Annotated in this window: 51 protein-coding genes, 1 pseudogene and 1 riboswitch (1 of these 53 running past the window's edge); of the genes and pseudogenes, 28 read left to right on the top strand and 24 right to left on the bottom strand. The window is 61.5% G+C overall.

Annotated features, from left to right (window positions below; all coding sequences use genetic code 11):
* Positions 1-216 carry the 3' portion of an MBL fold metallo-hydrolase gene (locus tag P3T40_RS17930; protein ID WP_429269066.1) on the top strand. It extends 879 nt beyond the left edge of the window, so 216 of the gene's 1095 nt are visible here — the last part of the coding sequence; its start codon lies off the left edge, out of view; its stop codon occupies positions 214-216.
* A gap of 30 nt (positions 217-246) precedes the next feature.
* Here the strand turns inward: P3T40_RS17930 and P3T40_RS17925 are convergent, their stop codons facing one another.
* On the bottom strand, positions 247-1197 hold the full coding sequence (locus P3T40_RS17925) for an aromatic alcohol reductase (protein WP_429269065.1): 951 nt from the start codon (positions 1195-1197) through the stop codon (positions 247-249).
* Between the two features lie 334 nt (positions 1198-1531).
* Between P3T40_RS17925 and P3T40_RS17920 the strand changes: the two genes are divergently transcribed.
* Positions 1532-2434 carry a LysR family transcriptional regulator gene (locus tag P3T40_RS17920; RefSeq protein ID WP_429269064.1) on the top strand — a complete coding sequence of 301 codons (903 nt, stop codon included), beginning with the start codon at positions 1532-1534 and terminating at the stop codon, positions 2432-2434.
* A gap of 131 nt (positions 2435-2565) precedes the next feature.
* Here P3T40_RS17920 and P3T40_RS17915 read toward each other — a convergent pair whose 3' ends face one another.
* Positions 2566-4821 (bottom strand): TonB-dependent receptor, encoded by a 2256-nt coding sequence (locus P3T40_RS17915; protein ID WP_429269063.1) that lies wholly within the window; start codon positions 4819-4821, stop codon positions 2566-2568.
* 335 nt (positions 4822-5156) lie between these two features.
* Positions 5157-5339: riboswitch (yybP-ykoY riboswitch) on the top strand.
* A gap of 14 nt (positions 5340-5353) precedes the next feature.
* On the opposite strand from P3T40_RS17915, the gene P3T40_RS17910 reads away from it, so the two are divergent.
* The gene (locus tag P3T40_RS17910) at positions 5354-5944 is read left to right on the top strand and encodes a TMEM165/GDT1 family protein (protein ID WP_429269062.1); all 591 of its coding nucleotides are present in this window, start codon (positions 5354-5356) and stop codon (positions 5942-5944) included.
* Here the strand turns inward: P3T40_RS17910 and gcvA are convergent.
* Entirely contained in the window at positions 5941-6852 is a 912-nt protein-coding gene (gcvA, locus tag P3T40_RS17905) for a transcriptional regulator GcvA (RefSeq protein WP_429269061.1), read from the bottom strand. The two genes, P3T40_RS17910 and gcvA, sit on opposite strands and share 4 nt — an antisense overlap.
* Positions 6853-6951: 99 nt before the next feature.
* Between gcvA and P3T40_RS17900 the strand changes: the two genes are divergently transcribed.
* The 3 genes from P3T40_RS17900 to P3T40_RS17890 all read left to right on the top strand — a co-directional run bounded on the left by P3T40_RS17900 (position 6952) and on the right by P3T40_RS17890 (position 9861).
* Positions 6952-7794, top strand: coding sequence for an EamA family transporter (locus tag P3T40_RS17900; RefSeq protein WP_429269060.1), 843 nt, complete (start codon positions 6952-6954; stop codon positions 7792-7794).
* A gap of 56 nt (positions 7795-7850) precedes the next feature.
* On the top strand, positions 7851-8420 hold the full coding sequence (locus tag P3T40_RS17895; protein WP_429269059.1) for an isochorismatase family cysteine hydrolase: 570 nt from the start codon (positions 7851-7853) through the stop codon (positions 8418-8420).
* Positions 8421-8823: 403 nt separating this feature from the next.
* Positions 8824-9861, top strand: coding sequence for a hypothetical protein (locus P3T40_RS17890; RefSeq protein WP_429269234.1), 1038 nt, complete (start codon positions 8824-8826; stop codon positions 9859-9861).
* 156 nt (positions 9862-10017) lie between these two features.
* Here P3T40_RS17890 and P3T40_RS17885 read toward each other — a convergent pair whose 3' ends face one another.
* The gene (locus P3T40_RS17885; protein ID WP_429269058.1) at positions 10018-10587 is read right to left on the bottom strand and encodes an N-acetyltransferase family protein; all 570 of its coding nucleotides are present in this window, start codon (positions 10585-10587) and stop codon (positions 10018-10020) included.
* Positions 10588-10639: 52 nt separating this feature from the next.
* Here P3T40_RS17885 and P3T40_RS17880 point away from each other — a divergent pair, with 52 nt between their 5' ends.
* The 7 genes and pseudogenes from P3T40_RS17880 (at position 10640) to P3T40_RS17850 (ending at position 15704) form a co-directional block, all read left to right on the top strand.
* Complete coding sequence (locus tag P3T40_RS17880; protein ID WP_429269057.1) at positions 10640-11638, top strand: LysR family transcriptional regulator; 999 nt, start codon at positions 10640-10642, stop codon at positions 11636-11638.
* 199 nt (positions 11639-11837) lie between these two features.
* Positions 11838-12020, top strand: a complete 183-nt coding sequence (locus P3T40_RS17875) for a hypothetical protein (RefSeq protein WP_429269056.1) — start codon at positions 11838-11840, stop codon at positions 12018-12020.
* 103 nt (positions 12021-12123) lie between these two features.
* Positions 12124-12822 carry an HD domain-containing protein gene (locus P3T40_RS17870; protein ID WP_429269055.1) on the top strand — a complete coding sequence of 233 codons (699 nt, stop codon included), beginning with the start codon at positions 12124-12126 and terminating at the stop codon, positions 12820-12822.
* Between the two features lie 8 nt (positions 12823-12830).
* A complete protein-coding gene (locus P3T40_RS17865; protein ID WP_429269054.1) occupies positions 12831-13394 on the top strand; it encodes an ankyrin repeat domain-containing protein in 564 nt (187 codons plus the stop codon).
* 89 nt (positions 13395-13483) lie between these two features.
* Positions 13484-14953, top strand: a complete 1470-nt coding sequence (locus tag P3T40_RS17860) for a catalase (protein ID WP_429269053.1) — start codon at positions 13484-13486, stop codon at positions 14951-14953.
* Positions 14934-15194 (top strand): annotated as a pseudogene (locus tag P3T40_RS17855) (lipid A hydroxylase LpxO); the annotation flags it as partial. The gene P3T40_RS17860 and the pseudogene P3T40_RS17855, both read left to right, overlap by 20 nt.
* Before the next feature lie 108 nt (positions 15195-15302).
* Positions 15303-15704 carry a hypothetical protein gene (locus P3T40_RS17850; protein WP_429269052.1) on the top strand — a complete coding sequence of 134 codons (402 nt, stop codon included), beginning with the start codon at positions 15303-15305 and terminating at the stop codon, positions 15702-15704.
* 96 nt (positions 15705-15800) lie between these two features.
* Here P3T40_RS17850 and P3T40_RS17845 read toward each other — a convergent pair whose 3' ends face one another.
* Together P3T40_RS17845 and solA are read right to left on the bottom strand one after the other, a co-directional pair.
* A complete protein-coding gene (locus P3T40_RS17845) occupies positions 15801-16784 on the bottom strand; it encodes an alpha/beta hydrolase family protein (RefSeq protein WP_429269051.1) in 984 nt (327 codons plus the stop codon).
* 194 nt (positions 16785-16978) lie between these two features.
* Entirely contained in the window at positions 16979-18151 is a 1173-nt protein-coding gene (gene solA, locus P3T40_RS17840) for an N-methyl-L-tryptophan oxidase (protein ID WP_429269050.1), read from the bottom strand.
* A 126-nt stretch (positions 18152-18277) separates the two neighbouring features.
* Between solA and P3T40_RS17835 the strand changes: the two genes are divergently transcribed.
* The 3 genes from P3T40_RS17835 to P3T40_RS17825 all read left to right on the top strand — a co-directional run bounded on the left by P3T40_RS17835 (position 18278) and on the right by P3T40_RS17825 (position 21268).
* Positions 18278-18997: a GntR family transcriptional regulator gene (locus P3T40_RS17835; RefSeq protein ID WP_429269233.1), complete on the top strand. Its 720-nt coding sequence runs from the start codon at positions 18278-18280 to the stop codon at positions 18995-18997.
* A 144-nt stretch (positions 18998-19141) separates the two neighbouring features.
* Positions 19142-20395, top strand: a complete 1254-nt coding sequence (locus P3T40_RS17830; RefSeq protein ID WP_429269049.1) for an MFS transporter — start codon at positions 19142-19144, stop codon at positions 20393-20395.
* 9 nt (positions 20396-20404) lie between these two features.
* Complete coding sequence (locus P3T40_RS17825) at positions 20405-21268, top strand: amidohydrolase family protein (RefSeq protein WP_429269048.1); 864 nt, start codon at positions 20405-20407, stop codon at positions 21266-21268.
* A 156-nt stretch (positions 21269-21424) separates the two neighbouring features.
* Here the strand turns inward: P3T40_RS17825 and P3T40_RS17820 are convergent, their stop codons facing one another.
* The 4 genes from P3T40_RS17820 to P3T40_RS17805 all read right to left on the bottom strand — a co-directional run bounded on the left by P3T40_RS17820 (position 21425) and on the right by P3T40_RS17805 (position 23767).
* The gene (locus P3T40_RS17820) at positions 21425-22303 is read right to left on the bottom strand and encodes a cytochrome c oxidase assembly protein (protein ID WP_429269047.1); all 879 of its coding nucleotides are present in this window, start codon (positions 22301-22303) and stop codon (positions 21425-21427) included.
* Between the two features lie 115 nt (positions 22304-22418).
* Positions 22419-22727 carry a DUF3876 domain-containing protein gene (locus tag P3T40_RS17815; RefSeq protein ID WP_429269046.1) on the bottom strand — a complete coding sequence of 103 codons (309 nt, stop codon included), beginning with the start codon at positions 22725-22727 and terminating at the stop codon, positions 22419-22421.
* Between the two features lie 335 nt (positions 22728-23062).
* Positions 23063-23344 carry a hypothetical protein gene (locus tag P3T40_RS17810; protein WP_429269045.1) on the bottom strand — a complete coding sequence of 94 codons (282 nt, stop codon included), beginning with the start codon at positions 23342-23344 and terminating at the stop codon, positions 23063-23065.
* A 54-nt stretch (positions 23345-23398) separates the two neighbouring features.
* The gene (locus P3T40_RS17805; protein WP_429269044.1) at positions 23399-23767 is read right to left on the bottom strand and encodes a nuclear transport factor 2 family protein; all 369 of its coding nucleotides are present in this window, start codon (positions 23765-23767) and stop codon (positions 23399-23401) included.
* Positions 23768-24021: 254 nt separating this feature from the next.
* Here P3T40_RS17805 and P3T40_RS17800 point away from each other — a divergent pair, with 254 nt between their 5' ends.
* The 5 genes from P3T40_RS17800 (at position 24022) to flhC (ending at position 27717) form a co-directional block, all read left to right on the top strand.
* The gene (locus P3T40_RS17800) at positions 24022-24423 is read left to right on the top strand and encodes a type II toxin-antitoxin system HicB family antitoxin (RefSeq protein WP_429269043.1); all 402 of its coding nucleotides are present in this window, start codon (positions 24022-24024) and stop codon (positions 24421-24423) included.
* Positions 24424-24560: 137 nt separating this feature from the next.
* Positions 24561-25433, top strand: coding sequence for a helix-turn-helix domain-containing protein (locus P3T40_RS17795; RefSeq protein ID WP_429269042.1), 873 nt, complete (start codon positions 24561-24563; stop codon positions 25431-25433).
* Between the two features lie 96 nt (positions 25434-25529).
* A complete protein-coding gene (locus tag P3T40_RS17790) occupies positions 25530-26057 on the top strand; it encodes a GNAT family N-acetyltransferase (protein ID WP_429269041.1) in 528 nt (175 codons plus the stop codon).
* A 744-nt stretch (positions 26058-26801) separates the two neighbouring features.
* The gene (flhD, locus tag P3T40_RS17785; protein ID WP_144159765.1) at positions 26802-27122 is read left to right on the top strand and encodes a flagellar transcriptional regulator FlhD; all 321 of its coding nucleotides are present in this window, start codon (positions 26802-26804) and stop codon (positions 27120-27122) included.
* Positions 27123-27135: 13 nt separating this feature from the next.
* Positions 27136-27717 (top strand): flagellar transcriptional regulator FlhC, encoded by a 582-nt coding sequence (gene flhC, locus P3T40_RS17780; RefSeq protein WP_429269040.1) that lies wholly within the window; start codon positions 27136-27138, stop codon positions 27715-27717.
* A gap of 206 nt (positions 27718-27923) precedes the next feature.
* On the opposite strand, the gene P3T40_RS17775 is transcribed toward flhC, so the two are convergent.
* From P3T40_RS17775 to P3T40_RS17750, 6 genes are all read right to left on the bottom strand, one after another.
* Positions 27924-29249 carry an Nramp family divalent metal transporter gene (locus tag P3T40_RS17775; RefSeq protein ID WP_429269039.1) on the bottom strand — a complete coding sequence of 442 codons (1326 nt, stop codon included), beginning with the start codon at positions 29247-29249 and terminating at the stop codon, positions 27924-27926.
* A gap of 61 nt (positions 29250-29310) precedes the next feature.
* Positions 29311-30513, bottom strand: coding sequence for an acyl-CoA dehydrogenase family protein (locus tag P3T40_RS17770; protein ID WP_429269038.1), 1203 nt, complete (start codon positions 30511-30513; stop codon positions 29311-29313).
* A gap of 255 nt (positions 30514-30768) precedes the next feature.
* Positions 30769-32352 carry an efflux transporter outer membrane subunit gene (locus P3T40_RS17765; protein WP_429269037.1) on the bottom strand — a complete coding sequence of 528 codons (1584 nt, stop codon included), beginning with the start codon at positions 32350-32352 and terminating at the stop codon, positions 30769-30771.
* 11 nt (positions 32353-32363) lie between these two features.
* Positions 32364-35549 (bottom strand): efflux RND transporter permease subunit, encoded by a 3186-nt coding sequence (locus tag P3T40_RS17760; protein ID WP_429269036.1) that lies wholly within the window; start codon positions 35547-35549, stop codon positions 32364-32366.
* Positions 35550-35613: 64 nt separating this feature from the next.
* Positions 35614-36834 (bottom strand): efflux RND transporter periplasmic adaptor subunit, encoded by a 1221-nt coding sequence (locus tag P3T40_RS17755; protein ID WP_429269035.1) that lies wholly within the window; start codon positions 36832-36834, stop codon positions 35614-35616.
* A 44-nt stretch (positions 36835-36878) separates the two neighbouring features.
* Complete coding sequence (locus tag P3T40_RS17750) at positions 36879-37745, bottom strand: alpha/beta hydrolase (protein WP_429269034.1); 867 nt, start codon at positions 37743-37745, stop codon at positions 36879-36881.
* Between the two features lie 193 nt (positions 37746-37938).
* Between P3T40_RS17750 and P3T40_RS17745 the strand changes: the two genes are divergently transcribed.
* A complete protein-coding gene (locus tag P3T40_RS17745) occupies positions 37939-38943 on the top strand; it encodes a LysR family transcriptional regulator (RefSeq protein WP_429269033.1) in 1005 nt (334 codons plus the stop codon).
* A 181-nt stretch (positions 38944-39124) separates the two neighbouring features.
* Positions 39125-39433: a DUF4148 domain-containing protein gene (locus P3T40_RS17740; RefSeq protein WP_429269032.1), complete on the top strand. Its 309-nt coding sequence runs from the start codon at positions 39125-39127 to the stop codon at positions 39431-39433.
* 162 nt (positions 39434-39595) lie between these two features.
* Here the strand turns inward: P3T40_RS17740 and P3T40_RS17735 are convergent, their stop codons facing one another.
* Positions 39596-40666, bottom strand: a complete 1071-nt coding sequence (locus P3T40_RS17735; RefSeq protein WP_429269031.1) for a purine-nucleoside phosphorylase — start codon at positions 40664-40666, stop codon at positions 39596-39598.
* A 245-nt stretch (positions 40667-40911) separates the two neighbouring features.
* Between P3T40_RS17735 and P3T40_RS17730 the strand changes: the two genes are divergently transcribed.
* Complete coding sequence (locus tag P3T40_RS17730) at positions 40912-41892, top strand: aldo/keto reductase (protein WP_429269030.1); 981 nt, start codon at positions 40912-40914, stop codon at positions 41890-41892.
* A 56-nt stretch (positions 41893-41948) separates the two neighbouring features.
* Here P3T40_RS17730 and P3T40_RS17725 read toward each other — a convergent pair whose 3' ends face one another.
* From P3T40_RS17725 to P3T40_RS17700, 6 genes are all read right to left on the bottom strand, one after another.
* Positions 41949-42881 (bottom strand): cation diffusion facilitator family transporter, encoded by a 933-nt coding sequence (locus P3T40_RS17725; RefSeq protein WP_429269232.1) that lies wholly within the window; start codon positions 42879-42881, stop codon positions 41949-41951.
* Positions 42882-42890: 9 nt separating this feature from the next.
* Positions 42891-43955 carry a selenide, water dikinase SelD gene (gene selD / locus P3T40_RS17720; protein ID WP_429269029.1) on the bottom strand — a complete coding sequence of 355 codons (1065 nt, stop codon included), beginning with the start codon at positions 43953-43955 and terminating at the stop codon, positions 42891-42893.
* A 143-nt stretch (positions 43956-44098) separates the two neighbouring features.
* Positions 44099-48934, bottom strand: coding sequence for an NAD-glutamate dehydrogenase (locus P3T40_RS17715; RefSeq protein ID WP_429269028.1), 4836 nt, complete (start codon positions 48932-48934; stop codon positions 44099-44101).
* Positions 48935-49038: 104 nt separating this feature from the next.
* Entirely contained in the window at positions 49039-49584 is a 546-nt protein-coding gene (locus P3T40_RS17710; RefSeq protein WP_429269027.1) for a DUF3455 domain-containing protein, read from the bottom strand.
* 69 nt (positions 49585-49653) lie between these two features.
* Positions 49654-50430 (bottom strand): alpha/beta fold hydrolase, encoded by a 777-nt coding sequence (locus tag P3T40_RS17705; RefSeq protein ID WP_429269026.1) that lies wholly within the window; start codon positions 50428-50430, stop codon positions 49654-49656.
* The gene (locus tag P3T40_RS17700) at positions 50427-51461 is read right to left on the bottom strand and encodes a M14 family zinc carboxypeptidase (RefSeq protein WP_429269025.1); all 1035 of its coding nucleotides are present in this window, start codon (positions 51459-51461) and stop codon (positions 50427-50429) included. The genes P3T40_RS17705 and P3T40_RS17700 overlap by 4 nt, the downstream gene beginning before the upstream one ends.
* A gap of 280 nt (positions 51462-51741) precedes the next feature.
* Between P3T40_RS17700 and phnC the strand changes: the two genes are divergently transcribed.
* The 3 genes from phnC to phnE all read left to right on the top strand — a co-directional run bounded on the left by phnC (position 51742) and on the right by phnE (position 54463).
* Positions 51742-52617, top strand: coding sequence for a phosphonate ABC transporter ATP-binding protein (gene phnC / locus P3T40_RS17695; protein WP_429269024.1), 876 nt, complete (start codon positions 51742-51744; stop codon positions 52615-52617).
* A 59-nt stretch (positions 52618-52676) separates the two neighbouring features.
* Positions 52677-53642, top strand: a complete 966-nt coding sequence (gene phnD / locus P3T40_RS17690; protein ID WP_429269023.1) for a phosphonate ABC transporter substrate-binding protein — start codon at positions 52677-52679, stop codon at positions 53640-53642.
* 80 nt (positions 53643-53722) lie between these two features.
* A complete protein-coding gene (gene phnE / locus P3T40_RS17685; RefSeq protein ID WP_429269231.1) occupies positions 53723-54463 on the top strand; it encodes a phosphonate ABC transporter, permease protein PhnE in 741 nt (246 codons plus the stop codon).
* A 15-nt stretch (positions 54464-54478) separates the two neighbouring features.
* Here phnE and P3T40_RS17680 read toward each other — a convergent pair whose 3' ends face one another.
* Positions 54479-55981: a PLP-dependent aminotransferase family protein gene (locus P3T40_RS17680; RefSeq protein WP_429269022.1), complete on the bottom strand. Its 1503-nt coding sequence runs from the start codon at positions 55979-55981 to the stop codon at positions 54479-54481.
* A gap of 115 nt (positions 55982-56096) precedes the next feature.
* Between P3T40_RS17680 and P3T40_RS17675 the strand changes: the two genes are divergently transcribed.
* On the top strand, positions 56097-57386 hold the full coding sequence (locus P3T40_RS17675) for a 4-aminobutyrate--2-oxoglutarate transaminase (protein ID WP_429269230.1): 1290 nt from the start codon (positions 56097-56099) through the stop codon (positions 57384-57386).
* The last annotated feature ends 285 nt before the right edge of the window (positions 57387-57671 follow it).

Below are 57671 nucleotides of genomic sequence, written 5' to 3'. Positions count from 1 at the left end.
CTTATGCCGGTGCACAACGGCACCTTCGATCTGGCGATGCATCGCTGGCAGGAACCGTTCGAGCGCGTCATGGGACTCACCACGGCGCGCGGCATTCCCCTTGCGACGCCGCGGATGGGCGAGCGGCTGGATCTGGCGGCGCCTCACCGCGGAGAGCGGTGGTGGCGCAACGCCGCCGCTGCGAGCAGTTACAGCTTGAATTCGCTCACGACGTAACGGAACTTCGTTAGGACAGAATTCTGCCGCCTACGCGCGCTGCAGCGAAGCGTCCGCATCGGTCAACAGGTTCTGACGCATCCAGTCCTCCAGCCCGCGGACCCCAATGCCACGTTGCGCGTTGAAAGTCCGGCTTTTATCCCACGCTACCCCTTTCCCTGCTGCAAACACAGCCCGGTATTTTCTGATCGGATCGCCGGGCTCTTCGGCCAGCTCGCGCTCCAGTTTCGGAACGCTCCACTCCACGCGATGGACAATGCGATCCAGCATCGAGTCGATCGTATCCGCCAATTGCCGATACGTAATCGTGTCGCCAGCAACATGTACGACCTGATTCACAAAACGTGGCTCAGCGAACACGATCTCCGCGGTGAGCGCGCCAATGTCCTCCGCCGTTGTCACGGTGACGGCGTTGTCCCAGCTTCCCAGCGCATTGACCGTGTTCCGAGCCAGATCCACCACGCCGAACGACGCTTCAAACAGGAAACTGGTGAACATGCCTGTCGAGACGATGACCCACTCTGTCTGATCCTGCGAGCGTAGAAGATCGCGGACATCGAGTTGCTCATCGAACAGATCCTGCGCGCTGCCCCGGCCAATCACGTCATAGTCGACGCCGAATTGCCACGGAAAATACCGTTTGACGCCAGCGTCCAATGCGGCGCGCGCAATCTTGCGCTGCACGCCGCTGCCACCCACGAAACCTGTGCAGGAAATTAGCGTGTCGAAACGAGCGAAGACCGTCGCGAGATCAGTGACCGACTGTCCGGACAGGTCGCCGGGAATGATCTCAACGCCCAGCCCCCGCAACTCGTCAATGTCCTTCTGTTTGCGCGGATCGGCCGAATCGATAGTCGACGGACGCAAGAGCACCGCAATTGTAAGATCGGAGACTCCAGCGGCACGACGGACAAGACTGCGTAGCATGGCCATGCCAAGCTCGCCGGCGCCAAGGACAAGAATAGTTTTGTTATGCAGCATTTGCGTACCCTTCCGAAAGGATAGATTGAATGTGTCAAGCGTGCGATGGCACCCTCAACGCTCGTTGGCACTCCGGCTGCGATGTGCCACCGATCAGTGTCAACGCGATGTTCCGGAGTGTAGTGTTGGAGGCGTGCCGGATTGTTCGCTGTGGTGGAATTCAGAACACGTCCAGGTCGAATCTGATGCTTCGCAATAGCGTCCGGGTTGCGATCGAATGAATCGGCACTGGCGTGCGGCCTCGGCACTTGCAACGGCACTGGCAGTAAGATGGAGATTCCTTGCAAACCGCCAGCAGAAACCTGCCGGCACACCGCGATACCTGCCCTGGCCAATGGACAAACTTCAAGCGATGGCAATCTTCGTGCGAGTCGTTGAGGCACGCAGCTTCAGCAAGGCCGCGGAGACGCTGTCAATGCCACGCTCAAGCGTCACGACAACGATCAAAAACCTGGAGCGGCATCTGGGTACCGTGCTGCTTCGGCGAAGCACCCGAACGCTCAGCCTGACCGACGCGGGCGAACGCTACCATGTGTCCTGCCGCGCCATCCTCGCAGACATCGCACAAGCGGAAAGCGGCCTCGCGGCGGACGCAACGTCCCCCCGCGGGCGTGTGCGGGTCGATATGCCAGGCGTGCTCGGGCGGGCGATCGTGCTCCCCGCACTGCGGGAATTCGAGCAACGTTTTCCGGAGATCGAACTCGTACTCGGCCTGAGCGACCGGCCGGCCGACCTGATTTACGACGCAATAGACTGCGTCATCCGCACCGGCGAACTGACCGATTCGACTTTGACCGCACGTCGCCTGGGACAACTAAACTGGATTACCTGCGCGTCGCCACGGTATCTGAAAGAACATGGAGAGCCTGAAACCGTCACGGCACTGAGCGCTCATCGCGCAATCAATTACCTGTCCAACTCGACAGGCAGGCCGCTTGATTGGCGTTTCACCGTGGAGTGTGAAACGCTCACGATGACAATGCAAAGCCGCTTTGCCGTCAACGAAACTGAAGCCTATCTGCAATGCGCCCTGGAAGGACTAGGGCTTGTCCAGTTATCGGAGCTTGTGGCCTCGCCTTACCTCAAGAGCGGCCGCCTGAAAGAAGTTCTGGCCCACGCACGATGTTCGCCAGTGCCCATTTCCATCGTGTATCCAAACGGCCGAAACGTGGCGACCGCGGTCAAGGTGTTCGTTGACTGGATCGTGGAAATCTTTCCGCAGGATGGCGCCGGCTGAATCCAGACCGTTTTCACCGTGTCGTGGCCACGTTTATCGGTGAATTGATCATGGTTGGTGCCACTCCACACCGCCGCGATCCTGACCCGGCAGGTGGAATGGCGCTATTCAGTCAACCGCCTGTTCGATTGTCAGAAGTCACCGTGCAGATTCACAAACGCACTCAGCGGTTGAGCCACGTATGCCCCGGCGGCATTAGCCGCCACGAAATAGCGCCGGTCGCCGATGTTGTGGACGTTGACGTCGATGCCCCACTTCCGCGCCTCGTAACCGAACGCAGCATTGGCAATCACATACGACGGGATTGAATTGACGTTGGTAATGTCGCTATAGCTCTTGCCCACGTAATTCACTCCCGCTCCAATGTGGAATCCTGGCATCCCCGCGATTGAGAAATCATAAGTTGTCCAGAGATTGGCCATATAGGCCGGCGCGCCTTGAGGATGGTTGCCCACTGACGTGATGCCTTGCGGGTTATCCGTGATTACCGCGTGCTGCGCGGTTAGGTTGGCAAGGACGTGCAGATGGTCCGTGATCGCGGCGTCGATCGATGCTTCTCCACCTTTGGTCCTCTGACTGTCGAACACGACCGACTCCACGCCGTTGAGCGTAACAGCCGCAGCGACGTTCTCGCGCGATACGTCAAAAACGGCCGTATTCAGCACAATCCGGTCATCGAGAAATGAGAACTTGATACCCGCTTCGTACTGCAGCGCCGATTCCGGTGCACCGATGCCAGCCTGCGCGTTTTCAGAATTGAAGTTGGCCAGATAACTCTTCGATACGCCGAAATAAGGCGACATCCACGGCAGAACCTTGTACAGCGCACCGAAGTTCCAGCTGACCGGCGCGTTGTTCTGCGTCTGCTTGATGCCCGCAAGCAGAGGCTGGCCGTTGGAATTGAAAGCGCCAGGCACCGAGATCAGCGGTGTGAGCGAGGTATCCCACCAATCCTGCCGAACACCCGCGCGAATCTTCAGCTTGTCGGTCACATCGATCTGATCGGTGGCGTAAAGGCTGTAGTAGTTTGCGGTCAGATCGTCATCGTCGCAAGAATGCTTGGCATCGCACAGGAACGTCAGGCCCGCGAGAGACGTCTCCGGCGGCACCGGTGCGAAAGCGTCGGGGATGTTCGGGAGATCGGCCGTGCTGCGGGTCGTATCAATGGTCTGATGCTGGAATTCGAAGCCCGTGAGCAGCGTATGTCCCACGCTTCCAGTAGCAAATCTCCAGACCGGCTCGAGTTGATAGTCGAAGCTGTTGTCATTGTCATCCTGCTGGCGAAGCTGCCGCCCGACAACTTCGTCGCCGACGATCTTCGTATTCGTGCTGTCGCCGTTACCCAGCACGCCTAGCGTGCGGTGCAGATAGGAGAAGCGATTATTGATCGTCAGGAAGTCATTGATCTTCCAGGCGTCCGAGATCGTCGGGCGAACGTAGTTTTCATTCGCGAACGCAAACGGCGTCGAGTACTTCGAGTTGATCGAAACGTCGGTGATGGGCGATCCGTGGAAATAGATCAGGCCATAAGAATCCGGCGTTTCGTGCGTCTGGCGCAGATCGAGCGCGAAATCGATCGTATGGTTGCCCAGTTGCCATTGGAATGCGGGCCGAATTTCGTCATCGCGGCTGTACAGATCACGAAAACCGTCGGAGCGCGAGAACGTGGCGTCCACCCGGTAGTTCAGGCCAGCGATGCCCGTGGGACCCGTGATGTAGTCACTGTTCGAGACGGTGCCGTAAGAGCCCGCCTGCAGGCTTCCTCCGAAGTGAAACTCCGGCGACGGCGTGTAGTGAACGAGGTTGATGGTCCCACCCGGAGGTCCGCTACCGAACAGCGCGGAACCGGGTCCCTCGAGAATTTCGATCCTTTCGACGCCATTGAGCGAGTGCGAGATGCCGCCGAGCAGATCGCCGTCGGAGAAACCGTCCTCATAGATCTGCGCATTCAGGCCGCGAATCAGGAAGTGATCGTAATACCCCTTGCTGTCCTGACCGCCCACATTGATCCCGCTCGCGTTGCTGACGCTCTCCCGCAACATCGTCGCCCCCTGTTCGGACAGCAGGGCGCGCGGGATGACCTGCACGTTCGACGGAAGGTCCTGCAGCTTCGTCCCGGTCTTGCTGGCGTTGGCGACCTGCTTCGGATCGTCGATGTTGTCGTTGCCGCCGTACGGACCGTAGTCAATGGGCGCTTTGCCTTCCACCTTGACCGCCGGCAGGGTGATGCCCGGCGTGCCGGTTTGCGGAGGCGTCGCCTGTTGCGCGTCCTGTTGCGCCAGCGCTGGCTCCGTTGATGCCATTACCGCCAAAGAGAACATCGTGCCGCCGATGTATCTGCATACATCGGTCAGGCACATCGTCTCTCGGCTCCCCTTTTCGCTCATCGTGAATCCCCTTTTCGTCTTCTCATGACAGATTGCTGACTGTTTCCACAGGAGGCGACAGTCGCTGTGACTGACCTGCCCGTCGCAATTCCGTGGTCTCGATGCGTTAATGCTAATAAAAGTGATTCTCATTAACAGGTGAGCAAACGAAGGGGGCAGCGCGTTTATTCCAGTCAGACAGGATTTTTTTGCAGACGGGGTGCTGCTGTGATGGCTTGTGAATCTACGGGGGCTGGCGGGTCATTGATGGTGGCAATCGCTCGCTGCGGCCGTCGACCTGCGATCAGCTTTCAAATTGGAAGGTTGCATTTGTAATGGGCGGCGCGATAGAATCGCGCCTGCTCATTGGGGAGTAGCCGCCTCGAACGCGATGTCCGAGGGCGCACGTCAACATACTTGGCGAGTCGAAAGATTCTCCATGGCGTACGCAGCGAAATGCCTGGCAAGACCGATGACACGCATTCCGACCTAACCGGGTCGCCGGAATGCGCGTCATCGCGTTCCGACAGCGCGGCCCGGGTACAACAATCCCATGCAATCCTTTCTCGTTTCGACCAGTGTCGTCGGGCTCGCCGAAATCGGCGATAAAACGCAACTCCTTTCCTTGGTGCTGGCTGCGCGCTATCGCAAGCCCATTCCCATCGTCCTCGGCGTGCTTGCCGCGACGCTGATCAACCATGCGGCATCCGGCGCGCTCGGTGCGTGGCTCGCGAGCGTACTCAGTCCGAACATCCTGAATTGGGCTGTCGTCGCATCGTTTGCGGTAATGGCCGTGTGGATCCTCGTTCCGGACAAGCTCGACGAAGCCGATTCGGCGGTCACGAAAAATACGCTCGGTGTCTTCGGCACGACGGCTGTGACCTTCTTCCTCGCCGAGATGGGCGACAAGACGCAAATCGTGACCATCGCTCTCGCCGCGCGATTTCATGAATTCGTCGGCGTCGTCGCAGGCACGACATTGGGCATGATGCTGGCGAACGTGCCGGTCATCTATCTTGGACACAAGTTCGCGGATCGCTTGCCGACCAAGGCCGTGCATATCCTTGCTGCCATCATCTTTGTGGTACTCGGCGGACTCGCCCTGCGAACGGCGCTCTACCCCGAAGCACATCCGATGTTTTAGCGCGCCTTGTTACTGTCGGGCAAACGCATCCCCTCGCGCTCGAGCCATGAGCGGAACAGCACGACTAGCTCGTCAGCGGACTTCCCATCCGGAACGTAAGTGCAATAGCTCCGCGACGGCAGACGAGGACCGGCGAACGGCGCGACCAGCCGGCCAGCTGCGAGATCGTCGGATACCAGCGCAGTCGGCCCCATGGCAATGCCAATTCCGTCGATGGCAGCCTGCAAGGTCAAAAAGAAGTGGTCGAAGGTCAATGACGCAGCCGGCCTGAGTGCAGGAATCTCTGCCCGCATCAGCCAGTCTGGCCAGAGTCGCGGCAGGCTCGACGTGTGCAGCAACGTATGCTGCCGCATATCGTCTGGCATTCGAAGCGGCAATCGCTGCAAAAGCACAGGACTACAAACCGGGAGCCTTTCCTCGGACAGAAAAGGCCGCATCGAGTAGCCATAGAATGTGTCCGGACCGCCCCGGATGACGATGTCATAGGTCTCCTGAAGACTTTCCACCGACTCGTTCGACGTCTCCACCTTGACGTCCACCTCGGGATGCTCCGCGCGGAATTGCGCCAGTCTCGGCACCAGCCAGCGCAATGTAAATGTCGCAGGCGCGTTCACGGACAGAGTCCGTGAAACCGTTTCGGGGAAACCATAGCGGGCGGTTGCCTGCGAGAGCTGCTCAAACAACGGACCGATTTCCGCGAGGTAGACCAGCGCCGCCGGAGTCAGCACCACGCGCCGGTTGTGCCGTTCGAATAACGATGCGCCCAGCCACTCCTCGAGCAGCCGCACGTGCTGGCTCACCGCACCGTGAGTCACATGCAGTTCCGCCGCGGCTTCCTTGAAGCTGCCGAGCCGGCCTGCGGCTTCGAAGGCACGCAACGCATTGAGTGGAGGCAATATCCGCTTCATTCACAAGAGTTTATCTAACGCGATTGGCCAATTTATCTGGTTTGTGAGTTGGCCACAAGATAGATATCCTTCTTACTATGGCCTTTCTTTGGGACCCGCATGCTCAGTTATACCGGCGGTTTCGTCCTCCTTGCCGCCCTGCTTCACGCGAGCTGGAACGCGATGCTGCACGGCAACGACGACCGGTTCCTCTCCATGACGTGGATGAGCATCGCCATCGCGGCGGTATCCACGTTCGTGATTCTGTTCACGCCGTGGCCGGCGCGCCCAGCGTGGCCGTACATCGTCGCATCGGGGCTCGTGCATATCGTCTACAACGTGACCCTCGTGCGATCGTACCGTCGCAACGATCTGGCGCAGGCATATCCGATCGCGCGCGGCTCGTCGCCGCTGCTCGTCACGCTCGGCGCAGCGCTCTTCGCGCATGAGGCGATCGGCCCGTTGCACGTGCTCGGGATCGTGATGATCTCGGCAGGCATCATCGCAATCGCGCTGGAGGGGAGTCATGTGTCGCGTGCAGGTTTGCTGGCCGCGTTGACGACCGGCGTGACGATTGCCGTCTATACCGTGATCGACGGCATCGGCGTGCGCCTATCCGGCGGCGAGGCGCTCGCCTACACCGCATGGATGTTCCTGTTCTATTGGCTGATGCCGGTGCTGTTCGTCGCAACGCGTGGGCTCGCGGCGCTGTGGTCGCCGGTGCGGGCGACGCCCATGGCAGTCGGCTCGTCGCTCGTCGGCGGCCTGGTGTCGATCGCGGCATACGGCATCGTGATATGGGCGCTGCAGTCGGGCGCGATGGGCGCGGTATCGGCTTTGCGCGAGACCAGCGTGGTGTTCGCAGTGCTGATCGGGCGGGTGTTTCTGCGGGAAACGGTCAGTGGCAAGCGCTGGCTCGCGTGTGTGATCGTCGCGGGAGGGGCGGTCTGTCTCGGGCTTTGAGCGAGACGGGAACTGCGCTACCCTTTCTTCGCTTCTCGACAACCTGAGGGGAAGAAATGCAGATTCCGGCAATCTCGCCGGCGCAAACCGCGCTTATCGTCATGCACTATCAGACCGACATTCTCGGGCTCTTTCCAGCAGTTGCGCCGGCCTTACTCGCCAATACGCGCAAGCTGTGCGACGCGGCGCGGGCTAAAGGCGTCAGCGTCTATTTCGCCAACCTCCGGTTCAGTCCGGGCTATCCGGAAGTCAGCCCATTGAACAAGAATGGGCAGGGAATCAAGCAACTTGGCCTCTTCGTCGACGACCGGACCTCGCCTGAGTTAGGCCAGCAGGCCGGTGAACCGCTCATCATCGCGCACCGCGCCAGCGTGTTCTTCGGCACCGATCTGCAGGCACGACTTTCCGCACAGAGTGTCGATTCGCTGATTATGGTCGGCATTGCGTCGACCGGTGTCGTGCTGTCGTCGGTCGCGTATGCGAGCGACGCGGACTTCCGCCTGTACACGGTCAAGGATTGCTGTTACGACCCGGATCAGGTGGTGCATGAACATCTGTTCTCCACCGCATTCGATTCGCGCACCACGGTGCTGTCGCTCGCGGATGCGTTGGTGCTGCTCGCCTAGACGTTCGACGTCCGCTCCGGAGCAAAACGGGGCCACGCGAGTGACTGATAGTTCGCTGGTGCGGCAGACATGGGCAGGCGTCGAACAGCCCTGAAACGAAACCCGGTCCGATGCCGAACTTCCGTACTCGACCCGCATGAGGCATTCAAACTTTCTAGATGCGGACATCTGACAACAAGCAACAGTCCCTCTATTGGACTTTAGTCCTATTGTCTGGTCTGGCGTCGTGTGAAATAAACTAGTCGTGACACCGATGCATCACGAAGACGTGATCCGAAGTCAACGGCAGTCGGATATCGACGGTGACTATCGCCGCTATGCCGCACGGTGGGAACGACGGCGTCCACTCCCATGCAAGTGGATTCCCATCGTCGTCCAGCGTCCGATCTACGCCGCCGACAACATGTTGTGTCCCAGCCGAACTGAACGTCCAATATTACTCGTGCACAAGACTATTTCGATTTTCGCATTCTTGTCGGCACCCGTTCTTATCGGAGGATTTTCTATTTTTCCGCCGTCCGCGAACGCACAAGAATTCTCTTTTCTCGGCGGCCCTCTGGTCAGCAGCAGCGCGAATTCCTATTCATGGGACGCCGGTTATCGCGAGGGCCTCGGGCGCTACGCAGCATGGAGCTTTTCCTGGGTAAACGAAGGACACCTACCCGGCCACCATCGCGACGGCCCAGCCTTGCAAGGCTGGGGACGCCTGCCCATCTTGAACGACCGGCTGGAGTTGTCGGCCGGCGCCGGACCGTACCGCTATTTCGACACGACTGCGGCGCAAGCCGGTGGAGACTATTCGAATACCCACGGATGGGGCGCATTGTGGAGCGTGCGCGCGGCCTGGTACTTCGACCGTCGGTGGATTGCCCAGATGCAACTGAACCACGCCCAGGTGTTTGGCGGCCGTGACACTACCGCATTGCTATTCGGCGTGGGGTACGAACTGGATGGGAACGACGAGCCCGGCCCACGACAACGGCCTATCTCGCGCACGACAAACGTCACAAAAAACGAAGTCACTGCGATGCTTGGCGAGACGATCCTGAACAGCAATGGTTCGGAATCGGCCTTCGCCGAAAGCGTGGAATACAGGCGGGGCTTATTGCGGTACGTCGACGTGACCGCTTCATACATTCATGAAAGCGGCCATATCCAGTCGCGCCGGGATGGCATCGCAGCGCAGCTTTGGGCCACGCGCGCCTTCTTCGATGACCACCTGACACTGTCCGCCGGCGTCGGCCCCTACGTCGCGGTCACGCAGAACGATGACCTGCCGCAAAACCGGACCGGCGACGGTCGCATCTCGGGGCTCGTCTCGGTATCGGCCAGTTATCGGCTCGGCCAGCACTGGTTGATACGCGTGACGTGGAATCGCATAGTCACGCGCTACGATCGCGATACCGATTTGATTGTGGCCGGAGTCGGCTTTCGCTTTTGAGGGTGCGGCAGCCGATTGTCGACAACTACTAGCCGAAATTGTCGCGGCAGAAATAGGCGCAATGCCTTTCGCGATGTTCGACGGGGTCGCTAGCAGTCGATGGTACCCCATGACACGCGTTGGACGACGGCGGGCGCCCACGCGGCACCGTTACCGCTATCCTGCCTGGCCGACAGCATCACGTGCCCCGACAACGGACGGCATGCTCGCCGAGCCGCTACCCAATTCCCGCTGCATCAGCACCGTGTCCACCCATTGGCCGAACTTGAAGCCGACGGACCGCAGTGTTCCGATGCGCTGGAATCCGACACGCTCATGCACTGCAATCGACGCCTCATTTCCGCTGTTGCCTATCACGGCCAGCATCTGCCGCCATGGCCCCTGCTCGCACCGGCCGATTAATTCCGTAAGCAACGCCCGCCCGATCCCATGACCGTTAAGGCCATGTTCTACATAGATCGAATCTTCGATGGTGTAGCGGTACGCCGGACGGGGCCGATACGCCGTCGCGTACGCATAGCCAACCACACGGCCCTGCAACTCTGCCACCAGGTAAGGCAGCCCCGTCTTCAACACCGCGTCGCGGCGTCCGGCCATCTCGTCAGGAGAAGGCGCCGTTTCTTCGAATGAGGCGCTGCCGTTCAACACGTGGTACGCATAAATAGCCTGAACGGCTGTCATGTCCGCCGTCACCGCATCGCGAACCCGAATTCCGCTGTGAACCATTGATTCTCCCCCGCTAACCTCAGATGTTTGATCGAGATATCGGAGAGAGGCTATGGGCCGCCTAACTCCGAGGTTCGACAGACATGATGCGCTGCTCATTCCCATAAAGGAAGATTTGGTATCTTATACAATCGATAAGAAATTCTTTGCCATGAAGAGCCTGAATCTCGACTACCTGAAGACCTTCGTTGCCGTCGTCGAGCGCGGTAGTTTTTCTGCTGCCGCCGATCATCTTCAGCTCACCCAGCCCGCAGTGAGCCTGCAGATCCGCCAGCTCGAGAAAAGCCTTGGCGCCGTATTGATAGAACGCGTCGGCCGCGTCGCCAGGGCGACCGTAGCGGGAGAGGAGCTACTGGCACATGCCACCGCGATTGACGCCGCCGTCACCTCGGCAATGAGCGCTGTTTCCCGCCACGCAACAGAAGGCATGGGTCGTATCCGCATTGGCACAGGTGCCACTGCCTGCATCTATCTGCTGCCGCCCATCCTGACGCTTCTGCGCCAACGCTTTCCCAACCTCGAAATCGCGGTAACCACCGGCAATACCACGGAAATCGTCAAGGCGGTCGAAGATAATCTGCTGGACGTCGGGCTCGTCACCATGCCCGTATCGAGTCGCAGCTTGTACATTACGCCCGTCATGGACGATGAATTTGTGCTTGTGGCCCCAGCAGGTATGCCACTGCCCACCCGCATCACGGCTGCCGCGCTTTCGACCCGGCCCGTCATCGCTTTCGAACCTGGCGGCAATACCCGCCGGATCACCGACGAGTGGTTTGCGAGGAGCGGCACGAAACTCACACCCGTCATGTCACTGGGAAGCGTAGAAGCAACCAAGGCGATGGTCGGTGTCGGGCTCGGCTGCGCGATCCTTCCTGAGCTTGCCGTCCGCAATATGGCCTCCGGCAGCAGAACGGTGGTTCGCTCCCTGTCCCCGCGTCTTCACCGCAAGCTGGTGGCGGTAGTCCGGCGCGACAAACGCCTCTCTGGCGGCCTTGCGGACATCCTCAAGTCGTTCCGGAATCTGTCCGACCGGGCGGACGAGCTCTGAACCTGGAGACCGCGCGAGTCGGTGGCCCGCACGACGACTCTCTTTGCAAAAAAGGCCTATCCTCCCGATAGTTCATCCGCATCCGCCGCCACGGCAGAAAACGTCGTGCGCCTGGCAGTGTTGCACGGCTCTTCGTCGTTGCCCGCAAAGGGGTGTTGACCAATACTGGTCTTCATCAACACCACCTTGGACGGACGCCATGAACCAGCCTGTCGAACACACTTTGCACGCGGCCACGCCTGCTTCGGGCGCCCTTCTTGGCGCTCCATTTCCGGAGTGTTCCGAACACACTGCGCATGCGCAGGCGGAACATCTTCTAGACGAGTATTTAACGCTGACGTTTCCCGCGAGCGATCCGGTTTCACCTGGCTTCATCACCTGAACAACGGAATGGCGTCGCCGCCGGTCCGCTTCAGTTACCACCGGTCGCAACGCTCGCTAACGTTTCACCCGACTTCCCATCTTTTATCATTGAGGAATACCAAATGACCACCACCATCGCCGGCATCAAGATACCCGACAGCATCATGGCGCGCGCCGCCACCGAACTGGTGCGCGACACCGAGCCGGACTTGCTCTACAACCACTCCCGCCGCGTGTACCTGTTCGGTGCGCTGGCCGGTGAGCGCAAAAAGCTCAAGTACGATCCGGAGCTGCTGTATATCGGTGCAATGTTCCATGATATGGGGCTCGTCGATGCATACAGCAGCGAGACCAACCGCTTCGAAGTGGATGGTGCAAACGCAGCGCGCGACTTCCTTAAGCAATACGGCGCGAACGAATACGACATCGAGCAGGTATGGGCGTCCATCGCGTTGCATACGACGCCAGGCGTGCCCGAACACATGAAGCCGGTTGTCGCGCTGGTGACCGCAGGTGTCGAGATGGACGTGCTCGGGCTCGCCTATAACGAGTTCAGCGAAGAACAACGGATCCAGGTCGTTGCCGCCCATCCGCGCGAGCAGACGTTCAAAAACGACATCATCGACGCGTTCGCGCATGGCACGATCAAGAAGCCTGAAACCACGTTCGGCAACGTCAAGGCCGATGTTCTCGAACTTCGTGACCCGACTTACAAGCGCCTGAACTTCTGCCAGATCATCCTCGGTTCGGCATGGGACGACAGCAAGGCCGGCCATGCTCATAACGCCGCCTGCGGCTGTTCAGCCACAGACAAGGCATAGGAGTCGTCATGCAACACACCGCGCACCGTGAAAACGTCGCCGATCGGCCGGAACTTGATGACGCGACGATTGAGTTCGCAACGCAGGTTTTTGATCTTGCGCGCTCAGGCGACACAAGTACGCTCGAACAGCTGCTAGAGCATGGTTTGGCGCCCAATCTGCGCAACGCAAAGGGTGACAGCCTGCTCATGCTGGCGAGTTATCACGGCCATCTCGACACCGTGCGGGTGTTGCTCCAATACAAGGCCGATCCCGATCTGCGCAATCAGAACGGTCAAACACCGATCGCCGGTGCCGCCTTCAAAGGCAATCTGCCCATGATCGAGCTGCTGCTCGCGCATGGCGCCGACATCGAAGGCGCGTCGCCCGACGGGCGTACCGCCTTGATGATCGCCGCTATGTTCAACCGCACGGAGATCGTAGGCTACCTCATGGCCCATGGCGCGAACGCCGAAGCGAAGGATGCGAACGGCGTAAGCGCAATCGGCGCGGCAAGCCGCATGGGAGCGCCGGATACGCCGGCACAGCTTGAACGGATCCTCCAGCACGCGAGGCCGTCCCGACCATCCTAGGCAAGAAAACGCATGTTCGCAGTCCATGATCGCACTTGCGCTTCTCGTTATCCTGCTCTTTCTCTTTGACATCAAAGGAATTGATTAACATGGCGAAGCTCACAACCGTATTCGGCGCTCCCGTCGTCGACAACCAGAACATCAAGACCGCCGGACCACGTGGCCCGGCTCTGCTCGAGGACGTGTGGTTCCTCGAAAAGCTGGCACATTTCGATCGCGAAGTGATTCCCGAACGGCGCATGCACGCGAAGGGATCAGGTGCATTCGGGACCTTCACCGTCACGCACGACATCACGCAATACACGCGAGCCAAGATTTTCTCTGAGATCGGCAAGAAGACCGAGATGTTTGCACGCTTTTCGACCGTTGCCGGCGAACGTGGCGCAGCGGACGCGGAACGCGACATCCGCGGTTTTGCATTCAAGTTCTATACCGAGGAAGGCAATTGGGACATGGTTGGCAACAACACTCCCGTCTTTTTCCTGCGTGATCCGCTCAAGTTCCCCGACCTGAACCACGCAATCAAACGCGATCCGCGCACGGGTCTGCGCAGCGCAGAAAGCAACTGGGACTTCTGGACGCAGCTTCCGGAAGCTTTGCACCAGGTCACGATCGTCATGAGCGAGCGAGGCATTCCGAAAACCTTCCGTCATATGCACGGATTCGGAAGTCACACGTTCAGCTTTATCAATGCCAATAACGAACGCCATTGGGTCAAGTTCCATTTTCGCTCGCAGCAAGGCATTGAAAATCTGACGGACGCGGAGGCCGAAGCACTGGTTGGCCGTGATCGCGAGACGCATCATCGCGACCTTTATGAGGCGATCGAGCGCAAAGACTTCCCGCGCTGGACCCTGTCCGTGCAGATCATGCCGGAGAAGGACGCGGGCAGCTATCACATCAACCCATTCGATCTGACCAAGGTCTGGCCGAAAAGCGACTACCCGCTCATCGAAGTCGGTGTGGTTGAGCTGAACCGCAATGCTGAGAACCATTTTGCCGATGTCGAGCAGGCAGCGTTCGCACCGGCCAACGTCGTGCCGGGTATCAGTTTTTCACCCGACAAGATGTTGCAGGGTCGCCTCTTCTCCTACGGGGACGCGCAGCGCTATCGCCTGAGCGTGAACTTCCATCAGATCCCGGTGAATTCTCCGCGCGGCGCGAAGTATGTCCATAGTTATCATCGGGACGGGCTCATGCGCGTCGACACCAACTCGGGCGGCGCGACACCCTATGAGCCAAATACGCGCGGCGAATGGCAGGAACAACCCGACTTCCGCGAACCTCCGTTGTCGCTTGAAGGCACGGCCGATCACTGGAACCACCGGGTGGACGACGACTACTATTCGCAGCCAGGCGCGCTGTTCCGCCAGATGACGTCCACGCAACAGCAGGCCTTGTTCGACAACACGGCGCGGGCCATGAGCGGGGTATCGAAGCCGGTCCAGAAATTGCACATCGAGCACTGCACGATGGCGGATCCCGCCTACGGTGCAGGGGTCGCCAAGGCCATCGAGACGCTGGAAAAACAGTCTGCGTATTCTCTTCTGCGACGTTGAGAGGCCGATGAAAATTGCCTGGGCACAGGTGATGATTCGGGCAACTGGCAACTTTCCGCTACGCGCCGCGGCGTCACCGAATGAAATAGGCGATCGGACAGGCGGCCTCAATCGCGTATTCCGCTATATCTATTCTGTGCGGTTAGCCGGCAAGCGGCTAAAGGCCTGGAATCGCACCGTCTATTACGTCGTAAAGTGGTGTCTGTTTGGCGCGATCGCGGTGGCTGTCGTCTGGCATTGATGAGATTTTCGGTGGGCGTGGGTGTGCGTGCTCCTCCTGGCTTTCACACTCCTTCTGCAAAATCCCACTACAATCCAGCACTTCGATCCGACAACCGTGATTTGCGCCATGAGATACCTTCTTGCATCGACACTCGCGGCGGTCATCGCGACCGCAAGCACGGCCGCGATAGCCCAGACACCCAACAGCGGCGGCACGCCCAAACAGTCGTGCGACACGGGGTATGTCACCGGCGTGGGTGGATCGGCACAGAGCGTTCGTGAATACCTTGCGCTCCCCGAAAGAAACAGAATTCGCTATATCACAGACCACCCGATCAAATGCGAGATCTCCGATGAAGGTCGCGCGTCTGGCTGTACCGGGATCACAGACCTGCAGCACGAACAAGTCAGCGTGTACGACGATAGCGACAGCGTCACAACAACCGTGACCGCGCGCGTGGAACTCGATCAGGGCACCTACACGGTGATTATCGTTGTGCCAAAGCAGGATGTGCAATGTGGGGAGTGAATGCCCTCATGCATGCTTGCTTGTTTGCCTGCGTAATTCGCCGTAGCACGCCTCGAGACGCAACGAAAGCCTGGCATATAAACGGCTGCGCGTTTTCTATTGCAGCGTCTTCTGGAAAAACTGCACCACGTCAGCATTGAACTGTTCATGAAACGCGGCACGGTCGAAGCCCGGCAAGCTCGAGCAGATGTCCGGTCTCTTCCGGGATATGAGCGCACTGCAGGGTGGCAGGAAGTCGTAGTGGCCCGCGTTCTCAACCACGTGATAGTCCGGTGTTCGGGGCAGGCCTGCGCGCACAGCTTCCTCATAGTAGGGATTCGGCTGATGGCGATCATCGGCCGCTCGCCAGAGCTGGACCGGCACGCGCACGCCGCTTAGTCCCGCAGGGCTGAAGGCGAAGCCGAACGCCGGCGCGGCAACGATCACGGCCTTGATGCGCGGGTCGTGCACCCATACGCCGGCTGGAACATCCGAGCCGACATGGAAATCGACGCCGGCATGCTTTAAGGCCTCGCACAGATCATGATCCGGGTGCGCCTCGCAATACGGCGCGATCTGCGAAAGATCCGGCACGCCGCCTGCAGCCACGAGCACCGTGAAACCACCGTTGGATAAACCGAACGCGCCGACGCGCTCCGCATCCAGCCGCCCGTGTGAAGGCCACTCACCGAGCATGTAGTCCACCAACCGGCGAAGCTGGGCGGTACGGACCCATGGTTGCAAGACCCTGCTCTGGTCGTCGTACGTGTCACCCGCATGGCTCAACGCCGCCGCCACGAAGCCCGCGTGCGCGAGAGCGAGTGCCGTGTCGTAATGGCCGCTATACCAACCGCCGCCGCCGTGCGACATCACCACCAGCGGCAGGTCATGGCCTGCGATCGCAGCGCCCGGCGCCACCACCTGGGTGAAATCGCTCAAAGCGTGTTGCGTCGCTGGCGTGTCAGTCGGATACCAGATCCCGACCGTCAGCGGCGCGTCTTCGCCATTCGTTATCTTGACCTCCTCGAAGCCGACATTGGCGGCGAAGGCCGGCGCGGCAAAGAGCGCGAAGACGGTAGCGATCACGACGGCAAGTCTCATAACTGTCTCCTTGTTTGTTGTCGGTCATATGGCGCGGTGCTGAAAATGCACCGCGATTGCGGGACCAACGCGCGCCGACGGCCGGCACTACGTCTACGTCCACGCCAAGCTCATGCTCGTCGACGATGCGTGGGCGGAAGCGGAGGGGCGTCTTCACAAAGCGGGCTGAAGGAACTCTCTTCAGACCCGCCCTTTCACGCAAAGCGGCTTAACGAAAACGCGGACAGGTCAATCTGGCTTGTCCCGCTCAGGCACCGTTGCGCCACAGCTTCACCGATTGCCGCTGAATGCTTGAAACCATGACCCGAACAGGCTGACACCACAGTCACGTTGTTAAGCGTCGGATGATCGTCGATGATGAAACCATGGTCGGGGGTCACCGTATAGGTGCAGACGCGCGCCTTGACCAGTTCCGAAGTCACGCCGGCGATATTGCCCGCCACCTGCATTCGATACATCTCCTCCACCTCTGCTGCAGAGACCGTGCGATCGAGCGCGTCGATCGACTGCAGGGGCACATATTGCTCGGTCGCGATCTTCATGCTGCCTTCGCCGGGAATAGGCGGAAAGCCATAACAACTGTCCGCTTCCCCTGGTCCGTGAACGAGAATGAAGCTCGGCGACGCTTCAGGGAAAATCACTGGCTCGGCAAGCTTGAACCAGAACAGCTTTTGCCTGCAGACCTTTAGCAAGGCGCTAAACGGTTCGCCCAACAGGTTAGCGGACCACATCCCGGCACAGATGATGACTTTGTCGGCGACCAACGTCCGGTCGCCCGCTTTGATCCGAACCACACCGCCATCCGATTCCACCGCAGAAACGGTGGTACCCGTAATCAGCGTAGCCCCCAGCGCTTGCGCGGCCGCCAGTTGCGTAGCGATACACTGCTCCGGCCGCACAAAGCCCCCTTCGGGTTCGAAGTATCCCACCGCGCCATCGCAGATCGGCCCGAATTGAGGGAAGCGCGCGCGGATCTGCGACGACGTCAGAATTTCGTGGTCAATGCCATAGGTACGCCCCAGCTCGATGGTCTGCGCGACGAAATCAGCCGCGCCATGATGCGATGCCGTGGTCTCGCTCGACCTCATGACGAGAACACCGCATTGTTCGAACAACGCTTCACCGCTCTGCGCTTCCAGCTCGCGCCAGATCTGATGGGACCTGCGCACCAGCGGCACGTAAGCGGCCCCCTCGCCAACCGCCAACCGCGTGATACGGGTATCGCCGTGACTCGATCCTTGATCGTGCGGCGGGGCGAACCGGTCTATACCCACCGCTTTCACCCCAGCTTTCGCGAGTTGGTAAAGCGTTGCCGCGCCCATCGCACCCAAACCCACCACTGCAACATCGCATCGTTCTGCAAGCACAGCATTCCCTTACTCAGTTGACGTTATCCGGAATCATACCTTTCTCCAAGGGAAAACCCCGATCCCCATCGCAGCGAATTCATACAATCATATATATGAATTCACTACGGCTTCGCACCCAATCAAATCGTGGACGACCGCATTCCCCGCTATCACCGTCTGCGCGACCAGCTCGCCGCGCGTATCGCTGCACTCGAATGGCAGCCGCATGATCCGCTGCCAACGGAACAGGAACTGGCGCTAGCGTATGACCTTGCCGTGGGCACGGTTCGCAAGGCGGTCGACCTGCTGGAGCGCGAGGGCCTCGTCGAACGCTTCCAGGGTCGTGGCACATTCGTGCGCCGCGCGACGTTCGACCGCTCGCTGTTCCGCTTCTTCCGCTTTCAGTCGGCCACGGGCGAGCGCCGCGTCCCCGAGAGCCGCATTCTCGAGCGTGTGGTCACGAAAGCGCCCAAGGCGGTGATTGCCCGCTTCAGTCTGAAACCAGGCACCAAAGCGATCCGGCTGGCCCGTTTGCGTCTGATCGACGACACGCCGATCGTGGCCGAACAGATCTGGCTGCCGTACGAGCCCTTCGCGGCGCTGGCCGATTGCCCTGTCGAGGAATTCGGCCCATTGCTGTATCCGTTCTACGAGAAGCGCTGCGCCCTTGTGGTGGCGCGCGCCGACGAACGCTTAACTGTCGAAACCGCCAACGAAACAGACGTTGCCGCGCTAGGCGTGCCCGAACATAGTCCGATCGTGGTGATCGAACGGGTCGCCTACGGCTACGACGGAGCTCCGCTCGAATGGCGCCTGTCGCGTGGCGCCGCCCAACACTTCGCATACGAAGTCGAGATTCGCTGAGCGCTGCAGCCGCGCTCTGCGCGCTGATCGTGGCGCGCGGTGACGGCCAACGGTGCCGGCACACAGTCAGATGGCGCCGTGCGCGCCGCGCAGTTTTCAGGGTTTAACCAGCAGCAGCGCCGGTATGTGGCGCATGGAGTGCAGATGTTTTCCTGGTATAGCGAAGTATCCAAGAACGAGCGGCGCACCTTCTGGGCGTGTTTCGGCGGCTGGGCGCTCGATGCGCTCGACGTGCAGATGTTCAGCCTCGTGATTCCGGCGATCATCGCCGAATGGGGCATCAGCAAAACGCAAGCGGGCCTCGTAAGCGGCGTGACGCTGATTGCATCGGCGCTAGGCGGCTGGATTTGCGGCGCGGCCGCGGATCGCTTCGGCCGCGTGCGTACCCTGCAGATTACCGTTGCGTGGTTTTCCGTCTTCACGCTGTTGTCGGCCTTCGCGCAGAACTTTCCTGAATTCATAGTCCTTAAGGCCTTGCAAGGTTTTGGCTTCGGCGGCGAATGGGCGGCGGGCGCCGTCCTGATGGCCGAGACGATCCGCAACCAGCATCGTGGCAAGGCCATGGGCGCCGTGCAAAGCGCGTGGGCAATAGGCTGGGCCGCAGCCGTACTGCTCTATGCCGCTGTGTTCTCGTTCCTGCCGCCGGCGATGGGTTGGCGCGTGATGTTCGCGGTCGGCATCGTGCCCGCACTGCTCGTCATCTACATCCGGCGCAATATTAAGGAACCCGAAGTTCCTGCATCGAAGACCAGGAAGGACGGCAATACGAGCACCGTAGAGCGCGTGCCGCTCCTGTCCATCTTCGCACCCGACGTACTGCGCATGACGCTGATCGGCGGTCTGCTCGGCGTCGGCGCACACGGCGGCTATTCCGCGCTGACCACCTGGTTGCCGACCTTTCTGAAGACGGAACGACACTTGTCCGTACTCGGCACCGGCGGCTATCTGGCGGTGATCATCCTCGCATTTTTCTGCGGCTGCCTTGCAGCATCGGTCCTGCTCGACGCGATCGGACGCCGGCAGACCATCCTGCTGTTCTCGGTGTTTTGCGTGGCGACGGTGATCCTGTACGTCTTCCTGCCGATGTCGAACCACGCCATGCTCGCGCTAGGCTTTCCACTCGGCTTCTTCGCCGCCGGCATTCCGGCGAGCATGGGCGCCCTCTTCAACGAACTCTATCCACGCGGCACACGCGGCACGGGTGTGGGCTTTTGCTACAACTTCGGACGGGTGGTCTCCGCGGGCTTCCCGGTGCTGGTTGGGCATCTTGCGACCCAGTTCTCGCTGGGCTTTGCGATTGGGATCTCCGCGGCCATCGCCTATGCGATCGTCGCCGCTTCGATCATGATGCTGCCGGAAACCCGCGTTCGTACACTTGATGAAGAACCCGCAGCCTGACGTCGACGAATGACTCTCTCCAACGGTACGCCCGCCCTCCGTACAGCACTGCCGATCACGGGCATCGACAGCCATGCGCACGTCTTCGTGCACGGCCTTTCGCTTGCGGCTGGACGGCGCTATGCGCCCTCCTATGAAGCGACGCTCGACGACTATCGCGCGATGCTCGCGAGCCTCGGCCTATCGCATGGCGTTCTGGTGCAGCCGAGTTTCCTCGGCACCGACAATGGCTTTCTGTTGTCCTGTCTCGATGCGTATCCCGCGCAATTACGTGGCATCGTCGTCGTGGATCCCGCACGCGATATCGGGCAAATCGACGCGTGGCATGCGCGCGGTGTGGTCGGCGTGCGCGCCAACCTGATCGGCGCGGCATCACCTGACTTTGGCGATCCGGTCTGGGCGGCGTTTCTCGCGCGCATGGTGGAGCTCAACTGGCATCTCGAAGTACAGATCGAGGCACACCGTCTCCCTGAAATCGCACCTGCCTTGCTCAATAGCGGCGTGCGCATCGTCATCGATCACTTTGGGCGCTTCGATCCGGCACTTGGCGTCGGCGATCCTGGCTTCGCCAGCCTGCTCTCGCTAGGCGCCACCCGGCGTGTGTGGGTGAAGGTGTCGGGGGCCTATCGCGTGAGTCCAGACCGGCATGATCCGGACGCGGCGCTGGCGGTAGCCGCCCGTGCCTGGCCTGAGCTGCTGCGCGAATTTGGCGTCGAGCGTCTGGTGTGGGGTACGGACTGGCCGCATACGCAATTCGAAGACGTGCAAAACGCACGCCTAACCCGCGACCATCTGGAAGCCTTCGTGAACCAGCCGGATCAGTTGCGCGCCGTGCTCATCGATACACCCGCGGCGCTTTTTCAGTTTGTATGATGCGCAGCGCCAGACATAAAAATCGCTTCTCGCTACTCACAACCAAGCGACCGTTAAAGCACGCCGTAGCGATCTTCCGTGTGGATGGGCATGCGCTGGCGAAGGTGTGACCGTCCTCGAGGACACCCTTCGACCGGCGAAACGACGGCTCGCCCGCTAACTTGCGGCCTTGGCCGCGGGCGTGCCGGCGTCGCCCCGCGCAGCGCCCCGTCTCGCCTTTGGCGGAACACGGGACGGCAAGGTGGACAGGCGCATTAAGTGGCGCAACGCCATCATGGCGCCGATCGCTTCTAGTACGCCCGCCGGGACCCACATGATCAGGCCCCCGAGGCTTTGATCCAGTGCGGGCGGCACCGAGGTGAACGCACGGCCGCATAACGTGAAGATCGGATAGAGATCTTGCGAGGAAAAGGTGATGACGGCGCCCACCAGAATCTGCGGCGTCATCGTGATCACCGGCGAGAGCACCCGCAGGCCCGGCCGGGTACGGCTCGGCGGACAGGGACGGTGGTCAAGCAGCATCCACCAGTACAACAGCCCGCTTATCGCCACCGACCAGTTCATGAACGTGTAAATGCGCCAGTCGAGCATCGCCACGAACTGGACGGACGGGATCAGCCAGAAGACCACCGACACGACGAAGGCCACCGAGATAAAAGCCGGGTTCAGCACGACGGCCGCGACGATCCGTGCGGGCCTCGTGTGTTGCCAGCGCCGCAGCACGATGCGCCAGCGCAACGGCAGACCGGCGCGCAACACACTGCCAGGATAGGCGGCCATCAGGATCAGTGGCGCAAGATGGTGCAGCACCAGATGCTGGAGCCGATGGACGAAGAATTGGTGCTCGGCGTAGTAATCGAGCCGGGTGTGGAGCGCGATGTAGAACAGCCCGAGGCCGATCCAGAATGCCACCTGCCGGACAACGCTGATGCGGATGCGGCGCGAACCGCGCGCGAACAGCACCGCAACGGCAACGAAAACAGCAACGAGCGTAAACGACGGCTCCCACGGATCAAGCAGGCTAATCAGCGACATGGCGAATTCAACGGTAACGGCGGAGCTGCACGGCCAGATCCATGGTCCCAAGATCCAAGCCCGGAGACTCGCATGTTAGCAGGTGCCTCGCAAAGCCACCGCCGGCCGCAAAATCTCACTTCGCCCGACTGAACGGCGTGGCTCCCGCCATGGTCGGCAGTACGATCAGGTCGTGTTGCCTGTCATAGGCAATGCTTTCCGTCCCGCCGCCTGTGTTGACCTCCAGCGCGCCGTTCCGGTAAGCGGCTGCAATCACCGCTCCCTTCATGCCGCCGCCCGTGGTATTGGCGATGATAAACCCGTCGTCGTTCCTCGTGATTTCGACGCTCTGGCTGGTCTTGGTGCTGTGCCATTTGCCGACGAATTCGTCGCCATCCTTGTTCCCGCAGCCGCCGAGCACAAGAAGCGCTACGGCAGTCAACATCACTACACTTCCCCGTATCATGAGGTTCCCCTCTGTTTTATGATCGTTTTGTCAGTCAGCCTTGCGAAGCGGCACCAGAAAGCTGAGATGCCGATTCGCCAGCAGAGTATGCACCGCCTGCCGGGATGAGCTGCTTCGCGAATGCACGCGATTGCAGATCGAGGGTGTGCCCCTGCGTCCGGCCACGCAGACCCTTCGCGAGCACAATAGTCCTATTCGATGTTCGCAACAACCCGGTTAGCGACGCCAGCGGCCTGAACTCCAGCAGGTAGGAGCTACTAAGTAAGGGCGCCCCGACTACTGGATCGCTGAGCAGTTGTTCCTCCACGACTTCGCTATGCGGCATCAGCATCAGGACAGCGTTGACCTGACCGCGGCCCGCCTGCCCAACTGCTGTTGCGGCAGCACCAGCGCAGCCAGCCCACTAACCCGAGCAGCACGAGCCCCGCGCCGCCCAGCACGGGCTCACGCCACGCAAGCAGCGCGGTGAAGGTGAATGCCCGCGTGCCGGCCAACAGTGCGAAACCGGCAATGGCGGTGCTGGCTGCGTCGAAGGCGCTGAACACCCGTGCGAAAGCGAGCGACACGGTAAAACCAGCGGCACGGGGCTCGTGCATGATCGTCTCCTTGACGGCGGGGAGGCCGGCGGCCTCAGGTGGTGGGAGTGGGTGTCAGGCAGCGCCCGGCATGGCATCGAGGAAGCCGGTCACGGCCTGCAGGCGCCCGCTCGTATCGACGACACCGAAATCCGACCCCTTGACGATCGGCGCGCCGTCGGGCGATGCCAGTTCCCACGAAAAACGCAGGCGGTTAGCGAAGCCGTCCACATCGGTCGTGCGGCGGAAGGTGTGGCGGGGGAACCGTTCGTGGACGGCGCGGATCATCGCGTCGATCCCGTCGTGCCCGTCGCCTGCGAGCAACGGGTCGAGATACGCGGCGTCTGTGCTCCAGGTGGCGGCGATCAGTTCACGACGGCTCGCTGTGTCGGTTTCGTTCCACGCGGCGAAATAGCGGTCGATCAGGTCGGTATGGGCGTTCATCACAGATTCCTTCAATCACTTGGGTGAGCGCTACGCTCGGCAAACCGTGTGTTTGCTGCGGGCTCGGAGTGAAGAATCGGCGATGGAGCGTTGTGAGTCGATTACTGGGGAGGTAATGGAATTGGGGCGGAGGGGTGGAAGAAAAGGATCTGCCAATCGGGACAACAAAGAGCATCCTGAAAGCCGCTGGTCTTGACTGACCGGCGGTTTTTGCCTTCGGGATATCGGAGAAGTTTGACAACAAAGGAACGCATATGGAATTTCCCATCGTAGTCCATAAGGATGATGGGAGCGTCTATGGGGTGATCGTGCCGGATATTCCGGGCGTGCACTCCTGGGGCGACACCATCGATGAAGCGATCAGAAATGCAAAAGAAGCGATTGTGGGCCATGTTTCAACCCTGATAGAACTCGGTGAAGAGGTCGGTTTCACCTGCTCTACGGTGGAAGAACTGGCCGGACAGCCCGAGTATGCGGGGGCAATCTGGGCCTTGGTGAGTGTCGATTTGTCGAAGCTCGATTCAAAGCCCGAGAGAATCAACATTAGTCTGCCCCGCTTTGTGTTGCATAAGATCGATGCCTACGTCGAAGCGCGCCACGAAACCAGAAGTGGTTTTCTCGCGCGGGCTGCATTGGAAGCGTTGGCACATCACTGACGCCAGGACGCCGGGCAAAGCGGGTTGCCAAAGGGCGACACTTGAAGGCTCGCCGTTGGAGAGAGCCTTCATTCATTCGCTCCCTCCATAACCTCCCAGGTAATGGATTCCCAACCAGCGTTGGCTATGATCCCTTCATGAGCACCCTCTCCCTACCCCAAGCCGTCCCGCCGGGCATTCCGTCGGCCAGCCGCACCGTCGGCGAATTGCTGCGCGAATGGCGGCAGCGGCGCCGGATGAGCCAGTTGTTACTAGCGACGGAAGCCGACATCTCGACCCGCCATCTGAGCTTCGTCGAATCGGGCCGCGCGCTACCGAGCCGCGAAATGGTGATGCACCTCGCCGAGCGTCTCGAAGTGCCGCTGCGCGCCCGCAACACGCTGCTGGTCGCGGCCGGCTACGCGCCGCTGTTTCGCGAGCGGCCGTTGACCGATCCGCAACTGAGCGCCGCTCGCGAAGCGGTGGAACTGGTATTGAAGGGTCACGAGCCCTATCCGGCCTTGGCGATCGACCGGCATTGGACGATCGTCGCCGCCAATCGTGCGCTCGCACCGTTGGTCGGCGCAGCGAGCGCGGCGTTGCTGGAAGCGCCGGTCAACGCGCTGCGCCTGAGCCTGCATCCGGAGGGCATTGCGTCGTCCATCGTCAACTGGCATGCGTGGCGCGCGCATGTGCTGGCGCGGCTGCAACGGCAGGTCGAGGTCAGCGCCGACGATACGCTCGCTGCGCTGCGCGACGAGCTGGCTGGCTATCCTACGCCCCCTGGCGCCCAAAGCCCGGAGGAAGACAGCAACGCCGTCCTCAGCCAGATCGCCGTGCCGCTGCGTCTTCGTACGCCGCTCGGCGTACTGTCGTTCTTCAGCACGACGACCGTATTCGGCACGCCCGTCGACGTCACCCTCTCCGAACTCGCAATCGAGGCGTTCTTCCCCGCCGATCCGCAAACCTCCGCAGCACTTCGCGCTTACGCCGAAGACCAGGCCGCACAAGCTGCAAACGAAAACGGGTGAAACGGGTACTTGATAGGTAACCAACGGCCCACGCGTCGCAGCCCGACCACTCGGTTACGATGCGAAGTCCCCAACCCCTGTGTACGGAGACACCCCATGGAGCGCGCCCCGCTGATCCGGCAACTCAACCCGGCCGATCGTGACGCTTTCTTCCAGTTACGTCTGCGCGCCCTGCTGGCGCATCCCGAGTCGTTCAGTCAGAGCCATCAGGAAGCACTCCAGAAAGGCCCGGAGCAATACGACGCAAAGCTGCAAGGCGCCCAGGCGGCTGAAGGCGATTTCGTGCTCGGGGCGTTCGCGGCAGCGGATCAACCGCTGATCGGCGCGGTGGGACTCGCGCGAAACCAGCGGCTCAAGGAACGGCACAAGGCGTCGGTAGTCGGCATGTACGTCGCGCCCGAAGCTGCCGGTCGCGGCGTGGGACGAGCGCTGCTCACCGAACTGCTGGCGCGCGCCGAACGCGTGGCTGGCCTGCGGCAGATCCAGCTGGTCGTCGCCAGCAAAAACGACGCGGCACGCCATCTCTATGAATCCGCCGGCTTTCGTTGCTATGGACGGGAAATCGAGGGGCTATGCGTTGACGGGGCGTTCAATGATGCGGACCTGATGGCACGGTTCATCTGACAACTGCGTCTGCCGTGCCCGCTGTGACGGCCGTCCAGTATCAAGTTGTCATATCCACCCCTCTAGCAGGATCCTTGTGTCAGGCAGCTTGGCCGCGTCGTAAGGAACCTCATATCGCCCGAGGCAAACACGTCGCGCAAACACGTCATCAGCCCCTATATGCGCCATGGGCCGCGGCCTCCTCGACCAACCGAACGAAGGGTGGAAGCTGCTCAAACGTATGACGTTACAAACGCCCCGGAGTTTGTAACTGGGGCTGCACCAATGTGTTACATCCTCATTTGTTTCCTAAGTCTTATGGCGGGCAGTATTTGTTACTGAAAATTCCCAATCCTTTCTTTTAGCTTTCCATTTGATTTGCCTATTAGGGTAATCACAGGGCGATCAAAGCAATTTCCTCAGATCATTCTCCAGAAGGCCGCTCCGCTAGGCCGGAAGCCTCTGGGGCGGCATTCGCGCACGCCCGGGAGCCGGCGACGAAGCTCGTATTACGGGACCATGAAAGAGTTACCGGAAAATGTTGTATTTTTGTGAGATATTTTTTTGAGAAGGTATTGATTTCCTGAAATCCACTTCATACAATTGCTTCCAAGGTGTTACGAGTTGTAACACCTTGTATCAAAGAGTCAGGACCGGTATCAAGAAGTGAATGTAGCCGGAGGTCATCAGTGTCCGGCTAGGCACAAAAAGCATAACGGCGCAAAAAAGCCGACATAGCAATTCGGGGCTTCGGAAACAGAAAAAATGGACCGTAGCAGCGAGACGCGGGAATCTATCCGCGAGATCAATTTGTCTTACATCATGCTCGCACAACGTATGTTGCGCGAGGACAAGCCTGTCGGAATGTTCCGCTTGGGCCTGTCGTCGGAATTGGCCGATTTGCTTGCCGGGCTGTCGCTCGCGCAAATCGTCAAACTGGCCTCTTCCGATCAGCTTCTGTGCTTTTTCCGTTTCAACGACCACGCCATGTTGTCGGCGTTGACGCAAACGACCAAGCACGCTGAAGTGTCGCCGACCCATGCGGCTATCCTGCTTGCAGGCCAGCCAGCAGAGCAATTCGCTTAACGAGGTGACTGCGATGCTCAAGCGAAGCCTGACGGAAGACGCACAGGAAGTATTTCGCGCCATCGCGCTGATCGAGCTCGGTGCGCGCATGCAGGTGCTCGAGAGCGAATTGACGCTGTCGCGCGACCGCATGATTCGCCTCTATCGCGAGGTGAAGGGCGTTTCGCCGCCCAAGGGCATGTTGCCGTTCTCGGCGGACTGGTACATGACGTGGCTGGCCAACATCCACGCATCGCTGTTCTACAACACGTACCTGTTCCTCAAGAAGGAAGCGCGTTGTTCGCATCTGGACGCGCTGACGAAGGGTTACCGGCTGTATCTGGAACACTGCAAGCACAGCGACACGGAACCGGTGCTGGATCTGACGCGCGCGTGGACGCTGGTACGCTTCTTCGACGCCGACATCCTGCAACTGACGCCGTGCTGCCGCTGCACCGGCAAGTTCGTCGCGCACAAGCACGACTTGCAGCACAACGTCGTATGTGGTGCCTGCCAGCCGCCCTCGCGCGCCGGCAAGACCAAGAAGGCCGCCGCCGCGGCCAAGCTGGAAGCGCAAGAAGCGCTCGAAGCTACGCAGATCGCAGAAGCCGCCTGAGCCGACTGTTGTCCGGTTGGCTCATTTCTCACGGGCTTCCCTGCTAACGGTTCGCATGGCTCGTCATGCCGGTCACCCGGCCCATTCGAGCGGCACCGTTCACACGCAGCATCACTGTGACCGCCAGAGGTTGTTCCCGCCTCTGGTAGCGCATGCTCATCCTCACCGCTATCCTATCGCCGCGCTCCATCACCGGAATCGCGCACTCAGCCCAGCCAGCCCACCGTCTGCACCACCAGCCAGAGATTCGCCGCCGTAATCACGACGAACAGCGCCCACGCGAGCAGCCGGGTTGGCAGACGATTCGCGAATTCGCCCATCAGCGAACGGTCGTTGGTCATGCGGATCAGCGGATAGAGCGCAAATGGCAGTTGCAGGCTCAACACCACCTGGCTTGCGACCAGCAGCGTGCCGACCGCGCCGTTGCCCAGCGTCTGCACGCCGATCAAGGCAGGAATCAGCGCCAGGGCACGGGTGATGAAGCGGCGCTGCCAGCAGGGAATCTTCAGCTTTAAAAAGCCTTCCATGATGACCTGCCCGGCGACGGTGCCGGTAAACGTCGAACTTTGTCCGGACGCGAGCAGCGTGATGGCAAACAGAACGGCCGCAAAGCCGGTGCCGACGATCGGGGCGAGCAGCCGGTAGGCGTCCTCGATTTCCGTGACCTGGTTGTGCCCGGTGGCATTGAACGCGGCCGCCGCGAGAATCAGGATTGCCGCGTTAATCAGCAGTGCGATCACCAGCGAGACGATCGTATCGAGACGCGACAGGTTGATAGCCGACGCGATGCTGCGCGAATCGCGCTTGACGGCCCGGGTTTGCACGATCGACGAATGCAGATACAGGTTGTGCGGCATCACCGTCGCGCCAAGGATGCCGATTGACAGGTAGAGCGGCTCGCGCGCGCTGATGGCGTGCCACGACGGCACGAGCCCCTCCATCACGGACGGCCAGTGCGGATGCACGAGCACCAGTTGCACGATGTAGCCGATGCCGATGGTGGCGATCAGCCCGAGAATGATCGCTTCGAGGTCGCGGAAATTCTTGCCCTTGAGGCCCAGCACGATCAGCGTATCGAACGCCGTCAAGATCACGCCGGTGGTCAGCGAGCACTTGAAGAGCAAATGAAACGCGAGCGCGCCGCCGAGGACTTCGGCGAGGTCGCAGGCAATGATCGAGACTTCGGCAAGCAGCCATTGCACGCGGGCGACCGCCGGCGAATAGCGGCTGCGCGACAGTTGCGCGAGATCCTGTCCGGTCGCTATGCCGAGCCGCATGCTCAGGCACTGCAGCGCCATTGCCGCGAGACTCGACAGCACCACCACGAACAGCAGGCTATAACCGTAACGTGAGCCGGCTTCGATGTCGGTGGCCCAGTTGCCTGGGTCCATGTAGCCGATCGAAATCAGCAGACCAGGGCCCGCGAACTGCAGTATCCGCTTCCATAAGGGCGCGCCCTGCGGGACGGCGACCGTGCCCTGCACCTCGGACGGGCAGAACGGTGCGGTAGCGGTAGTCGGTAGATTGAACAAGCCGGTGCCCTCTTGAGGTAGACGTAGCAGCGGCGCCCAGCTTCGGGCGCCGCAGTCGACCTCAAGTGTACAAAGAAACGTCCGGCAATGTTCCACTAAGCGCGTAGCGTCCGACGTCGCGCACGCGGTAATCGAGCGGATCGTGCAGCGTATGGACGCGGGCGTTGCGCCAGAATCGATCCAGTGCGAGCGGCGCGTGAGTGGCGCGTGCACCGCAGGCGTCGAACAGGTTCTGGCTGACATCGAGCGCCGCCCGATGCGCGAGAATCTTCGCTTCCGAGGTGGCAAGCGCCACATGCGCCCGTTCTTCGGCTGTGAGTGCCGCGCCCTTCTGCCAGGCATTCTCGAGCGTCTGCGCGGCGCGCTCGGTCAACGCTTCCGCGCTTACCGTCTGCAGACGCATCTCGCCAAAGCGCTGGATCAGATACGGGTCGTCAGTCGCTTTCTCGACCCCCGAAGTGATCCAGGGCCGCCCATTCTGGTTCACGTAGCGGCGCGCTTCTTCCAGCGCCCCCTGCGCAATGCCGACGAACAGGTTGGTCAACACCAGTTGCGAGACAAGCGTGCGTAACGTGGCGTGAGGTGTGGGCGGGGTCTCAGAGCGGTGCAGAACTTCGTCCGCTTCGATCTTCACTTGAGCAAACGACACGGTGCCGCTATCGGTCTGCCGCTGGCCAATCGGATTCCAGTCTTCGTTGACGGTGATGCCATCACGCGTGGTCGGCACGACCGCGAAAATCGGCTTGCCGGTTTGCGGGTCATGGGCCGACACGGTCATCATCTGCGAGCCGCGCGTGCCGGAGCAAAAACCTTTTTGACCGTTGAGCCGGAAGCCACCGTCGGTGGTTGCGGTTGCAACCAGTCGGGTGTCGAGCGGATTGACGGCGTTGCCCCACCACCAGCGAGCTTCGACGGTACCGCGCAGATAACGGGCCCGTTGCGCCTGATTACCCCACACGTCGACGCTCACCACTTGCAGGCACTGGAAGCCAAGCAGGTGGGCGAGTGCGCTGTCTACACGAGCAATGGCGCGAATCGTTTCGTAGATCGTGGGCCAGGGCACACCGGCGCCGCCGAACTCGCGCGGCACGGCAAGCGTGAGCAGGCCCGCATCCGCGATCCACTGTTTTTCCTGCGCGGCATGGCCGCCGTCGCGATCGCGCTCGGCTGCGGTGGCGCGCAGCGCGTCGAGCAGGCTGGTCAGATCGCCAAGCGCCGATGACGCTTGCCGGTCGAACGACGCTGGATGGCCCGGTTCGTTCATGGAGTCTCCAGATGACAAGCGGACAATGATAGACCGCTGAAAACCAGCGGTCTACAAACGGATTTTGGAAAGGAAAGTGAGAAAAGCGATATGCCCCCGTGACACGCAGCGATGCCGCACGCAGGACAGGGATGAACGGGGCAACGGTACGCCAAACGCGGAGGTCGTGGACGCGGGGAAATGCACAACGAAATGCGGCAAGGAGCGCAGCCTGTTGGCCGCCCCTTGCCGCTCAACTATCTACTGCCCATCAGCTCACTGTTTCGCCACCTGCTGCTGCGCATCCTTCACAGCAGCAGCCGCAGTAGTAACGGCACCCGTAGCCGCAGAAGCCGCCGTCGGTGCAGCCGCCACGGGCGCATCCGAGGCCGGCGCATCACCCCATCCACCGCCAAGCGCGCGAATCAGATTGACCGTCGACACCGCCTGCGTACCTTCCAGATGGCTCGCCTGCAACTGCGTCTGCAACACTTGCCGCTCACTATCGATCACATCCAGATAGCTCACCTGCCCTTCCTGATACTGCGTCTGCGACAGATGCGAAGCACGTTGCGAGGCGTTCACCGCGTCGTCCTGAGCCTCTATCTGGTCATCGAGCAGTCGCAGATCGGAGAGGTTGTCTTCGACTTCCTTGAACGCCACCAGCACTTGCTGACGATACTGCGCCACATCTTCGTCGTACTTGCCGCGCGCCTGGGCCAGATTTGCCTTGCGACGACCGCCATCAAATAGCGGCAGCGTCAAAGCAGTACCGGCAAACGGCCCGAGCAGGAATGTGCGGCTCGACCACATGAACAGGTCGCCCAATGTGGCCGATTCAAACCCCGCCGCACCGGTGATATCGAGCTTCGGGAAGAATGCCGACTTCGCCAGCCCGACTCGCGCATTGGCCGCTGCCATCGCGCGCTCGGCTGCCGCCACGTCCGGACGGCGTTCCAGCAACGCCGACGGCAGCCCCGGCGGCACGCGCGCCGTCACCGGCGCGAGTGGCGTTTCCGGGAACGAGAAGTTCGCCGGCGCCTTGCCGAGGAGGATCGCGAGGCTATGCTCGGACGCAGCGCGTTGACGCGCTACACCCACTGCATCCGCTCGGGCGCTCGCCAGTTCGTTGCGCGCCTGCGCCAGATCCAGTTCGCTGATATCGCCTTCGTTGAAACGTCGCTGGATCAGCTTGAGCGTGTTTTCACGCAACGCAACCGTCTGACGATACAGGTCTTGATCCGTATCGAGCTCGCGCAACTGGAAGTAGTTCTGAGCAACATCCGCCTGCAGTGCAAGCTGCACCGAACGGAACAATGCTTCGCTCTGCTGCGAATCCGCCTGGCTCGCATTCACATTCGAACCGACCCGCCCGAACAGATCCGTTTCGTACGACACGGTGCCCTGTGCGCGCCACAGCGTCGTGGTTTCCGGACCACTGCTCTGCGGCAGGAACTGCGAGGCCGACGACAAGGTTTCGCGCGTCGGGCCAAAACCCGCATCGAGCTTCGGGAACCAGTCGGAACGTGCCGCCTGCAACGACGCCCGCGACTGCTGCACGCGTGCCGCCGCTGCCTTCAGATCCTGGTTGGCCGCTGCAGCTTGCTGTTCCAGATCGTTCAACGTCGGGTCGCCAAAGATGCGCCACCATTCGCCGCGATGCGCGTCATCCGCTGGCTGAGCGGGCTTCCACGTGCCCGCGTCCTGCGCCGAGATCACCGGCGCTTCCTTGAACGCCGCCGACGTGTCGACGTCCGGACGCTTATAGGTCGGCTCCACCGAGCAGGCCGCGAGCAGTGCCATCAGCAAAGCGCTGGCTGCCGCCCGGCCCCACCCAGGTAATGATTCAAACCGTTTCATTGTTTTTCTCCTCAAGCGTCCGTGACCGGCAACGCGTAGTGCGGCGAGTCTTTTTGCGCGACGTGAATCTTGCCGCCAGCAAGCGTACGCAGCACCACATAGAACACAGGGGTCAGCATCAGACCGAACAGCGTCACACCCAGCATGCCGAAGAACACCGCGATCCCCATCGCGTGACGCATCTCCGAGCCCGCCCCGCTCGACAGCACCAGCGGCACCACACCCATGATGAAAGCGATCGACGTCATCAGGATCGGGCGCAAGCGCATGCGGCTCGCTTCGATGGCCGCCGACAGCGGCGAATGTCCGTCGTGTTCAAGTTCGCGAGCGAACTCGACGATCAGAATCGCGTTCTTCGAGGCCAATCCCACCAGCACCATCAAGCCGATCTGCGTGAAGATGTTGTTATCACCGTGCGTGAGCCAGACCCCGGTCAACGCAGACAGCAAGCTCATCGGCACGATCAGGATCACCGCGAGCGGCAGCGTCAGGCTTTCATAGAGCGCAGCCAGCACCAGGAACACCAGCAGCACGCTGATCGGAAACACCCACATGCCCGCATTGCCGGCGATGATCTGCTGATACGTCAGGTCGGTCCATTCGAGCTTCACGCCACGCGGCAAGGTTTCAGCCGCCACGCGTTCCGCCGCGGCCTGTGCCTGGCCCGACGAGAAACCCGGTGCCGGTCCACCGTTGATGTCGGCAGCCGTATAGCCGTTGTAGCGCACCACCATTTCCGGACCGAAGGTCGGCGTCACCGTCACCAGCGACGACAGCGGCACCATTTCGCCAGCGCTATTGCGCGTCTTCAGTTGCCCGATGTCTTCAGCACGCTGACGGAACGGCGCGTCGGCCTGCACCCGCACCTGGTACACACGGCCAAAGCGGTTGAAGTCGTTCACATACAACGAGCCCATATAGATCTGCATCGTATCGAACACATCCGTCACCGGCACACCGAGTTGCTTGGCCTTGACGCGGTCCAGATCTACGTTCAGCTGCGGCACGTTGATCTGATAGCTCGAGAACGTCGGCCCCAGTTCGGGCGTCGTCGCTGCCTTCTTGATGAACGCTTCCGTTGCCTTGTTCAACTCGGCATAACCGAGCGCACCGTGATCCTCCAGCTGCATCTTGAAGCCGCCCAGCGTACCGAGACCCAACACCGGCGGCGGCGGGAACACGGCCACGAACGAATCCTTGATCGCGCCATACTGCTGGTTCAATGCACCTGCAATCGCACCGGCGGAAAGCGCCTTGTTGCCGCGATCCTTGAACGGCTTGAGCGTGACGAACACAATGCCGGCGCTCGAGCTATTGGTGAAGCCATTCACCGACAGACCCGGGAAGGCCACCGCGCTTTCGACACCCGGTTGTTTCAGGGCAATCGCGCTCATATCGCGGATCACTTTCTCGGTGCGGTCGAGCGAGGCACCGTTCGGCAACTGCGCAAACGCGATCAGGTATTCCTTGTCCTGCGCCGGCACGAAGCCGCCCGGCACGATACGCGTGATCAACACCGTCGCGCCCAGCAGGATCGCGTAGATCGCCAGCATGCCGCCCTTGCGGCGCAGCACACCCTTTACGCCACTACCGTATGCGGTCGAACCGCGATGAAACACCTTGTTGAAGCCCTTGAAAAAGCGGCCCAGCAGACGGTTCATCACACGCGTCAGGAAGTCCGGCTTCTCGCCATGGCTGCGCAGCAGCATGGCAGACAGAGCCGGCGACAGCGTCAACGAGTTGAAGGCGGAGATCACCGTCGAGATCGCAATGGTCATTGCGAACTGCTTGTAGAACTGGCCCGTAAGACCCGTCATGAACGCGAGCGGCACGAACACGGCGACCAGCGTCAGCGCAATGGCGATAATCGGCCCGCTCACTTCCTGCATGGCCTTATACGTCGCATCACGTGCACTGAGCCCGCTTTCGATGTTCCGTTCGACGTTTTCCACGACCACGATCGCATCGTCGACCACAATCCCGATTGCCAGCACCATCCCGAACAGCGACAGTGCATTGATCGAGAAGCCGAACGCGAGCAGCAAGGAGAACGTACCAACGATCGACACCGGCACGGCGATCAACGGGATGATCGACGCGCGCCACGTTTGCAGGAACACGATCACGACGATCACCACCAGCGCAATCGCTTCGAGCAGCGTGTGAATCACCGCCTCGATACTGGAGCGAACGAACTGCGTCGGGTCATAGACAATCTTGTAGTCCACACCCGCCGGCATGTCTTCCTTCAGTTCCTTCATCTCCGCGCGAACCTGGTCCGAGATCGCGAGCGAGTTTGCGCCCGGTGCCTGGTTGATTGCGAGCGCCACCGCCGACTTGTTGTCCAGCAGCGAACGCAGGCCGTATTCCGACGCTGCGAGTTCGATACGCGCGACGTCGCGCAGATAGGTCACGCCACCATCCGGCGCGGTCTTGACGACGATGTCGCCAAACTCACCCGTGGTCTGCAGACGGCCACGCGCATTCACCGACAACTGCAATTGTGTGCCCGGCACCGACGGCGAACCACCCACCACGCCCGCTGCCACCTGGATGTTCTGCTCGCGGATCGCGTTGACCACGTCAGTTGCCGTCAGGCCGCGCTGCGCCACCTTTTGCGGATCGAGCCACACGCGCATCGCGTAGTCGCCCGAGCCCCACAACTGCACTTCGCCCACGCCCTGAATCCGCTCCAACCGGTCCTTGACGTTGAGCACCGCGTAGTTGCGCAGGTACGTCATGTCGTACTGGTTGTTCGGCGAGATCAGGTGGACCACCATCGTCAGCGTCGGCGAGCTTTTGATGGTCGTGACGCCGAGACGCTGCACGTCTTCCGGCAGACGCGGCAGCGCCTGGTTGACGCGGTTCTGCACGAGTTGCGTCGCGAGGTCCGGATTGGTGCCGAGCTTGAACGTCACCGTCAGCGTCAGATTGCCGTCGCTATTCGCTTGCGACTGCATATACAGCATGTTTTCGACGCCGTTGATCTGCTCTTCGAGAGGCGAAGCGACCGCTTCGGCGATCACCTTCGGGTTTGCGCCCGGATACTGCGCATGCACCACCACCGAGGGCGGCACGACTTCGGGGTACTCGGAGATCGGCAGCTTGAAGAGCGAAATGACGCCCGCCAGCAGGATCAGGACCGATAGCACGCCCGCAAAGATCGGCCGGTCGATGAAGAATTTGGATATGTTCATGAGAGGCTCTTGAAATTGAAGCGCTGGGAAGCGGCGCGCAAGAAGCAACCGTTAAGCACTGGGCTCACGAGTTCTTCTGCGTTTTCGCACGCCCCTGCGTCTGTGCCACCGACGCGCTGTCCGCATCGTCGTCGCCGTTCATCGGCACGGCGTGAGCACGCACCGTCTCGCCCGGACGTACACGCTGCGTACCGTTGACGACGATCCGGTCACCGTTCTGCAGGCCTGATTTGACGACGCGCAAATTGCCCTGCATCGCGCCGATCTGCACCTCGCGGTAAACCACCTGATCGCTCTTGTCGACCACGAACACAAACTTCTTGTCCTGATCGGTGCCGACCGCGGCATCGTCGATCAGCAGCGCCGGATGCGGCGCGCTGCCGCTTACCTTGATACGGGCATAGAGACCCGGAATCAGCGTGCCGTCCTGATTGTCGAAGCGCGCACGCACGCGAATCGTGCCGGACGAGGTATCGAGCTGGTTGTCGACCGAATCGATCACACCGGTGCGCGAATAACCCGACTCATCGGCGAGCCCGAGTTGGACCGGCACCTTGGTGCCGTCCTTCTCGCGGCCGATGTATTGCAGATAGGTCTGCTCATCCGCATCGAACGAGGCATAGATCGGCGACACCGACACCAGCGTCGTCAGCGCCGGCGAGCCTGCACCAGCAGAGACCACGTTGCCCACGGTGATTTCAGCGCGCGAAACGCGACCCGCCACTGGCGCGACAACCTTCGTGTAGCCAAGGTTGATCTGCGCGGTTTCGAGCGCTGCCTGCGCGGCCTTGACGTTCGCACTCGCGCCGCGCGCGGCGTTCTGCTTCTCGTCGTAGTCGCGCTTGGCGATGGCGTTATCGCCGATCAGGCGTTGCGCACGCTCCCAGTCGCTTTGCGTATAGCCCGCTTGCGCTTGCGCTGCGGCCAGTTGCGCGGCAGCGCGGTCCACTTCAGCCTGGTACGGACGCGGATCGATCACGAACAGCGTGTCGCCCTTCTTCACGAGCGCGCCGTCCTTGAAATTCACCGACACGATCGTGCCCGAGACCTGCGGACGCACCGCGACCTTCTCGACCGCTTCGAGGCGCCCCGAATAGGTTTGCCAGTCGGTGATGGTCTTCTGGATCACCGCCGCCACGTCCACTTCCGGCACGATGGTCGGCGCGGCCTGGGCGGGCGCACTCGCGTCGACGCGAATCGCGCCGAACGTGCCGAGCCCGGCAATCACGACAACAGTCAGAACGGCTAGCGACAGACGATGGCGCTTAGTAGAGAAAATAGACATGAACAGCTCCCGAGTTTTGTTAGTTAGTTGGATTGGAAATGGGTTTACCGGTGGGCGCGCGCATCGAAACGCCACTGAAAGAAGCGCACCGCCTCCTGCAACGCGGCGGGATGGTCAGCCAGCGCGGCATGCGAAACGCTCGGATAGCGCACCACCTGGGTCAGCACACCTGCCCCTATCAGGTTGCCGGCATATTTCTCCGCTTCGACGTGCAGCACGTCGTTTTGCGCGGTGGCAATCAGCGTGGCGGGCAAACCCGCCAGACGCGACGATTCGAGCGGTGCGGCATACGGATGCATGCGTTGCGAAGCTTGCGGCAGATACGCGCGATAGCAGGCAGCGCACTCCTTTGCGGTGATATCGGAGCCGAGCCGCTGTTCGTCGCCAAGGCGCGTCAGGCTTGGGTCCAGCATTGGCCCGAACAGCGCCTGAGCGCCGATGCGGACGTCGCCGCGGTCACGCGCGATGAACGCGAGACAATTGGCAAGCTGGCCGCCCGCGTCGTGTCCCGCTACACCAATATGCTTGGTATTGCCGCCGAACGCCCGTGCGCGCGTTTGCACCCACAGCGCCGCGCGGTGCGCATCTTCGGGCGCCGCGGGAAACGGAAACTGCGGCGCGAGCGAATAACCGACCGAGACGACGAGCGACGGTAAATGCTCTGCAAAATAGCGCGCGGCGAAGTCGGCCTCGTCGAGCGAGCCGCGCACAAAGCCACCGCCGTGAAAATAAAGCAGTACTGGCAGTGCACTTTTGCCAGCCGGACGATACAGACGCAATGTGATGTCCTGCGCGTGCCCCTCGATCGTCACGTCGGTCACGTCGAGTGCCGCGCGTGCCGACGATACATCCGCCGCCTGCGCAACGTCAGACGGCATAAAGGAGGAGTACGGCGGTTTGATTGCATTCATGTCGAACAGCGCAAAAGCCTCATAACTGGAATGGTGGGAATTGTGCGTTCGGCAGACTCCTAAATAAATGCCTATAATCCGGCAACACAATTCGGCACGCCCAAACAATCGAATTCGCGTCCCGGTCAATCCGGACTAATACCTGCCCATTCGATTGGCATTGCGCGCCGCCAGCCCCTTTTGGAGGTTAGCCATGGACCGTCTCCAGGCCATGCAGGTGTTCACTCGTGTCGTAGACACGAACAGCTTCACGCGTGCTGCGGAAACGCTCGATCTGCCGCGCGCCTCGGTCACCACCATCATCCAGAACCTCGAATCGTTCCTCGGCACGCGGCTCATGCATCGCACGACGCGCCGCCTGTCGCTCACGCCGGACGGCGCCGCGTACTACGAACGCTGCGTGCGCATTCTCGCGGACGTCGAGGAGACCGAAGCCAGTTTCCAGAGCGGCAACAAGAAGCCGCATGGCAAGCTGCGCATCGACATGCCAGGTGCGATTGGCCGGTTGCTCGTGATCCCTTCTCTGTGTGAATTCCACACTCGCTACCCGGATATCGACCTGCAGCTCGGCTTGACTGACCGCCCGGTCGATCTGCTGCAAGAAGGTGTCGATTGCGTGGTACGGGTCGGCGCGCTGCAGGATTCGTCGCTGGTGGCGCGCCGGATTGGCATCTTCGAAGGGGTGACGTGCGCGGCGCCGGAATATCTGCAGAAATACGGCATGCCGCACACGCTCGAAGACCTCGAGTCGCACAGTGCCGTAAATTATTTTTCGAGCCGCACGGGGCGCGTGATTGACTGGTCCTTCAAGGTGGACGGCAAGGAAATCGAGGTGAAAATGAAGGGCACGGTGTCGGTCAATGACGCGGACGCCTATGTCACCTGCGGTCTCGAGGGCTTCGGCCTGATCCAGCCGGCCCTCTTCATGGTGCTGCCGCACCTGCAGTCGGGCCAACTGGTGGAGGTGCTGCCCGAGCTCAAACCCTTGCCCATGCCGATTTCGGCGGTCTATCCTCACAGCCGCCATCTGTCGCCGAAGGTACGTGTGTTCGTCGACTGGATTGCGGAGTTATTCGACCGCTGCCCGTTGCTGAGCGGCCGCTGCAGTCTCGACACGCCTTGCTCGAAGCGCACCTTCGAGCAGCGTGAATCCGCGCCGGTACTCGATACGCCGGTGATCACGGAGTGGGTTGCCTGATCCGCCCCGCAATTTGAAAAACGTCAGAAGAAAGGCAATCGCGGCCCCTGTGCCGCGATTGTTCTGAATCCACGACAATTCATTTCGCTCAACGACGATTTATCCGCGGATCGACGAAGCCTACATTTCACCCTGTCGCAGCGCTTGCCTGGTGCTGCAAACGAATCGACAGGAGTGGATCATGAAACGCAGTCTCTTCGCAGCAGTTGTTCTCTCTCTCGCCGTTAGCGCGCCAGCCTTCGCAGAGGGTGGCGGCGGAATCGGGCATGCCGGCACCTACGGCTATGGTCCGACGTCGGTGGGCCCGAGCCAGGTTACGCGTGCGGACGTCAAGGCGGAAATCGCCACGGCCTATCACAACGGCACGCTGCCTTCGCTGAACAAGCCCACCTATCCGAACCTGAGTCTCCAAGGTCAGCGGCAAGCCGCACGTTTTGCAGCCGAAGGCCAAAACGGCGAAGGCACGACGAGCCTTGCGCGCGGTGAATAATTAAAGATCGCAGGAGCACATCATGAGCCCATCAGAACTCGACCACTGGAATAGCGATACCCCTGTGTGGATTCCGTTCCGTCCGTCGCAGCAGTAACTAGCTGACACGTGCAGCTGGCGCGCGCCGCGATCGCAGATCGTCGAGCGCGCGCTTTGCGCATCTTATTGCTGTGGCACGCCCTCACGCCACTGGCTCCAGTGGGTCACAATCTGCTGCACCAGCGGATTGCCGGCGAGAAACAGGTTGCTGATCGCAATCGTGAAGCCGCCTTGCGCCGCGTAGTTCAGCAGGTTGTCGGCGCTCGTCTGGCCCGCATACGGCCGGTCGAAATCCGATCCGGCGCGCAGCACGGCCACGCGGTTCAGGTCCACACGATGCACGCTGGCTGCGCGCGTGAGCGCTTCATAGGTCGCGTTGTCTTCCTGCTGCGTCGTGCAATACACGCCTTTGCCATCGGTCAGAATCTTTGTCCAATCACGCGCGCGCTCGCCGAGCAGTGTGCCGGACCACCACGTGTCGCCCGCGAGCGTATCGCACTGGATAACTGTCGGCGGCAAGTCGGCCGGCGCGTAGCCGTAGCGGGCACGGGCAGCTTGCGCCTGCGCGTTATCCGTGAGCGTGACGTTGCGCGAGAGCGCAAACGCAGCGTCGGCGAGTTGCGGATTGAGCTGGAACACTTCCGTACGATAGTCGAGCGGCGGCTTCTGCGTGGGGTTCTGCGTATTGATGCCGAGATACCCCGTGTTCCAGTTAGGGGGAATTTCGCGGCCGTCGATTTCCCACTGGATGCCGAAGTCCACCAGATACTTCGCCCACGCTGCCGACCCCACCGTGCCGCGCATCGGATCGATGCCGGCAATACCCGCCACCATGAAATACGTGTGCCGCAGATCGAAGCGTTGCGAGAACGTCAGCGCCATGATCGACGCGGCGGCGTTCGCATGCCCCATGCCGGTGGTCATCACACACACGTCCTGCTTGTTGCAGTTAACCGCGGGATAATCGGGCGACAGGCCATCAACCGGAATCGTCTGCCAGGGGCCGAGATGATCGAGCCAGACCTGCCCTTCGGGGCCGAACATCGAAATGATCATCACCTTGACCGGGCGTCCGTGTGAAGCGTCGGCACTCTGCGCCGTGGCATCGTCATCGGCCCGCGCCGGGGCTGTCGAGACAGCCGCGCACGCCGCAAAGGTCAATGCGGCGCTTGCCGCAAGAATACGAGTCAGCATCGGTGTCCGTCCTTTTTCTGTTATGCGGATTGGGAGGGCTTTACTGCCCGCGGGGCGGATCCGGCTAAAGCTCAGGTAGATCGAGTCCGCCCCTCGGCCCGTGAAGTCTGCGCCAATATCGAATATGCTTCAACACGGTATGCGCATTGGCTGATCAATGCCATTGCATCACCCCCGATTATCGAGGTCGCGTTTATTTGCGCGATCTGCAATCTGCAATCTGGATCACTCACAGGAGCACGACCATGGACTATGTGAAACTGGGCCGCACTGGCCTCGATGTCTCCCGACTTTGCCTCGGCTGCATGAGCTACGGCGCGTCCGATCGCGGCAACCATGCGTGGACGCTCAGCGAAACCGACTCGCGTCCGTTCATCAAGCAGGCGCTCGATCACGGTATCAACTTCTTCGATACGGCTAACGTCTACTCCGACGGCACCAGTGAAGAGATTGTCGGCCGTGCCTTGAAAGACATGGCCAAGCGCGACGAGATCGTGCTTGCGACCAAGGTCCACGGCCGCATGCACGCCGGTCCCAATGGCATGGGCCTGTCGCGCAAGGCCATCATGGCGGAAATCGACGCGAGCCTGAAGCGTCTCGGCACCGACTACGTCGACCTGTATCAGATCCACCGCTGGGACTACGCCACGCCGATCGAAGAAACCATGGAAGCGTTGCACGATGTCGTGAAGGCCGGCAAGGCGCGTTACATCGGCGCATCGTCAATGTATGCGTGGCAGTTTTCGAAGGCGCTGCATGTGGCCGAGCAGCACGGTTGGACCCGCTTTGTGACGATGCAGAATTACGTGAACCTGCTGTATCGCGAAGAAGAACGCGAGATGCTGCCGCTGTGCGAAAGCGAAGGAATTGGCGTGATTCCATGGAGCCCGCTCGCACGTGGCCGGCTCACGCGCGACTGGAACACCAGCAGCGCACGCTCGGAGACCGACGAATTCGGCCGCTCGCTGTATGCGCAGACCGAAGACGCGGACCGACGCATCGTCGAACGGGTCGGTGAAATTGCGGCCAGCCGTGGCGTGCCGCGCGCTCAGGTCGCACTGGCGTGGGTGCTGCAAAAGAGCGTGATTAGCGCGCCGATTGTTGGCGCAACCAAAGCGCAGCATCTGGACGATGCCGTTGCGGCGCTCTCGCTCAAGCTAAGCGCGGATGAAGTGAAGCAGCTCGAGGAGCTGTATGTGCCGCACGCGGTGACGGGATTCAAATAAACGCTGCCCCGCGCATAACGGGCCGTGTCAATTCATCAACGTGGGGCATGGGATCGTCACTGAACTCGTGGCGATCCACCCCGTTGCTCCCGCGGCACTTCGGGTTCGAAGAATACCCAGCGTACCTGCGGGAAGGTTGCCTGCAAGTCGGCTTCCACTACGTTGATGGCGTCGACCATCGCGCGGCCGCTGTGATACTCGATCATCTCCGCCTGCACCGCGACCACCACATCGCGGCCCCACTGGAGCGTGATCATATTGATGATGCTGCGGATTTCGACACGCGCCAGCAGATGCGCTTCAATGGCGCGCCGCACTTCCGGGCCGGCCGATTCGCCGACGATCATCGACTTCACCTCACGCGCCACCAGCCACGCAATCACCATCAGCAGCAGGCCGACGCCAATCGAACCGAGCGCGTCGAACGCCGGATTGCCGGTGATCATCGTCAGCAGCACCGCAACGAAGGCTATGGCGAGGCCGAACAATGCCGCAATGTCCTCGCCCGCGACCACCAGCAGATCCGATTCGCGCGTTTCGCGAAACCAGCGCCACATGGACTTGTCCGGATGCGTCTTGCGAATCTCCTTGACCGCGCCGGCGAGCGACAACGATTCGAGCACCACGGAGATACCCAGCACGATCAACGCCACGTACGCATGCGATAACGGCTCGCGCTCAAACAGGCGGTGCACGCCCTCATACACGGAAAACGCTCCGCCGACGAAGAACAGCAGCAACGCCACCAGCAGCGAATAGAAATTGATCTCGCGACCCGCGCCCATCGGATGCAGCGGGCTCGGCGGCCTGCGCGCCTCACGCAAACCGAATAGCAGCAGAAGCTGGTTGCCGCAGTCCGCAGTCGAGTGAATCGCCTCGGCGAACATCGAGCCGGACTGCGAGAAGATCGCAGCGGCAAACTTGCACACTGCAATCCCAAGGTTGGCGGCGAGCGCGTAAAAAATGGCCTTTGGCGATTCCTCTTTCATCTCCGTCATTTACGCGACCTCGACACGCGGCGCGCCGTCGCGCATTTCGCCGATCACCGTCGCGCTATCGAAGCCGTCGGCGCGGAAAATCGCCAGCACGTCGTCGACGGTATCGGGCGCACAGGCCACCAGCAGGCCACCCGAGGTTTGCGGATCGGTCAGCAACGCTTGAGCAATCTCTGGCAGCCCAGCGCGCAAACCAATGCTCTCGCCGTATGAAGCCCAGTTGCGCCCCGACGCCCCGGTGATTACGCCTGCCGCCGCGAACGCTTCGACACCGGCGAGCCAGGGCAGATCGGCGTAGCGCAAATGGGCGCTCAAGCCCGCGCCGCGCGCCAGCTCCAGCGTGTGCCCGAGCAGGCCGAAGCCCGTGACGTCGGTCAGCGCATGCACGCCCGGCAAGGCGGCGAGGTCCGTACCCGGACGATTGAGCTTGGTGGTATTGGCGATCATCGCGGCATAGCCCGCGTCGTCGAGCTGGTTCTTCTTTAGCGCCGCGGACAACACGCCCACGCCCAGCGGCTTGCCGAGCACCAGCACATCGCCGGCCCGAGCCGACGCGTTGCGTTTGATACGCTGCGGATGAACCACGCCCAGCGCAGCGAGACCGTAAATCGGCTCGACGGAATCGATGGAATGACCGCCCGCTACCGGAATGCCTGCCTGCGTGCACACATCTTCGCCACCGCGCAGTATGGCCGCGATCACATCGTGCGGCAAAACGTTGATCGGCATGCCGACCAGCGCCAGCGCGAGAATCGGCTTGCCGCCCATTGCATAGACGTCGGACAGCGCATTGGTCGCGGCAATGCGGCCGAAGTCGTACGGATCGTCGACGATCGGCATGAAAAAGTCCGTGGTGGCGATAATGGCCTGCTCGTCGTTCAGGCGGTAGACGGCTGCATCGTCGGCGGTTTCCGTGCCGACCAGCAGGTCGGGAAAGGCCGGCAGCGGCACGCTGCGCTTGAGCAGGTCGGCGAGGACGCCGGGCGCAATCTTGCAGTCACAGCCGCCGCCGTGCGAGAGACTCGTGAGGCGCGGCACAGCTGGATTCGAAGCAACGTGATCGGTCATGGCAGGTCGGGGCGCTGTTATCAGGTGTGTGTTGAAGATGGAAGGCAATAGTTAGCATTATGGGCAATCCTTGGCCCATCCGTCCAACTGGCACCAGGATGGCCCGTCACGACCGTCCCGGTGTCGTCCTTGCCCCGCCTACCTCAAGCGCGTTCCAGCAGCGCCATTTCCCGCACGATCACCAGCAGCACAGAGAGGCTCGAACCGCCCGACGCACGCAGATCGGCCAGCAGACGCGCATAGCGTTCGAGCGGCGCCGCCCGCTGTTCGCGCCATGTTTCGACCAGTTCGTCCGGCGTCGACGCTTCGCCGGCTCCCATCAGCGCGCTCGTCGTCAAGGCGCGTTTGAGACGAGCCAGTTCGGCAAGCGCGGCAGCGCGAGCCAATGTGTCCCAATGCGTTGGCGTTGGCAGCGCATTCGCGCGCTCGCTAATCCAGCCGTAGTTGAGCAGCGTACCGAGCGCAAAGTACACCCCCGCCACCCGTTCGAGATCCTTGCCGCATTTGGCCGCCACTTCGGCAATATCGAGCACCGCTGCGGATATTTCGCCGCTCGCCACGCGCACGGCCAGTTCGCTGTCCACGCCTGCATCCACGAGGACCCGCTGGCGTTCCGACAGCGCCTCCAGGTCCGCGGCGGGCAACAGCGCCGGCCATTGCGACGCAAGCCGCTGCGCCGCATCGCGGCAGCGCGTCAGCAGATCCGTCACGTCGCTGACGGCGCCGGATTGCAGTTGCCGCAAGAACCACAGCGCCGCACGCTCGACAAGCCGCGCCACCTCGACGAACATGCGTGCCTGCACATCGTCGGCAACCCGGTTATCGAGCGCATCGATGCTCTGCCACACGTCGTCGAGATCGAACACGTCGCGCGCCATGATGCAGGCCCGCACAATCTCGCCCGGCTGGGCATCGGTCTCTTCCATCAGCCGGTGCACGAATTCGCAGCCAACCCGGTTGACGAGCGCGTTGGTCAGATACGTAGCGAGGATTTCGCGCCGCAGCGGGTGACGATGCATCGGTTCGCTGAAACGATGCCGCAACGGCTTCGGAAAATAGTCGATCAGCATGCTGCTCACCAACGGATCTTCCGGCATGTCGGATTCGAGCAGCGCGTCGTATAACCACATCTTGCTGTAGGCCAGCAGGACCGCTCGCTCCGGCGAGGTCAGCCCTTGCTTCGCAGCCTGCCGCTCTGCAATTTCTTCGTCGGTCGGCAGGAATTCGATCACGCGGTTCAGACGCCCTGCCCGTTCGAGCCAGCGCATGAAGCGGGTCTCCGCATCGAACAGTTCGACGCTGTAGCGCCCTGCAATCGAAAGCGCCTGAGTCTGATAGTAGTTATCCTGCAGCACCAACAGACCGACTTCGTTGGTCATATCGGCGAGCAACGCATTGCGTTGCTTCTCGGTCATCTCGCCGTCCTTCACCACGAGGCCGAGCAGAATCTTGATGTTGACTTCGTGGTCCGAACAATCGACCCCGGCTGAGTTGTCGATCGCATCGGTATTGATGCGGCCTCCGCGTAACGCGAACTCGATGCGTCCCAGATGCGTGAGACCAAGATTGCCGCCCTCCGCCACCACCTTGCAGCGCAGATCCGCACCGTTCACGCGCAGCGCGTCGTTGGTGCGGTCGCCAACCTGCGCATTCGTCTCGCGGCTCGCCTTGACATACGTCCCGACGCCGCCGTTATAGAGCAGATCCACGGGCGCCTGCAGGATCGCGCGAATCAGTTCGTTCGGCGCGAGCGCAGCGGCATTGATGCCGAGCACAGCTTGCATCGCGGTCGACACGGGGATGGTCTTCGCCGTCCGCGGAAACACCCCGCCACCGGCAGAGATCAAGGCAGGGTCGTAGTCGGCCCAACTGGAGCGCTCGAGGATAAAGATGCGCCCACGCTCCGCCAGACTGACTGCGGGATCGGGTTGCGGATCGAGAAAGATATGCCGGTGGTCGAACGCGGCCACCAGCTTGATATGCGGCGACAGCAGCATGCCATTGCCGAACACGTCGCCCGACATGTCGCCGATGCCGACCACGGTGAAATCCGTAGTCTGGGTGTCGACGCCCATTTCACGAAAATGCCGCTTCACTGACTCCCACGCGCCGCGCGCAGTGATGGCCATTTTCTTGTGGTCGTAGCCAACTGAGCCGCCTGATGCAAACGCGTCATCGAGCCAGAAGCCGTATTCCTGCGAAATGGCGTTAGCGTAGTCCGAGAACGTCGCCGTGCCCTTATCCGCCGCCACCACCAGATAGGGGTCGTCGGGATCGTGCCGCACGACATCGGGCGGCGGCACGATCTCATTGCCGGCCAGGTTGTCGGTCAGATCGAGCAAGCCGCGCAGGAAGGTCTGATAGCAGGCGACGCCCTCGCGCAGCCACGTTTCGCGGTCGCCGGGCGGCGGTGGATTCTTCACCACGAAGCCACCCTTCGAACCGACCGGCACGATCACGACGTTTTTCACCATCTGCGCTTTCATCAGGCCGAGCACTTCCGTGCGGAAGTCCTCGCGCCGGTCCGACCAGCGCAGGCCCCCGCGCGCCACCCGCCCGCCGCGCAGATGCACACCTTCGACGCGCGGCGAGTACACCCAGATCTCGAACATCGGCTTGGGCTCAGGCAAACCGGGCACGCGCGCCGGGTTGAACTTGAACGAGAGGTACGGTTTCGGGCGCCCGTCCTGGTCCAGCCGGTAGTAGTTGGTGCGCTCGGTCGCCTTGATGACGCCAAGGAACTGCCGCAGGATGCGGTCCTCGTCGAGATTCGGCACCTGGTCGAGCGCGGTATCGATCCATTTCAGCAATAGCTCCACGTGCGCTTCACGACGGTCGCCCAGCGCCGGGTTAAAGCGCGCCACAAATAGTTCGACGAGCTTGCGGGCAATCGTGGAATTGCCCGTCAATGCGCGCTCAATGTAAGCATCGCTAAACGTGGAACCGACTTGCCGCAGATACTTCGCATAGGCCCGCAGTATCGTCACCTCGCGCGCCGCAAGCTGCGCACGCAGCACGAGACGGTTGAAGTCGTCACTTTCGATCTCGCCGGTCCAGACTTGCTCGAACGCGTCTTCGAAGAGGTTCTTTACACGCTCGATGTCGAATTCGCTGTCGTCCGCGAGTTCGAGGCCGAAGTCGTGGACCCATGCGGGGGTCGCGTCAAGCGCTTCGATCAGATACGGCCGCTCTTCGTCGACGCGCACGCCGAGATGCTCGAGCATCGGCAAGCTGCGCGACAAGGCGATTGGTTGCCCTGCGCGATACACCTTGAAGCGAAATGCGCGCGGGCCGGATTCGATGGGTCGGTACAGGTTCATCGCAATCCGCTCGCTGCCCTGCAAGCGCTCGATCAACTCGATGTCGCGCACAGCCGTGCGAGCCGGATAATCGTCACGGTAGCCGGCGGGAAACGAATCGGCGTAGTGCTGCAGCAGCCGGTTGCCCTGCTCTTCGCCGAACGCATCGAGCAACGCGTCGGCCAGATCGTCCTGCCAGCGGCGCGTCACTTGCACGAGCCGCGCTTCGAGTTCGCGAGTATCCACGTCCGGCATGGCGCCCGGTTCGGCGTGGACAACGAAGTGAATCCGCGCGAGTGTCGACTCCGATAGCAAGGGCGTAAACTCGACGCTCGCGCCGTTGAATGCTTCGGTCAGCAGATTGGCGATGCGCCGCCGCAAGTCTGTGTTGTATTTGTCGCGCGGCACGAACACCAGACACGAAACGAAACGGTCGAAACGGTCGCGCCGCACGAACAGGCGCGTGCGCTGATGCTCCTGGAGACGCAGCACGCCGAGTGCGATGTCGTAGAGCTGGTCCTCTTCGGCCTGAAACAGTTCGTCGCGCGGATAGGTTTCGAGCACCGTCACCAGCGATTTCGCCAGATGCCCCCTCGGCAGAAAGCCGGCACGCCGTACGATATTCGCGCACTTGCGGCGCACGATCGGAATCTCCGCCGCCGATACAAAATACGCGGTCGACGTATAAAGGCCGATAAAACGCCGCTCGCCAATGGTCTTGCCATCCGCGCCAGTCAGTTTGATCCCTACGTAGTCCAGATAGCCGGGGCGATGTACGGTGGCCCGCGAATTCGCTTTGGTCAGGAAAATTGGCGAGGCGCCGGTAATGATCTGCGCGGCAGCAGCCGGCAACGGCGTGACATCAGCCGCGCCTACGGGCCGCAACGCGTCCCGCAGAATGCCAAGACCCGATTCCGGCAGCGCGCGCAAACCGAAGCCGACGTCATGCGACACCAGCTCGTAGTCGCGCTGGCCGAGGAAGGTGAAGTGGTCGTCCACCATCCATTCGAGGAAGGCGCGCGCCTCAGCGCCTTCGACGCCGGTTTCGCGTCCCTTCATATCCTTGATCGTGGCACGCGCAATCTCGACGATCTTCGGCCAGTCTTCCACCGAGGCGCGCACGTCGCCCAACACTCTGGCGATATCGTCACGCAGCGCATCGAGCTTGGCGGCGTCGCCGCAGCGGTCGACTTCGAAGTGAATAAATGAGGCCAGTTGCGATTGCTTGTCGCCCGCGTCTTCCGCACCCTGCCCGACGCGCACGATACTGCCGTCCGCGCCGCGCCAGATGCGAAACACCGGATGCACCACCGAATGCAGCGCGAGCCCCAGCCGGTTGACCGCCATCGAGACTGAATCCACCAGAAACGGCATATCGTCGTTGACGATCTCGATCACCGTGTGATCGGAATGCCAGCCGTGCTGCTCGAGGATGGGGTTATAGACGCGCAGCCGTTCGCTGCCGGGAACGAAGCGCTGCGCCGTTTGCCAATGCGCCAGCGCGGCGCCATACAGGTCGGCGATCGCGCGGCTTTGCAGATCGTCGGCGTCGACGAAATCGTAATAGTGGCGCAGGAAAGGTTCGACGATGGTGAATGCTGGCTCCGGCAATCGTCCACGAGCGAATTCGACGACGTCGTTCAGCAGGTGCGCAACGGATTCTTCGTTCTTCGCTTGCATGATCTCCTCCACAACGGGCGGCAATCGACTGCATCGTTAGAAGAGAATTATGCGCCTGATAGCTGAAAGTCAATGTGCGTCCGCACATTGACTTTCAGCGGAGGTCAGCCGAGGAACACGTATTCGGCGATATAGGGGCTGCGGCCTTCCTGTCCTTCCTGGGTGCAGGGACCGACGGGCGCGGCGCCGCCGTGCGTGTCGAGCCGTTGCACGTAGCGCACCGTGGAGAGCAAACCGGGGCCAGCGCCGTTGGTCGCCCGCAGCAGCAGAAGCGGGATGCTGTCGGGTTGATCGCTGCTCGGCGCCTGCTGCAGGACCTGGCCGGTAATCTTGCTGCCGTCCGCCGCCGCCCAGGTGGGACCTGCGCTGTGCGTGACGATCAGTTCACCCGACGCGTCGTACAGTTCGGCGCTCGGCGCCTTGAAAGCCCACGACAGCTTGTTGTTCGCGTCGCGCTTGCAGATGTAGATCTGCGTGCCGCTCGCCTTGAGTGCGGCAACGACGTGAGTCGCTTCGCCTGGAGTGAGTGAGGCGGGGACGGCGCTTTGCGCAAGCGCGCTGCCGGTCCAGGCGGCGCTGCAGGCGAGCGCGAGCGATACGCAGGTGAAAACACGCGCCAGCGAGCGGCGCGAGCCAAAACGTGAATACATGCAGTGATCTCCTTACGGGTATTGATAGAAGCGCGCCGTTTCAAACATGCATTTATAAAACACCCAGTTTCAAAACATATTCCCAGTCGCGTCCGCTATCTCGGGCAACCATGCGCCAACCGCCTCGCTCGTCCACACCGGATCGTCATGCGGCAAGTCATGACCGGCCCAAGGATGCTGAAGATGCGCCGCGCCCCACGCCGCCGCCAGCCCTGCCGAACATACCGGGTTTACCAGCCGGTCGGCCGCCGACGACAGAATCAAGGTACCGCAACGCGGCACCGTCGTGCCTGCGTCAAAACGCGCCGCCGCCCATAACTGACGCAGCGCATTGGCCCGGCTCACCGGTGCGCTCTCGCGAATCGCAACCCACGCCGCGAGATCGTCTGCGAGCCCTGCCGGATTATTGCAGGTCAAGCGGTGAATGCCGGCCTCAGCTTCGGGCGCGCTACGCCAGTCGAGCGCCACCCCCAGCAGTCCAGGCCATGCCTGCGGGCGCAGGCGCTGCATCATGCTGCTGAACGGCCGCATACTCGTATTGATCAGCACGAGCCGTTCAATCTCGTCGGGATAGTGTTGCGCCCAGTCGGTCGCCACCATCCCGCCCAGCGACATCGCCAAGACCCGGTACGGGCCCGGCACGCTGCTTTGCGATACCGCCATCCGCACGAAGTCGACCATCGCGGCCACCTGAGCCGGCGCGTGCTGGTCGACGAGCGCGCCATTGCCCGGCAAGTCGAGCTGAAGCAGGCTGTCGGTCCTCACGGCGTCGCGCAGAATAGCCGGAAACCGGCCCCAGTGACGCGTCTCACGCGTCAGTCCGCGCAACAGGATCCAGGTACTCATACACTGGCCGTCCGGTACCAATGTTCAATCGCATGATGCAGCAGTTGCTGGCGGCGGCTTCCCTGCGGCAGCCAGCGCTGCGACGCAAACGCAGCGCGGGTGAGGAAATCCAGCAGGTTGGCATGGCGCCGCAACACGCGCGCCGTGCGATGCGCTTTCACAGGATTGAACATGCCCTGCCGCGAAAATAACTGGCGCGGATTCTTTTTGATCCATAGCCATGAACCGAGTTCGAGCGTCATCGGCAAGAACACGTTTTCAGACGGCGCCCGGTCGTACGCGCAGTCCCATAGATCGCCGTGCAGCAGATATTGATGACTCTGCGGCTCGAACGCATAACCGTGATGCGGATGGGCACGCTCAAACATGGTCTTGAGCATGAACATTTCAGGCAGATGCGGCATCAGCTTGCGAGTACGCGCATACGGAAACCAGATACTGTCGCTCCAACCGTAACCCGAGTGGCAATCGAGCGCGAAGCTGAGCGGCCGCGAGGCCAGTTCAGTTTCGACCAGCTTCAGGAGCGCGGCGGCCTCGACCTCCATGGGTGCGCCGCGCCGTCCGCGATACCACGGCAACCAGGCGCCGACGCGCTGCCCGCCCGCCAGCAGCGGCACGCGTTCATCGGCATCCTGCGGCGCGTTACGCATCAGATCGACGCCGTTCGGATTGGCCCGCGTCGCCGCCCACATGCCGCCCGGATTGCAGATGGGCATAAAGATCAGACGAATCGACTGTAACTGGCGCACCAACAGTTCGTCCCATTCGAGCCGCGACAGGAGCGAGCGCATGTAGTCGAGAACGAGTTGCGTGCCGATGCGCTCGAGTCCATGAATGCCGCCAAAGAAACCAATGGCCGGCGCCAGCGGATCGCTCGAACCGATGCTCGCGGTCAGCACCGGAAACGTCCTGCCGTGCAGCCGCGCCTCGCACACGGTGCGAATGTCGAAGTTGGCACTCCCGGCATCGAGGATCGTCTTGAGATCCTCGTACTCCGCAAAGCTGTCGGGTAGAAAGCTGAGAGCCTGCATGGCGACGCCGAATGGGATGGGCAAGGTTATTGGGGACGGCACATGCTGCTTTCAGCAATATAGCCTGTCGCGGCACATATTAGATGACGGAGCGCGCACGCTGCAGTTTGTGTCACACGGCTGACATATCGCGGCCCGTACAAGGCTTTGCGTTCCGGCACGCATTCTCTGGAAAGATATAGTCGTCTAGACGTTGAGATAGGTTCACTCAACCGTCACAGAGCCTTCCTAGAATGTCCCACACTTTCCGGCACTTGCCGGATGCAACAACGGGGCAAGCATGGAAGCAATCCGTATCGAACGATTGAGCAAGACGTTCACCAACGGCCGCAAGGCACTCGACGAAATCGATCTGCGCGTCGCGCCCGGCGAGATGGTGGCGCTGATTGGCGCCTCGGGCTCGGGGAAATCGACCTTGCTGCGGCACATCGCGGGCTTTACCGTGTCCGACCCGCAGCCGTCGCAGATCGCAATTCTGGGCCGGCCCATCCAGCAGAATGGCCGGCTCGTGCGCGAAGTGCGGCGGATTCGCCGCGATATCGGCTTTGTGTTCCAGCAGTTCAATCTGGTCAACCGCCTCTCTGTGGAGGCGAACGTATTGATTGGCGCGCTCGCGCGGTTGCCGTTCTGGCGGCGCATCACCGGGCGTTTTCCGCGCAGCGAACGCGCGCTCTCGCTCGCGGCGCTTGGCGAAGTCGGGATCGCCGAACACGCGCACGAACGTGCGGCCACGCTCTCCGGCGGACAGCAGCAACGCGCGGCTCTCGCGCGTGCGCTGGTGCAGCGCGCCCGCATCGTGCTTGCCGATGAACCGATTGCCTCGCTCGACCCGGAATCGTCGCGACGCGTGATGGACATGCTGCGCAACCTGAATCGCGACCATGGCCTGACCGTGCTGGTATCTCTGCACCAGGTCGACATCGCCATGCAGTACTGCCCGCGCACCGTCGCCCTGCGCCGCGGCAAGATCGTCTACGACGGACCGTCCGCTGCGCTCACACCCTCACTCCTGCAGCAGCTCTACGGCGACGACGCGCGTGAACTGCTCGAAGTAACCGATAGCGACGTTGCGCAACCCCACGCCAATGCGGCGGACGCGGATGCGCCCAAACCGCAGCGTTACGCATTTGCACTCGATCCTGCGCACTCTGCGTGAAACACAGCGTTGCACTTTATTTACTGTCAGCCCCTCTTCAGTCCACTGGATCTAACCTGATGAAATTCCTGCGCTCACTGATCGCCGGCGCGGCCGCGTTTGCTTGCGTCGCCGCCCATGCCGAAGATTTCAACCTCGGCATCATCTCGACCGATTCGTCTGCGGTCCTCGCGCAGCACTGGCAACCGCTGGTCGACGACATGAGCAAGCAAACCGGCTTGCATGTCAAAGCCTTCTTCGCCACGGATTACTCCGGCATCATCGAAGGCATGCGCTTTAATAAGGTGCAGGTCGGCTACTTTGGCAACGCTTCGGCGATAGAAGCCGTGGACCGCGCCAACGGCGAAGTGTTTGCCAAGATCACCTACGCGAATGGCGACGCCGGCTACCGGTCCGTGTTGATCACCAACGTCAATAGCCGCTTTAAGACGCTTGACGATGTATTCAAGAATACGAAGGATGTGACGCTCGGCTTCGGCGATCCGAATTCGACCTCGGGCACCCTGATTCCGGCCTACTACCTGTTTGCCAAACACAATGCGCCGGTCAACACGTCGTTCAAAGCCGTGTTGCCGTCCAGCCACGAGGCGAACCTGCTGGCCGTGGTGAACAACAAGATCGATATTGCGACCTGCAATACCGACATGCTCGACACGATGAAGCGGGACCATCCGGACAAGTTCGCCCAGGTACGCGTGCTGTGGACCTCGGATCTGATCGCATCGGATCCGCTGGTATGGCGCAAGGATTTGCCGCAGGCAACCAAGGACAAAGTGCGCGCGTTCTTCGTCAACTACGGCAAGACCGATCCGCACGAAAAGGCCGTGATGGCGGGGATTACCGGCTATAGCGGTTTCGTGGCTTCGTCCGATGCGCAGTTGCTGCCGATCCGCCAGATCACGCTGTTTGCGCAAAAGCAGAAGATCCAGGCCGATACGCACCTGTCGGACGATGATCGCAAGACCCAGCTCGCCGCGCTCGATGCGAAGCTGAGCGCGCTGAACACGGCTAGCTCGAAGCAATGAGCGCCGCCGACCTGAGCAGCACCCGCGCCACGCCGCCCGTCGGCGCGCCGGCGGGTGCCGAAGTAGGCAAGCGAAGCTGGATGTCGCTGCTTGGCTGGATCGTCGTGATTGCCGTGCTGGGCGTCGGCTGGCACGGCGCCGATATGCGGCCGCTCGATCTGTGGTCGGACGCCGGCAACATGGGCCAGTTCGCCAAGGACTTCTTCCCGCCGGATTTCACCGAGTGGCGCACCTATGCGCACGAAATGTATGTGACGTTATCGGTGGCGGTGTGGGGCACCGTGCTGTCGCTGGTGTGCGCGGTGCCGTGCGGGCTGATGTGTGCGCGCAATATGGCGCCGCAGTGGGTGGTGCAGCCCGTGCGTCGCCTGATGGACGCCTGCCGCGCGATCAACGAAATGGTCTTCGCGATGCTGTTCATCGTCGCGGTCGGGCTCGGCCCGTTCGCCGGCGTGCTCGCGTTGTGGGTGCACACCACCGGCGTGCTGGCCAAGCTGTTCGCGGAAGCCGTCGAAGCGATCGACCCGCGTCCGGCCGAAGGCGTGCGTGCCACCGGCGCGACGAGTCTCGACGAGATCGTCTACGCGGTGCTGCCGCAAGTGCTGCCGTTGTGGATCTCGTACGCGCTGTACCGATTCGAATCGAACGTGCGCTCGGCGATGGTGGTGGGGATGGTCGGCGCAGGCGGGATCGGCGTAGTGCTGTATGAGGCGATTCGTTCGTTCGACTATGCGTCCACGGCGGCGGTGCTGATCATGGTGATTGTAGTGGTCACGGCCATCGACCTGGCCTCTGCATGGCTGCGGGAAAAAGTGATCTGATCTGAGGGCGCTTCATCAGGCGAACTGCAGCAATGTGGCATCGATCGCGTCCGCAAGCGTATTGAACGCGGGCGCGATCTCTTCATCCGGCACGCAGGCATAGCCGATTAGCAGTCCCGACGGCGCACGCTGAGGCTGCGCGTAATACCCCGACAACGCCCGCACCACAATATTGCGCTCCAGCGCCGCAGCGGCGACCGCGCGATCGTCGGCGCCTTCGGGCAATTGCATCACCAGGTGCAGGCCAGCATCACCACCGACCGCCGGTAACGCATCGCCATAGCGGCGCGCGGCGGCATCGAGCACGGTCTGGCGGCGCTGCCCATAGAGCGTGCGCATCTTGCGAATGTGCGACGCGAAATGCCCTTCGGCGATGAATTCCGCGAGCACGGCCTGCTGCAGCAGTTGTCCCTCGCGATACAACTCGGCGCTGGCCGTAGCGAAACTCTCGGCGAGTGCCTCAGGCACTACGATGTAGCCGATCCGTAAGCCGGGAAACAGCGTCTTGCCGAAACTGCCCACATAGATCACCTGCCCCGCCGTATCCAGCCCCTGCAGCGACGCCAACGGACGGCTGCCATAGCGAAACTCGCTGTCGTAGTCGTCTTCGATGATCCAGCATTGATGCTGGCGCGCGTATTCGAGCAACATGCGGCGGCGCGCGAGGCTCATTACCATGCCGAGCGGGTACTGATGCGAGGGTGTCACCAGCATCAGCTTGGGCGGCTGGGCGAGATCTTCGGCGGATGGATTGATTCCTTCGGCATCGACGGCAATCGGACGCGATTGCAGCCCCGACACATGCAGCACGCTACGCACGCCCCAATAACAGGGGTCCTCGGTCCAGATCACGTCACCGGGATCGGACAAGAGACGCACAGCCAGATCGACCGACTGATGAATGCCGGTGGTGATGATGATCTGCTCGGGCGTGCAGCGCACCGAGCGCGAAGTGCGCAGATAGTCGGCCAGCGCGTGCCGCAGCAGCGCTAGACCGCCGCCCGGGGCATAGGTCAGCAAATCGGGGCGCAAGCGGCGCCAGTACTTGGTATGCAAGCGGCTCCAGACCCGCGCCGGAAACTTCGAGACATCCGGCACACCCGGCATGAACGCGCCCCACTGACGCTTCGACACCCCCGCCCCGGCGATCAGCCGTGCGCCGCGAGTGGACAGCGCACGCCGCACCGACAGAGGCTGCGGCGCGGCAGCCGCGGGCGCAGCGGCGTCGGGCGCGCCGACGATTTCGTCCGGGGCGCTATCCGCCACGAAGGTGCCGCGACCGGTGGTGGAAGTGACGTAGCCCTCGAGCGCGAGTTGCTCATAGACCTGAGTCACGGTGTTGCGCGCGATCCCGAGTTCATTGGCGAGCAGGCGCGAAGACGGCACCTTGGTGCCGGCGGGCAGCTCACGCGACAGGATGGCCTGCTGCAGCAAGCGATGGAGCTGGCGGTAGATCGGCTGACCGTTGCCGCGGTCGAGGCGCTGGGCCAGCCAGTCTGACAAAACGCTTGCACGCATAATTGGCTCCTACATTTTTATTTAAATGGCTCTGAACGTCGGAGCCAAATCTAATTATAGTCGCTGCATGAGCCGCGCCGAGTGGACGGCTTCGGCCAAACCGGGAGTGAAGGAGATGACTGTGAAGAATGCTGATCTGAAGAGCCGCAAGGATGCCGCCACGCCACGGGGCGTTGGAGTGATGTGCGATTTTTACGCGGCACGTGCTGAGAACGCCGAGTTGTGGGACGTCGAAGGCCGGCGCTTCATCGACTTTGCGGCGGGGATTGCAGTGTGCAACACGGGCCACCGCCACCCGAAGATCGTCGAGGCGATCCGCGCGCAGCTCGACCAGTTCACGCACACCGCGTATCAGATCGTGCCGTACGAGTCGTACGTCTCGCTGGCGGAGAAGATCAACGAGCGTGCGCCGGGCGACCATCCGAAGAAGACGGCCTTCTTCACGACGGGTGCGGAGGCAGTTGAAAACGCCATCAAGATCGCCCGCGCGGCGACGGGCCGACCGGGCGTGATCGCATTCACGGGCGGCTTCCACGGCCGTACGATGATGGGCATGGCACTGACGGGCAAGGTGGCACCGTACAAGATTGGTTTTGGACCGTTCCCGGCGGACGTATTCCATGCTCCGTTCCCGAATCCGCTGCACGGCGTGACGACCGCGGATTCGTTGAAGGCGATTGAGTTTCTGTTCAAGGCCGACATTGATCCGAAGCGCGTTGCAGCGATCATCTTTGAACCGGTCCAAGGTGAAGGCGGCTTCTACCCGGCACCGGCCGAGTTTGTCCGGGCGCTGCGCAAACTGTGCAACGAGCATGGCATTTTGCTGATTGCCGACGAAGTGCAAACGGGATTTGCGCGCACGGGCAAGTTGTTTGCGATGCATCACTACGACGTGGTGCCGGATTTGATGACGATCGCCAAGAGCCTGGCGGGTGGCATGCCGCTGTCGGGCGTGGTGGGGCGTGCTGAGATTATGGATGCGGCGGCGCCGGGCGGTTTGGGTGGGACGTATGCGGGGAACCCTCTTGCTGTCGCTTCTGCACATGCTGTGCTTGACATCATTGATGAGGAGAAGCTCTGCGAGCGGGCTGTTTTGCTTGGCGATCGTCTTAAGGCCAAGCTTGTTGCGTTGCAGGGTGAGGTTGCGCAGATTGCTGATGTGCGTGGGCCGGGGGCCATGGTGGCGGTTGAGTTTTGCAAGGCTGGTACGCATGAGCCGGATGCTGAATTTACCAAGCGGGTTCAGGCGCGTGCGCTTGAGCGCGGGTTGTTGTTGCTCGTGTGTGGGGTTTATTCCAACGTTGTGCGGTTTTTGTTTCCGCTCACTATTCAAGAGAATGTCTTCGACGAGGCTGTTGCCATTCTTGAAGATGTGTTGAAGGAAACTGTCAGTGTGACGGCTTAGTTTTTTTTGCCCTGCTGGCGGCTCTTTTTGCGGTTTGCTTGGCGCTGCCAGTTTGGGTTTTGGTTCTTTTTTGGTTTTGCCTGTGCGGCGCTTTTGGTTGTTTTCCCAGGGCGTTGGCCTTTCCTTGATTTCTTAGTGGTCTATTAGCTTCGCCCCTGTGCGGGGCGGCACCTACTTTCTTTGCCGCCGCCCCTCCATGTCAGGCTAGTTGTCGCGTCACCCGAACCGATTAGTGTAAAGATGGAGGGCGGGCAGCGAATGGAAGATGAGACGCTATTCAGCAGA

The sequence above is a fragment of the Paraburkholderia sp. EB58 genome (assembly GCF_050436665.1).
In the GTDB taxonomy this organism is placed as follows: domain Bacteria; phylum Pseudomonadota; class Gammaproteobacteria; order Burkholderiales; family Burkholderiaceae; genus Paraburkholderia.
Note: the sequence above shows the minus strand (reverse complement) of the source record. Positions and strands in the feature narration are given on the sequence as shown.

Bases quoted from the DNA above. Each gene is read 5' to 3' on its own strand.
- P3T40_RS17760 (WP_429269036.1), bottom strand. From the start codon at position 35,549: ATGAACATATCCAAATTCTTCATCGACCGGCCGATCTTTGCGGGCGTG.
- P3T40_RS17920 (WP_429269064.1), top strand. From the start codon at position 1,532: ATGGACAAACTTCAAGCGATGGCAATCTTCGTGCGAGTCGTTGAGGCA.
- P3T40_RS17880 (WP_429269057.1), top strand. From the start codon at position 10,640: ATGGGCCGCCTAACTCCGAGGTTCGACAGACATGATGCGCTGCTCATT.
- P3T40_RS17925 (WP_429269065.1), bottom strand. From the start codon at position 1,197: ATGCTGCATAACAAAACTATTCTTGTCCTTGGCGCCGGCGAGCTTGGC.
- P3T40_RS17805 (WP_429269044.1), bottom strand. From the start codon at position 23,767: ATGAACGCCCATACCGACCTGATCGACCGCTATTTCGCCGCGTGGAAC.
- phnC (WP_429269024.1), top strand. From the start codon at position 51,742: ATGGAAGCAATCCGTATCGAACGATTGAGCAAGACGTTCACCAACGGC.
- P3T40_RS17680 (WP_429269022.1), bottom strand. From the start codon at position 55,981: ATGCGTGCAAGCGTTTTGTCAGACTGGCTGGCCCAGCGCCTCGACCGC.
- P3T40_RS17875 (WP_429269056.1), top strand. From the start codon at position 11,838: ATGAACCAGCCTGTCGAACACACTTTGCACGCGGCCACGCCTGCTTCG.
- P3T40_RS17770 (WP_429269038.1), bottom strand. From the start codon at position 30,513: ATGAACGAACCGGGCCATCCAGCGTCGTTCGACCGGCAAGCGTCATCG.
- P3T40_RS17710 (WP_429269027.1), bottom strand. From the start codon at position 49,584: ATGTATTCACGTTTTGGCTCGCGCCGCTCGCTGGCGCGTGTTTTCACC.
- P3T40_RS17900 (WP_429269060.1), top strand. From the start codon at position 6,952: ATGCTCAGTTATACCGGCGGTTTCGTCCTCCTTGCCGCCCTGCTTCAC.
- P3T40_RS17915 (WP_429269063.1), bottom strand. From the start codon at position 4,821: ATGAGCGAAAAGGGGAGCCGAGAGACGATGTGCCTGACCGATGTATGC.
- P3T40_RS17820 (WP_429269047.1), bottom strand. From the start codon at position 22,303: ATGTCGCTGATTAGCCTGCTTGATCCGTGGGAGCCGTCGTTTACGCTC.
- P3T40_RS17795 (WP_429269042.1), top strand. From the start codon at position 24,561: ATGAGCACCCTCTCCCTACCCCAAGCCGTCCCGCCGGGCATTCCGTCG.
- P3T40_RS17885 (WP_429269058.1), bottom strand. From the start codon at position 10,587: ATGGTTCACAGCGGAATTCGGGTTCGCGATGCGGTGACGGCGGACATG.
- flhD (WP_144159765.1), top strand. From the start codon at position 26,802: ATGGACCGTAGCAGCGAGACGCGGGAATCTATCCGCGAGATCAATTTG.
- P3T40_RS17755 (WP_429269035.1), bottom strand. From the start codon at position 36,834: ATGTCTATTTTCTCTACTAAGCGCCATCGTCTGTCGCTAGCCGTTCTG.
- P3T40_RS17765 (WP_429269037.1), bottom strand. From the start codon at position 32,352: ATGAAACGGTTTGAATCATTACCTGGGTGGGGCCGGGCGGCAGCCAGC.
- P3T40_RS17870 (WP_429269055.1), top strand. From the start codon at position 12,124: ATGACCACCACCATCGCCGGCATCAAGATACCCGACAGCATCATGGCG.
- P3T40_RS17890 (WP_429269234.1), top strand. From the start codon at position 8,824: ATGTTGTGTCCCAGCCGAACTGAACGTCCAATATTACTCGTGCACAAG.
- selD (WP_429269029.1), bottom strand. From the start codon at position 43,955: ATGACCGATCACGTTGCTTCGAATCCAGCTGTGCCGCGCCTCACGAGT.
- P3T40_RS17865 (WP_429269054.1), top strand. From the start codon at position 12,831: ATGCAACACACCGCGCACCGTGAAAACGTCGCCGATCGGCCGGAACTT.
- P3T40_RS17740 (WP_429269032.1), top strand. From the start codon at position 39,125: ATGAAACGCAGTCTCTTCGCAGCAGTTGTTCTCTCTCTCGCCGTTAGC.
- P3T40_RS17745 (WP_429269033.1), top strand. From the start codon at position 37,939: ATGGACCGTCTCCAGGCCATGCAGGTGTTCACTCGTGTCGTAGACACG.
- gcvA (WP_429269061.1), bottom strand. From the start codon at position 6,852: ATGAAGCGGATATTGCCTCCACTCAATGCGTTGCGTGCCTTCGAAGCC.
- P3T40_RS17750 (WP_429269034.1), bottom strand. From the start codon at position 37,745: ATGAATGCAATCAAACCGCCGTACTCCTCCTTTATGCCGTCTGACGTT.
- P3T40_RS17800 (WP_429269043.1), top strand. From the start codon at position 24,022: ATGGAATTTCCCATCGTAGTCCATAAGGATGATGGGAGCGTCTATGGG.
- P3T40_RS17725 (WP_429269232.1), bottom strand. From the start codon at position 42,881: ATGAAAGAGGAATCGCCAAAGGCCATTTTTTACGCGCTCGCCGCCAAC.
- P3T40_RS17790 (WP_429269041.1), top strand. From the start codon at position 25,530: ATGGAGCGCGCCCCGCTGATCCGGCAACTCAACCCGGCCGATCGTGAC.
- P3T40_RS17715 (WP_429269028.1), bottom strand. From the start codon at position 48,934: ATGCAAGCGAAGAACGAAGAATCCGTTGCGCACCTGCTGAACGACGTC.
- P3T40_RS17730 (WP_429269030.1), top strand. From the start codon at position 40,912: ATGGACTATGTGAAACTGGGCCGCACTGGCCTCGATGTCTCCCGACTT.
- P3T40_RS17910 (WP_429269062.1), top strand. From the start codon at position 5,354: ATGCAATCCTTTCTCGTTTCGACCAGTGTCGTCGGGCTCGCCGAAATC.
- P3T40_RS17860 (WP_429269053.1), top strand. From the start codon at position 13,484: ATGGCGAAGCTCACAACCGTATTCGGCGCTCCCGTCGTCGACAACCAG.
- P3T40_RS17705 (WP_429269026.1), bottom strand. From the start codon at position 50,430: ATGAGTACCTGGATCCTGTTGCGCGGACTGACGCGTGAGACGCGTCAC.
- P3T40_RS17845 (WP_429269051.1), bottom strand. From the start codon at position 16,784: ATGAGACTTGCCGTCGTGATCGCTACCGTCTTCGCGCTCTTTGCCGCG.
- P3T40_RS17850 (WP_429269052.1), top strand. From the start codon at position 15,303: ATGAGATACCTTCTTGCATCGACACTCGCGGCGGTCATCGCGACCGCA.
- phnD (WP_429269023.1), top strand. From the start codon at position 52,677: ATGAAATTCCTGCGCTCACTGATCGCCGGCGCGGCCGCGTTTGCTTGC.
- P3T40_RS17815 (WP_429269046.1), bottom strand. From the start codon at position 22,727: ATGTTGACTGCCGTAGCGCTTCTTGTGCTCGGCGGCTGCGGGAACAAG.
- P3T40_RS17675 (WP_429269230.1), top strand. From the start codon at position 56,097: ATGACTGTGAAGAATGCTGATCTGAAGAGCCGCAAGGATGCCGCCACG.
- flhC (WP_429269040.1), top strand. From the start codon at position 27,136: ATGCTCAAGCGAAGCCTGACGGAAGACGCACAGGAAGTATTTCGCGCC.
- P3T40_RS17700 (WP_429269025.1), bottom strand. From the start codon at position 51,461: ATGCAGGCTCTCAGCTTTCTACCCGACAGCTTTGCGGAGTACGAGGAT.
- P3T40_RS17825 (WP_429269048.1), top strand. From the start codon at position 20,405: ATGACTCTCTCCAACGGTACGCCCGCCCTCCGTACAGCACTGCCGATC.
- P3T40_RS17810 (WP_429269045.1), bottom strand. From the start codon at position 23,344: ATGCACGAGCCCCGTGCCGCTGGTTTTACCGTGTCGCTCGCTTTCGCA.
- P3T40_RS17895 (WP_429269059.1), top strand. From the start codon at position 7,851: ATGCAGATTCCGGCAATCTCGCCGGCGCAAACCGCGCTTATCGTCATG.
- P3T40_RS17830 (WP_429269049.1), top strand. From the start codon at position 19,142: ATGTTTTCCTGGTATAGCGAAGTATCCAAGAACGAGCGGCGCACCTTC.
- phnE (WP_429269231.1), top strand. From the start codon at position 53,723: ATGTCGCTGCTTGGCTGGATCGTCGTGATTGCCGTGCTGGGCGTCGGC.
- P3T40_RS17735 (WP_429269031.1), bottom strand. From the start codon at position 40,666: ATGCTGACTCGTATTCTTGCGGCAAGCGCCGCATTGACCTTTGCGGCG.